We start from the raw sequence: 52368 nt of genomic DNA on the forward strand, positions 1-52368 counted from the left end.
GGCGCGCAGGTCTTCGTCGCGGAAGCACTTGGTGATCTGGTAGTAGCGGTCGAAGTTGGCCACCATCAGCAGCTGCTTGAACAGCTGTGGCGATTGCGGCAGCGCGAAGAATTCGTGCGCGTTCACGCGCGACGGCACCAGGTAGTCGCGCGCGCCTTCCGGGGTGGACTTGGTCAGCACCGGGGTTTCGATATCGATGAAGCCCAGGTCGTCCAGGTACTTGCGCACTTCCATCGAGACCTTGTAGCGCAGGCGCAGGTTGTTCTGCATCTGCGGACGGCGCAGGTCCAGCACGCGGTGGGTCAGGCGGGTGGTTTCGGACAGGTTGTCGTCGTCCAGCTGGAATGGCACCGGCACGGAGGCGTTCAGCACTTCCACCTTGGAGGCCACGACTTCGATCTTGCCCGACTTCAGGTTGTTGTTGACGGTGCCGGCCAGGCGGTCCTTCACGGTGCCGGTGATGCGCAGGCAGTACTCGTTACGCACGGATTCGGCGACGGAGAACACTTCCGCCTGGTCCGGATTGCAGACTACCTGCACCAGGCCTTCGCGGTCGCGCAGGTCGATGAAGATCACGCCGCCGTGGTCGCGACGACGGTGCACCCAGCCGCACAGGCTGACGGTTTGGCCTACGAGGGCTTCGGTAACGAGGCCGCAGTATTCAGTACGCATGGACATATTGATTCTCAGTTTCAGGTTAAGTTTTATTCAGGGACGACAACGCCCATCGAAACGATGTACTTCAGTGCGGCATCGACGCTCATATCGAGTTCGATTACGTCTTTTTTCGGCATCATCAGGAAGAAGCCGGAAGTCGGGTTCGGCGTGGTAGGCACGTAGACGCTGACGTATTCACCGTCCAGGTGCTTCTGCACTTCCGTGGCCGGCGCGCCGGTCAGGAAGGCGATGGTGCGCGAACCCGCATGCGGATACGGCACCAGCACGGCCTTGCGGAACGCGTTGCCGGTATCGGAAAACAGGGTGTCCGATACTTGCTTCACGCTGCCGTACAGGGAGCTGACCACCGGGATGCGGTGCAGCAGCTTTTCCCATTGCTTGACGACGAAGTTGCCGACCAGGTTATTGGTCAGCAGGCCGGTGAGAAACACGATCAGCACGGTCAGGATAGTGCCCAGGCCCGGGATATCGAAACCGATCAGGGTACGCGGCTGCCAGCGCTCCGGCACGATCAGGAGCGACTGGTCCATGGTGCTGATGATGATGTTCAGCACCCAGGCGGTAATCGCCAGGGGCACCAGGATCAGCAAGCCGGTAATGAAGTATTTGCGCATCGTGTTCCTCGATCGGGCCTATCAGCCCTCGCTGCTGCTGGTGCTGGCTGCCGGGGCAGGCGCGGCCGGGGCGGCGGCGGGCGCCTCCGTCTTCGGCGCACTGGCGACGCCGGTCGCCGGGGCGCTGCCGCCACGGAAATCGGTCACATACCAGCCGGTGCCCTTCAGTTGGAAGCCGGCTGCAGTCAGCTGCTTTTTAAAGGTGGACTTGCCGCAGGAAGGGCAATCCGTGAGCTGCGGATCGGAGATCTTTTGCAGCACGTCCTTGGCAAAGCCACATTCCTCGCAGCGGTAAGCGTAGATAGGCATCTAATACTCCGCAAAAAACATCAAAAACCCTGAATTATAAGCCTTTTTTCCGGCGCCAGGCCATCCAGCGCTCCTTGCCCCCGAATACCGGGATGGAGTCCGGGACGGGTTCGTCGTACTCAAGGTCGAAGTAAGCACTCATTAACTGCGTCAGCTGCACCCGCTCGGCGCCGAAGGGCGGGCCCTTGGGCGCGCTGTCGAAGTAGAAATAGCCCAGCAGCAGGCCGCCTTCCGGCAACAGTTCAGCCCAGCGCTGCACCACGCGCGGCCACATCTCGCGCGGCATGGCGCACAGGAAGGCACGCTCATAGATTAGGTCGAGGGGCTGGCTTGGCAAGTAGCTGAAGAAATCGGCTTCGAGGATGTGCCCGCGCCAGCGGCCGGCGGCTTGTTGCGCCGCAACAACGGCGGCGGGGGAGAAGTCGATGGCGGTGGCGTGCCAGCCGGCTTCGCAGAAGGCTTGCAGTTCGTGGGCGCTGCCACAGCCGGGGATCAGGACCGCTAGACCCGGTAGACCTGGGTCTGACCCAAGGGTCAGACCCAGGCTCGCGGCGGCCGCAGGCTTGGGTCCGACCCTTGGGTCGGACCCAGGTTTACCGGGTTGCAGCCAGGCCGAGAGCTGCGCCGGAACCCCACCCCGGTCCCAAGGCGTGAATTCCGCCTCAAAGCGCTGGTCCCAAAACCCCGGCGTGCGCGGATCGCGGTTAGAGAACTCTGGCATAAACCTGGTACGCCACCGCGCCCACCACAAACGCCCCGATGAAGAACGCAAAGAAGGACAGCAAACGATTGGTATGCCGCTGCTCCGCCACCAGGTGCGCCAGCAGCGCCCGGGTTTCCAGGTCGCGCTCGGACGCCACCGTGAGCGCCTGGTGCGCCAGGCGTGGCAGCTGCGGGAAGATATGCGAGTAGCGCGGCGCCTCCGCCTTCAGCCGCTCGACCAGGCCGCGCCAGCCCACCTGCTCCGCCATCCAGCGCTCCAGGTAGGGTTTCGCCGTTTTCCACAGGTCGAGGTCAGGATCGAGCTGGCGTCCCAGGCCCTCGATATTCAGCAACGTCTTCTGCAGCAGCACCAGCTGCGGCTGCACTTCCACATTGAAGCGGCGCGACGTCTGGAACAGGCGCAACAGCACCTGGCCGAACGAAATGTCCTTCAGGGGACGGTCGAAGATCGGCTCGCAGCAGGCGCGCACCGCAGCCTCCAGCTCGTCGACACGGGTTTCTTTCGGCGCCCAGCCCGATTCGATATGCGCCTCCGCCACGCGCTTGTAGTCGCGGCGGAAGAAGGCCAGGAAGTTCTGCGACAGGTAATCCTTGTCGTAATCGTTCAGCGTGCCGACGATGCCGAAGTCCAGCGCGATATAGCGGCCGAAAGTCTCCGGCTCGATCGACACCAGGATATTCCCAGGGTGCATATCGGCGTGGAAGAAGCCATCGCGGAACACCTGGGTGAAGAAGATCTCCACGCCATCGGACGACAGCTTTTTCAGGTCGACGCCAGCCTCGATCAGGCGGTCGATCTGCGACACGGGAATGCCATGCATGCGCTCCATCACGATCACGCCGCTGGAGCAGTAATCCCAGTACATCTCCGGCACCAGCAGCAGGCGCGACTCGGCGAAGTTGCGGCGCAGCTGGCTCGCGTTGGCGGCCTCGCGCATCAGGTCCAGCTCATCGTGCAGGTACTTGTCGAACTCCTGCACCACTTCCTGGATCTTCAGGCGGCGCGCATCCTCCCACAGCTTGTTGATGAAATTGGCCGCGATATGCATCAGCGCCACGTCTTCATCGATCAGCTTTTTCATGCCCGGGCGCAGCACCTTGACCGCCACCTGGGTGCCGTCCTTCAGCGCGGCGAAGTGCACCTGGGCGATGGACGCCGAGGCCACCGGCACCCGCTCAAAGCGCGCGAACAGCTCGTCCGGATGGGCGCCCAGCGACTCTTCGATCATCTTGATCGCCAGGTCGGAATCGAACGGAGGCACGCGGTCCTGCAGCTTGGACAGTTCGGTCACGATGTCGAGCGGGAACAGGTCGCTGCGGGTCGACAGCACCTGGCCGAACTTGACGAAGATCGGGCCCAGCTCCTCCAGCGCGCGGCGCAGGCGCACGGCGCGCGGCGTGGACAGGTCGCGCCAGAAGAAAACGGTGTCGAGGAATTTGCTGATGCGCGGCTTGTCGAAGCCGGAAATGGCGATTTCGTCCAGCCCGTAGCGGACCGAGACGCGGACAATCTTGAACAGCCGGAGGAATTTGCGAATCATTTAGCCAGTTTTTGTTCCAGTTTTTCCAGCCGCTTGCTGGCGCGCTCCACGTCGTCGCGGAAGCGCGTCACATCGGCGGCAAAGCTCTCCGCCGCCAGCGGGCGGATCAGCATCGGGTTCTCGTCGAGGAAGTATTCTGCGACATTCTCGGCCACTTTGCGCTGGCCGTTGCGCGCGCCCTGCACCACCGCTTTCGCGCCCTGCACCAGGCGCACGGCCGCGATCGGGCCGACCAGCTTTTCCAGGTCGTACTCCGCTTCCCAGCGCAGCGACTGCGACAGGCGCGAAATGGCGTTGGCGAATTCGGCGTCGCCCTCGATCTGCACGTACGAGAAGGCGCGCTCGCGGTTCTGCGCGATCAGCGGCAGGTCGCCCAGTTTCAGGCGGATGGTCACCGCCGCCGGCGCCTCGCTGGCAGCTGCTTCCACCATGCCATCGGCCGTCACGCGCAGGCGCAGCACGGCCGGGCTGGCGTCGATCACGGCCACTTTGCCGGCGTGCAGTTTCAGTTCGGTGCGCGCCCACGGCTCCTGCGCCAGCAGGTGGTTGACGGTGGCGGCGGCCGGCATGCTAAGGCCGGGCAGCTTGGGTGGGAATGGGAACATATTCAAGTGGGTCCAAATAAAACAAAACCGCCCCGGCAAGCCAGGGCGGTCTCGATCTTACCAGTTACTGCGCCGTATCACGCCAACTGCTGGATACCCGCCAGCATCCAGCCGGTGTTGCCGTTGACTGGCTTGGACAGGTTCCACACTTCCTGGAAGGCTTCCGGCAGCGCGTCCGGCGCCGGCTTCATGGTGCCCCAGAACTTGACGCTGGCCAGGTATTCCTTGCCATCGTTCTCAATGCCCAGCAGTTCGGCATCGATGGTCACCACATCGGTGTACTCGGCTTGCGGGCCGCGTTCCTGGATCTGCATGCGCAGTTCGGCGAACACTTCCGGCGTGGTAAAGGTACGCAGGTCTTCCACGTCGGCCTTGTCCCAAGCCGCTTGCAGGCGGATGTAGTTCGACTTGGCCGCGCGCAGGAAACCGGCGCTATCGAAGTCCGCTGGCACGCCCCATGGGGTGTGGGCGGCAGCGGCCGGCGCCACCGGCGCTACGGCCGGAGCAGCGGCCGGCTGCACTGGCTGGAAGGCCATCGGCTGCTGCGGCTGCGGGTTGTAGCCCGCGCCCGCGCCGCTGAAGGCGGCAGCCGGCTGCATGGCTGGCTGCGACTTGCGGCGGATCATGGCGATGATGAAGAAGATCACGCCGCCGATCAGGGCGATGGTCAGGATGGTGCCGATTGCCGACGCCAGCGCGCCGCCGATACCCAGGTGCGACAGCAGTGCGCCCAGGCCCAGGCCCAGCAGCGCGCCGCCGAGCAGGCCTTTCCACATGCTAGGCTTTTGCGCCGGTGCGGCCGCCGGGGCGTTCGCGCCCGGACGGTTGGCCGCCGGTGCTGCGGTCGGCGCCGCCGGTGCCGGTGCAGGGGTCGCCTGCTTTGGCATGCTGTTCACATTCTGCGACTGGCGGCCAAACGACTTGCCACCGCCCATCGGGCGGGCCGACAGCTCAGCCATGGTGCTCATAGCAGTCATCACGATGGTCGCGCCGACCAGGAATTTTTTGATGTTCATCGTAGGTTGTCTCACATTTTGATGCCAGTGTGTAAAGCGGCCACACCTGCCGTCAGGTTGTAATACTGCACGCGCTCCAGACCCGCAGCCTGCATCATGGTCTTCAGCGTTTCCTGGTCCGGATGCATGCGGATGGATTCGGCCAGGTAGCGGTAGCTCTCCGAATCGTTGGCCACCTTCTGGCCCATCCACGGCAGCACCGTGAAGGAATAGAAATCATACGGTTTTTGCAATGCCGGAGCCACTTTCGAAAACTCCAGCACCAACAACTTGCCGCCCGGCTTCAGCACACGGCGCATTTCGGACAGTGCCACATCCTTGTGCGTCATATTGCGCAGGCCGAACGCCACGCTCACGCGGTCGAAATAATTGTCCGGGAAGGGCAACTTTTCCGCATCGCAGATCAATGTGGGGGTGACCAGGCCCTTATTCAAGAGGCGATCGCGGCCCACGCGCAGCATTGACTCATTGATATCAGTCAGCCATACCTCGCCCGTCGGCCCGGCCGCCTTGGCGAACGCCTTAGCCAGGTCGCCGGTGCCGCCGGCAATGTCCAGCACCTTCATGCCCGGGCGCACGGCCGCATTGGCGATGGTGAACGCCTTCCAGACGCGGTGCAGGCCGCCAGACAGCAGGTCGTTCATGATGTCGTATTTGGCGGCGACAGAATGGAAGACTTTGGCGACTTCTTTCACCTTGTCGTCTTCGTTGACGGTTTTATAACCGAAATGGGTGGTGTTGGTCATATCGAGGGGTGCCTTGTAATTGCCGCATTATACATTTGTGGGCTCTCGCACAGATTTTGAAGAAGCTTGTCAACCAGAATGGTCAACGGGTCGTTTTATGGCTCAGACGATTTGTCAGTCTTTAGGAGATTTCAGATGGAGCTTCAGCAAAAATTGCCCGCGGACATTATTTTCCCGGATATCGACGAAGCCACCAAGCAGTTCATCGATGCCACCCGCGCCCAATCGCGCGCCCTGGCGTCCGCCGAGCCGCACCCAATGACCTTCAACGTTGAGGCAATCCGCCGCCTGACCCCGGAAGCCCGCGCCGCCTTCCGCTACATCTGGGAACGCGAGCAGCAGCGCTACGAGGAATTCCAGCGCCGCAAGATGATGGTCAACTGAACATCCTTTCCGGGCGGCAACGCGCTGCCCGGTTCTTGATATATCCCAAAACAGGCAAGCGGAGCCGGCATAGGCTGGCTCCATGCCCTGCACGCTTTACCTCGACACTTCCATCCTCTGCGCCCTGGCCGACCCGCCAGCCCGCAGCGCCTACGCACGCACCTGCCAGTCCCTCACCCGCCGCTGGCTGCGCAGCCTGCCACACACGCTGAACCTTTGCACGTCCGAAGTAGCGCTACGCCGCATCCAGTCCGGCCCGCCGCAGCTTGCCTCAGCACGACTCACGATTGCACATCGCTTCCAGATCCTGCCTGCCAAGAAAAAATTTCAGCGGAAGTCGAAACTTTTACTGCTTGGCGGAGGTCTAAATTCCGAAACGAAGAACCTGGGGCAGGAAATCGTCTGCGCAGCAACTTTTGGAATCAAGCTTTTTGCCAGCTGGGACTGGCAAGGAATTGAAGCAATGCGTCTACCCACGCTGCGCATGATGCTGGGAGCTGCCGGCCTGCCCACCCTCGAGTTCATCACGCCACTGCAACTTCTGGAGCTGAACTATGAAACACTATCAACTTCCTGACGACGTTGAGTTCCCAGAGCTCGACGACGCAAGCAAAGCAGAAATAGACGCGGCGTTCGACTGCATCGATAGCATCCCGCCATCTGACCCGGATGACATCCCGATCGTCGAAGGCTTTACGCCCGAGTTTCTGCGCACACTGCCCGCGAAGAACCGCGCCATGTACAAATATGGCTACTTGAAAATGGTGCGAGAGTACGAGGACTTCATGCGCAGTCACCCGGAACTGGACAAGGATTAAGCCTCGGGCGGCGGCGCCATCAGCGGCCGGACCTCGATCGAGCCGTCGAGCGCCGAGGGGCAGCGGGCGGCCCATTTCAGCGCTTCCTCCATCGACTCACAGTCGACCAGGAAGTAGCCGCCCAAAGCCTCCTTGGTCTCGGCAAACGGGCCGTCGGTGAAATGCGTCTGGTTGCGGCGGATGCGGACGGTCCTGGCTGTGCGTACCGGCGCCAGCTCAGCGCCGGACAGCAGCACGCCAGCCTTCAGCATATCCGCCTCCAGCGCGGCATACGCCGCCATCACCCCAGCCAGCTGCTCTGCCGGCATCTCGTCGTAGATCTTCTCTTCCGCGTAGATCAGGATCATGAATTGCACGATATCCTCCTATAAAGTGGTGAGTGCAACTCAACGACGGGCCGGCGCGCGCCGGATCGACAATCAGTGTTTGTGGCCGCAGCCGCCGGCTTTGGCGGGAGCGCCGGGCAGCACGGCGCCCGGTTCGCGGCCGCTGTCGCCACTGAAACCGGCAGCTTCCAGGCGCTTCATGTAGTCGGCCCAGTGATGCTCCCGGCGCGCCCCCAGGTCGTACAGGTAGTCCCAGGTGTAGAGGCCGGAATTGTGGCCGTCGTCGAAGGTCGGCTTGACGGCGTAGTTGCCGACCGGCTCCAGGTTGGTCATGGCGACGTCGCGCTTGCCGACCTGCAGCACTTCCTGCCCCGGGCCGTGGCCTTTTACTTCGGCCGAGGGCGAGTACACGCGCAGCAGCTCGAACGGGAGGTTGAAGCTGGCGCCATCATCGAAGGCGACTTCGAGATAGCGCGATTTGCTGTGGACGGTCAGGCCAGTTGGGTTCTTCATTGCAAATTCTCGATAATCGCTGCGCGCAGGGCCGGCAGCAGCGCCGCGCGGGCGGCGATGGCCGCGGCGTCGTGCTCGCGCTGTTTGGCGCCCCAGGTTGGATTGGGGAAGTGCGCGTCGTCAGTGTAGCGCGGGATCACGTGCCAGTGCACGTGCGGCGTCATGTTGCCGAAGCTGGCCACGTTGACCTTGTGCGGCGCCATGGTGGCGCGCTGCGCCTGCTCGACCGCCCACACGGCTTGCATGACGTGGTCGCGGTCCTGCGGCGACAGGTCGGTCATCTCGCGCACATGGTCGTGCCAGACGACGCGGGTGAAGCCGGGGTAGCCCGGCTCGTCGACCAGGATCACGGCCAGGCGCTCGTCGCGCCAGACCAGCACGTCCGCCGGCGGCGCGGCCAGCAGCTTGCACAAGTCGCAGTTGGCCGTCATACCAGCACCCTTTCAATGCCGCCGTCGTTGGCGCGGGCGACGTAATCGACCAGCCAGTTCTCGCCCAGCTTGTGACGCGCGATCTCGATCACGATGTAGTCGGCGGTGGTGCCCGAATCGTCGTTGTAGCGGCTCAGGCCCTGCATGCAGGACGGGCAGGAAGTCAGGATCTTGACGTCGCCTTGGAAGCCGTCGGCGCGCAGCTTGTCGGCGCCGGCCACCATCTCCTGCTCCTTGCGGAAGCGCACCTGGGTCGAAATGTCCGGACGCGCGGCAGCGAGGGTGCCCGACTCGCCGCAGCAGCGGTCGTTCTTCTCGATCTTCACGTTATCCACGGTGGAGACCAGCGCATTCACCGTCTTCAGCGGGTCCTGCTGCTTCATCGGGGTGTGGCAAGGGTCGTGGTACATGTAGCGGGTACCGGTCACGCCTTCCAGCTTGACGCCCTTCTCCAGCAGGTACTCGTGGATATCCATGATGCGGCAGCCTGGGAAGATCTTCTCGAACTCATAGGTCGCCAGCTGGTCGTAGCAGGTGCCGCACGACACCACCACGGTCTTGATATCCAGGTAGTTCAGCGTGTTCGCCATGCGGTGGAAGAGGACGCGGTTATCCGTCATCATCTTCTCAGCCTTGTCGTAGTCGCCCGAGCCGCGCTGCGGATAGCCGCAGCACAGGTAGCCCGGCGGCAGCACGGTCTGCACGCCCACTTCCCACAGCATGGCCTGCGTGGCCAGGCCGACCTGCGAGAACAGCCGCTCCGAGCCGCAACCCGGGAAGTAGAACACCGCCTCGCTGTTGGCGTTGGTCTTCTTCGGATCGCGGATGATCGGGATCATCTTGTTGTCTTCGATGTCCAGCAGCGCGCGCGCGGTCTTCTTCGGCAGGTTGCCCGGCATCTTCTTGTTGACGAAGTGGATCACCTGCTCGCGCACCGGCGCCTTGCCCACCGACGGCGGCGGCGCCTTGGTCTGCTTGCGCGCCACGGCCTTGAACACTTCGTGGCCCAGGCGCTGCGCCTTGTAGCCCCAGCCGATCATGGTCTGGCGGGTGGCCTGGATGGTGGCCGGGTCGGACGCATTCAAGAAGAACATGGCCGCCCGCTTGCCCGGATTGAACGAGCGCTTGTCCATTTTGCGCAGCAGGTTGCGCATGTTCATCGACACATCGCCGAAGTCGATGTTCACAGGGCACGGCGTGGCGCACTTGTGGCACACGGTGCAATGGTCGCTGACGTCTTCGAACTCTTCCCAATGGCGGATCGAGATGCCGCGGCGGGTCTGCTCTTCGTACAGGAAGGCTTCGATCAGCGCCGACGTCGCCAGGATCTTGTCGCGCGGCGAGTACAGCAGGTTGGCGCGCGGCACGTGGGTCGAGCACACCGGTTTGCATTTGCCGCAGCGCAGGCAGTCCTTCACGCTGTTGGCGATTTCGCCGATATCGCTTTGCTGCATGATCAGCGATTCGTGGCCCATCAGGCCGAACGATGGCGTGTAGGCGTTTTCCAGCGTGGCGTGCATGCCCGGCAGGTTGAGCAGCTTGCCTTTGTTGAAGCGGCCTTCCGGGTCGACGCGTTTCTTGTAATCGCGGAAGCCGCTGATCTCGTCTTCGGTCAGGAACTCCAGTTTGGTGATGCCGATGCCGTGCTCGCCCGAGATCACGCCGTTCAGCGAACGGGCCAGCTTCATGATGCGCGCCACGGCCTTGTGCGCGTCCTGCAGCATCTCGTAGTGGTCCGAGTTGACCGGCAGGTTGGTGTGCACGTTGCCGTCGCCGGCGTGCATGTGCAGCGCCACGAACACGCGGCCATGCAGCACGCGCTTGTGGATAGCCTGCGCCTCGTCCAGGATTTGCTTGTAGGCGCCGCCGTTGAAGATCTGCCGCAGGTGGGCGCGGATCTCCTGCTTCCAGCTGATGCGCACGGTGCGGTCCTGCGCCACGTCGAACAGGGTGGCGTCCGGCTGGCGTTGCAAGCGTTCTTCCAGCGCCGGTGCCAGCGCGTCCAGGCCCAGCGCCAGCAGTTCGCCGCGCACGCCGGCCAGCGGCTGGTCCAGGTTGGCCAGGATGAAGGTCCAGCGCGCGTGCACCTGGTCCACCAGCGCCAGCGCCAGTTGCTGGCGGTCGCCCAGCATTTCGTCGTAGCCGACTTTGTCGTCGGAGGCGTCGTCGCTCTTGCCGATCGGCAGCCGGTCGGCGGCCAGGAACTCGCGCAGTTCCTGCGCCAGCTGCAGCTTGTTCTTGATCGACAGCTCGATGTTGATGCGCTCGATGCCGTCGGTGTACTCGCCCATGCGGTTGAGCGGAATCACCACGTCTTCGTTGATCTTGAAGGCGTTGGTATGCTTCGCGATTGCCGCGGTGCGGGCGCGGTCCAGCCAGAATTTCTTGCGCGCTTCCGGGCTCACCGCCACGAAGCCTTCGCCGACGCGGGTGTTCGCCAGGCGCACCACTTCGGAAGCTGCCAGCGCCACCGCGTCCTCATCATCGCCCACGATGTCGCCGAACAGCGCCATCTTCGGCAGTACCCCGCGCTTGGACTTGGTGGCGTAGCCGACCGCGCGCAGGTAGCGCTCGTCCAGGTGCTCCAGGCCTGCCAGGCGGATGGTCTTGAACTGCTCGCCCTGCGCCGGCAGCCCATCGAGGTAATCCTTGATCTCCACGATGGACGGGATCGCGTCGCGCGCCTGGCCGAAGAACTCCAGGCAGACGGTGCGCGTGTACTTCGGCATCTTGTGCAGGATCCAGCGCGCCGACGTGATCAGGCCGTCGGTGCCCTCTTTCTGCACGCCCGGCAGGCCGGCCAGGAACTTGTCGGTCACGTCCTTGCCCAGGCCTTCCTTACGGAACTTGCGGCCTTCGATCTCCAGGATCTCGGTCTTGAACGGCTGGCCCTTGGCTTCGCCGCGCGCATTCGGGTGCGTCCATTCCAGCTTGAAGCGCGCCAGCGGCGTGTCGTGGATCTTGGACAGGTTGTGGTCCAGGCGCGTAACTTCCAGCCAGTCGCCGTTCGGGTCCACCATGCGCCAGGAGGCCAGGTTATCCAGCGCGGTGCCCCACAGCACGGCCTTCTTGCCGCCTGCATTCATGGCGATGTTGCCGCCGATGCAGGAGGCGTGGGCCGAAGTCGGGTCCACCGCGAACACGAAGCCGGCCTTCTCGGCCGCCTCGCTGACTTTGTTGGTGATGACGCCCGCTTCCGAGTGAATGGTCGCGTATTCGCGGTCCACGCCCGGCAGCACTTTCATTTCGACGGCGCCCAGCTTGAGCAGCTTTTCGGTGTTGATCACGGCCGACAACGGCGTCAGCGGGATCGCGCCGCCGGTGTAGCCGGTGCCGCCGCCGCGCGGGATGATGGTCAGGCCAAGCTCGATGCAGCCTTTCACCAGGCCGGCCATTTCGTCTTCGGTATCGGGGGTCAGCACCACGAACGGGTATTCCACGCGCCAGTCGGTGGCATCGGTCACGTGGGTGATGCGCTTCATGCCGTCGAAGCAGATATTGTGCTTCTCGGTGTACTTGCCCAGCACCTTCTGGGTGCGCTTGCGCAGGTCGTACATCTGGCGGAATTCTTCGCCGAAGTCGGCTACCGCCTTGCTGGCGGCACGCAGCAGCTTTTCCACGTTGCCGCTGCGCTTCTGCGATTCGGCATCGGCGGCATCGACGGTGCTGCGGCGCTTGTCCACTTCGGTCAGGCGGTGGTGCAGCGCGTCGATCAGGGCCTGGCGGCGCTTCGGGTTATCGAGCAGGTCATCCTGCAGGTAGGGGTTGCGGCGCACCACCCAGATATCGCCCAGCACCTCGTACAGCATGCGCGCGGAACGGCCGGTCTGGCGCGAAGCCCTCAGTTCGTCCAATAACTCCCAGGATTCTTCGCCCAGCAGGCGGATCACGATTTCGCGATCGGAGAAGGAGGTGTAGTTATAGGGGATTTCCCGCAAGCGGGTAGGGGCGTGACCATCGGGCGATTCTGCGAGCAATGCCTGGATTTGTGCTGGTGCGTTCATTATGCGTGGACGGGAGGCTGACGCTAGGACAGAACATTCTATCTTATTGCGGCGCACAAGACAGGAACAGCCTTAGAGGGCGACGGGGTTCCGTTAACGTCAATTAGCGGAACATAATTCCGCTACAGAGCAAAATAACCGACGTTCGTTTGCAGGCAAGCGCAGCGCTGAGCCCGAAATTCTGCGACACTGCTGCTATGCGGAATCTTCTGACCCTTCTCCTCCTGGCCGCCAGCAGCGTTGCTGGGGCCGCTCCCGCCGCCCCGGTGTGCGGCCCGACCGACCTGAGCCTCGGCATGCTGTCGAATTTCGCCACCACCGAGCGCTACGCCGAAGCCTGCGGCGTGCCCAAATCCGCCATCGAGCGAGAAATCACCAGCAGCGTCAAACTCTTGCGCGCCTGCCTTGAGGCACGCGGTGTGCCGGCCGCCAAAATCGACCAGAGCCTGCAAAATGGCGCCAAGCTGGCCGACCAGTTCCTGCCGCAGGCGCAGAAGGACCCGGCCTTCTGTCCGCGCGTCAAAGGCGGTTTCGGCAAGGCGGGTTAGCCGCCGAGCACATTGGCGACCGAACGCCAGAAGCCGTCCGGCACGAACAGCAGCAGTGAAGTCATGGTGAGGTAGCGCGCCAGCTTGCCGATCGCCATATACATCACGGACGGCCAGAATGGCAGCTTGAGCCAGCCGCCCAGCGTGCACAGCGGGTCGCCGATGGCCGGCACCCAGGACAGCAGCATGGTTTTGGCGCCATAGTGCGACAGCCAGCCGAACCAGCGGCTGGAACGTTCTTTGGCGAAGGCTTTCTTGGCGTAGTAGCCGATCCAGTAATCGACGATGCCGCCCAGCGTGTTGCCCAGCGTGGCCACCGCGATGGCGGGCCAGAACATGGCGGGGTTGGCTTTGCACACCGCAAACACGGCCGGCTCCGAGCCCATCGGTACCAGCGTGGCTGAGACGAAACTGATGATAAAGACCGAGGTCAGTCCCACTTCGGGCGCCGCAATGACGTCCAAAAGCCAGCGGATAGCGTTTTCAATCATGGCTCAATTATAATCATCCATATTAAGCACACAGCACGTTAGACATCCTGCGACCCCGCATACCCGCGGCGCAGGCGTGCACCCACCTCCGGTTACCCGCCGTTGACAGTCTTTGCACCAAACCTTTTCCTTTGCAAATCATGACTATCGACTACCTGAAGAAAATCCTGACCTCCCGCGTCTATGACGTGGCCCATGAATCCCCGCTGGAACTGGCGCCGATCCTGTCGCAACGTATTGGCAACCAGATTTACTTCAAGCGCGAGGACATGCAGGACGTCTTTAGCTTCAAGGTACGCGGCGCTTACAACAAGATGGCGAATCTGAGCGACGCGCAATTGAAGCGCGGCGTCATTTGCGCCTCCGCCGGCAACCACGCACAGGGCGTCGCCCTGTCGGCCGCCAAGCTTGGCTGCCGCGCCCTGATCGTGATGCCTGCCACCACGCCGCTGCTGAAAGTCGAATCGGTGCGCCGCCGCGGCGGCGCCAGCGTGGAAGTGGTGCTGCACGGCGAGTCCTACACCGATGCCTACAACCACGCCCTGCAACTCGAAAAAGAGCAGAAGCTGACCTTCGTGCACCCGTTCGACGATCCGGAAGTGATCGCCGGCCAGGGCACGATTGCCATGGAAATCCTGCGCCAGCATTCGGGCCCGATCCACGCGATCTTCGTGCCGATCGGCGGCGGCGGGCTGATTGCCGGCGTTGCGGCCTATGTGAAGCAGTTGCGGCCGGATATCAAGGTCATCGGCGTGCAAACCATGGATTCGGACGCCATGGGCCGTTCGCTCAAGGCCGGCGAGCGCGTGACGCTGACCGATGTCGGCCTGTTCGCAGACGGCACCGCCGTGCGCCTCGTTGGCGAGGAAACCTTCCGCCTGGCGCAGCAGTTCGTCGACGAGGTGATCGTGGTCGATACCGATGCGATCTGCGCGGCGATCAAGGACGTGTTCACCGATACCCGTTCGATCCTGGAACCTTCCGGCGCATTGTCGGTGGCGGGCGCCAAGGCCTATGTGGAGCGCGCGGAGATGGGCAAGTATCCGGTGCGCGGCGAAACGCTGGTCACGGTATGCAGCGGCGCCAATATGAACTTCGACCGCCTGCGCTTCGTGGCCGAACGGGCGGAGCTGGGCGAGGCGCGCGAGGCGGTGTTTGCGGTGACCATTCCGGAACAGCGCGGCACATTCAAGCGCTTCTGCAGCCTGGTGGGGGCGCGCAATGTGACGGAGTTCAATTACCGTATCAGCGACAAGGAGGAGGCGCACGTCTTCGTCGGTGTACAGATTGCGGACCGCAGCGAGTCGTCGGCCATTGCGCGGCGCTTTGAGGAGAATGATTTCCGCACGCTGGACCTGACCCATGACGAACTGGCCAAGTCGCACCTGCGCCACCTGGTGGGCGGCAAGAGCGAACTGGCGAAGGATGAATTGCTGTACCGCTTTGAGTTCCCGGAGCGCCCGGGGGCGCTGATGCGCTTCCTCGATTCGATGGAGCCGGAGTGGAATATCTCGCTGTGCCACTATCGCTCGCAAGGGGGCGATGTGGGACGCATCCTGATCGGGCTGCAGGTGCCGCCGCAGGATATGGAGAAGTTTGCGCAGTTCCTGGCGACTTTGGGGTATCGCTATTGGGATGAGTCGCAGAATCCGGTGTACAAACTGTTCTTGTAAACCCGGTAAACCGGGGTCTGACCCAAGGGTCAGACCCCGTCAGATCGACCGCTGTTGGTGTTGGTTATGCGCCCTTGATCTTTTCAGAAGGTCAAAGGCCTTAAGCCCCACCTTCAGGCCGCGAGACCGTTGGGGGTCTGACCCTGTGGGTCAGACCCCGCCTTACCGGGTTTCAGGTAAACTGCCGGAATGAACCTCCCCGAACACTCCCCCCTCGGCAAGACCTCCGCCTACCGCACCGACTACGCCCCTGAGCTGCTGTTCCCCATCCCGCGCCAGGGCAAGCGTGACGAACTAGGCCTGCAAGGCACCCTGCCCTTCTTCGGCGTCGACATCTGGAACGGCTACGAGCTGTCCTGGCTGAACATGCGCGGCAAGCCGCAAGTGGCGGTGGCGCGCTTCAGCATTCCGGCCGACTCGCCCAACTTGATCGAATCGAAATCTTTCAAGCTTTACCTCAATTCCTTCAACCAGACCAAGCTGGCCGGCCCCGACGCCCTGAAAATGCTGCTGCAGCAGGACCTGTCCGCCGCCGCCGGCGCCAACGTGCACGTCACCCTGACCATGCAGGAAGATTTCGGCAAACTGGAAATGGGCGAACTGGAAGGCCAGCTGCTGGACCGCCTGGATATCGAAGTCGATAACTACTCGCCGCAGCCGGAAACCCTGAAGGCCAATTTCGACGAACTGCCGGTGGAGGAGACCCTGGTTTCCCACCTGCTGAAATCGAACTGCCTGGTGACCGGCCAGCCCGACTGGGGCAGCGTGCAGATCAGCTACTACGGCCCGCAGATCGACCAGGAAAGCCTGCTCAAATACCTGATCGGTTTCCGCGAACACAACGAATTCCACGAGCAATGCGTGGAGCGCATCTTTACCGACATCTTGCGCCAGTGCAAGCCGCAGCATTTGACGGTGTACGCCCGCTATACCCGTCGAGGCGGCCTTGATATCAACCCTTGGCGCACCAACTTTAGTAGTGCCCAGCGGCCGTCCAATTTGCGCAACGCCCGCCAGTAAGGGTATTTTCCATGAGGAAACATTCGGTGAATTTCGGGTTACACGGCTGAGAAACAAGCCTATAATGCGCTCGCAACTGCACATAATGTCGCGTCATGAATAACCTGAGCAAAATCCTTTCGCTAGAGAACGTCCAGCTTGACCTGGAAGTCTCCAGTAAAAAGCGCGCGTTCGAGCAAGCCGGCCTGATCTTTGAGAACAATTGCGGCATCGCTCGTTCCACCGTTTCCGACAACCTGTTCGCGCGCGAGCGCCTGGGCTCCACCGGCCTGGGCCACGGCGTGGCGGTGCCGCACGGGCGCATCAAGGGTTCCAAGAGCCTGAAGGCGCCGCTGGCCGCTTTCGTGCGCCTGGCCGAGCCGATTCCTTTCGAGTCGCCGGACGGCAAGCCGGTCAACCTGCTGTTCTTCCTGCTCATTCCTGACCATGTGACGCAGCAGCACCTCGAAATCCTGTCCGAGATCGCGGAAATGTTCTCGGACGACGCCTTCCGCACCGCGCTGACGGAAGACCCGGACCCGAAATCGGTCCACAGCCGCATCGTCAACTGGCAGCCTAGCCTGCAGGCGGCGGGATAAGCCATGCTGCAAACGCCGCTGACGATCCAGAGACTGTACGACGACAACCGCGAAACCTTGCAACTGGGCTGGTTCGCCGGTTTCCCCGGCGGCGAGCGGCTGATCTCCGGCGACGTGGCTTCCGCAGCCGACCAGGTGGGCCACCTGAATACGATCCACCCGGGCCGCATCCAGGTCTTCGGCCACCAGGAAATCAACTACTACCAGCGCCTGAAATCGCTGACGCGCGCCCATGTGATCGGCGAACTGATCGCGGGCGGCCCGCCGGCGCTGATCATCGCGCAGGGCCTGGAGACGCCGCCCGACATCCTGGCGATCTGCGACGAGAAGAATATCCCTCTGTTCTCCACCCCGCTGCCGGCGGCGCAGGTGATCGACTTCCTGCGCGTCTACCTGTCCAAGAAGCTGGCGCAACGCATCATCATGCACGGCGTGTTCATGGACGTGCTGGGCGTGGGCGTGCTGATCACCGGCGACTCCGGCCTCGGCAAATCCGAGCTGGGACTTGAATTGATTTCACGTTCGCACGGCCTGGTGGCCGACGACGCGGTGGAATTCGCGCGCATCGCGCCCAATATGATCGAAGGCCGCTGCCCGCCGCTGCTGCAAAACCTGCTGGAAGTGCGCGGCCTGGGCCTGCTCGACATCAAGGCGATCTTCGGCGAAACCGCCGTGCGCCGCAAAATGCGCCTGAAGCTGATCGTGCACCTGGTGCGCCGCTCGGCGCTGGAAGAAGAAGTGGAGCGCCTGCCGTTCCAGTTCCCGACCGAAGACGTGCTGGGCCTGCCGATCCGCAAAGTCGTGATCCCGGTGGCGGCCGGCCGCAACATCGCGGTGCTGCTGGAAGCCGCGGTACGCAACACCATCCTCCAGCTACGCGGCATCGATACCTTGCAAGAGTTCATGGAGCGCCAGCGCCAGGCCATGAGCGGTGACTAAACCGGCGTGGGGGATTTCTCCCCCACGAATTCCCTGCTGCACCAAGCCATGAGCGATCACTGATGGTATCATCGGCGCCATGCGAATCGTCCTCATCACCGGTATCTCCGGCTCCGGCAAATCCGTAGCACTGAACGTGCTCGAAGACACGGGGCACTATTGCGTCGACAACCTGCCGCCGGAACTGCTGCCCGACCTGGTAGCGAAGCTGGCGGAGGACGGCACGCAGGCGCTGGCCGTGGCGGTCGATGCGCGCAGCGCCTCCAACCTGGCCAGCCTGCCGGGCGAGTTCCGCAAGCTGAAAGAGGATGGGCACGAGGTCAAGATTATCTTCCTCACAGCGAACACCCATTCGCTGGTGGCGCGCTTCTCCGAAACGCGCCGCAGCCACCCGCTGTCGCATGAGCTGGCGCCGGGCCAGAATCCCGCCGCGCGCCGCACGCTGATCGAGTGCATTGCCGAAGAGCGCGAACGCCTGTCGGCCATCCAGCAGCTGGGCCATGTTATCGACACGTCGGAGATGAGCGCCAACAAGCTGCGCGCCTGGATCAAGGACCTGGTGCAAAGCGAAAACGCGCCGCTGACGCTGTTCTTCGAATCGTTCGCCTTCAAGCTGGGCGTGCCGCTCGACGCCGACTTCGTGTTCGACGTGCGCGCCATCCCGAATCCCTACTACGACCTCGCACTGCGCCCGCTGAACGGCCGCGATGCGCCGGTCATCGCCTTCCTCGACGCGCAGGAAAGCGCCGAGGAGATGTTCCAGGACATCAAAGGCTTCGTCGCCAAATGGCTGCCACACTTCAAGAAGGACAACCGCTCCTACCTGACCGTGGCGGTCGGCTGCACCGGCGGCCAGCACCGCTCAGTGTATATGGCCGAACGCCTGGCGCGCCACTTCGCGCCTACGGAGACGGTGGTGCTGCGTCACCGCGAGCAGTCATAAGCTGCGCCAGCTTGTAAGGCCCATACCAGCGCGTGCTGTCGATGACGCCGCCGCGCGACACCACCCACACTTCCGACAGGTCGCAGCGCATAACAGCGCTGCGGAAGGTATTGTCCGGCATGGCCATCGGCTGCACCGCCTGGAACATGCCCTGTTCCGGCGGCAATTGCTCCGCCTGTGCCGCCGCGAACAGCGGCAGCGCCGCCACTGCGCCATACAGCGGCGGCGGGGCGGCGCCCAGCTTCGGCACTTCCACCTGCAGCGGCGCCTTGCCGGGCAGGGCAACCGTTCGGGTCTCGGTGGGCGGCTGGTAGAGCGCCGCGACTTCCGGGCATTGGTTCGCCAGCGCGATGGCGCTATCCAGCGGCAGGCGTGCAGGAGCGGCCGAAGCCAGCAGCGGCAATGCGGCCAGCGCCGCAAGAGTGGTCTTCTTCATGCCCGCAGTGTACTCACTCAAGCCTGAGCTGCCAATAACTGACGTCGATCCAGCGGCCGAATTTGCGGCCGACTTCCTTGAAGGCGCCGACGGGCTGGAAGCCCATCTTTTCATGCAGGCCCACGCTGGCCTCATTCGGCAGCGCCACGCCGCCGATCACGAGATGCACGCCGCTCTGGCGCAGCAGGTTGAACAAATGCTGGTACAGCTTGCGCGCGTAGCCTTTGCCGCGCGCATCGCGGTGCAGGTAGATCGAGCTTTCAACGGAGAAGCGGTAGGCCGAGCGTTCCTTCCATTTGCTGGCATAGGCGTAGCCGAGGATCTTGCCCTCCTCTTCCAGCACCAGCCAGGGCAGCTTGGAGGAGATCACTTTGGTGATACGGTGCGCCATATCGTCGATGCCGACTTCGGCTTCTTCGAAGGTGATGGTGGTGGTGGCGACGTAGTGGTTGTAGATTGCCGCGACGGCGGCGGCATCGGCCGGGTGGGCTGAGCGGATGGTGGCCATGTGCGCTTGGGTAAAGTGGATGACCCAAGCGTTATTGCAAAATGCGGGCCAGCCACCCGGCCGGCCCGTGCACCAAATCAGGACAGCCAGTGCACCACTTCGATCGTGTGCTGGTCCGGATCGGTGATCATTGTTCCAAAATAGCGCTCATTGACGTCGGGCCGCAGGCCTGGCGTGCGCAGCGAGGTAGCGCCCTGCGCCATGGCGTTGGCGTGGAAGGCGTGGGTCGCCAGCTGCGATGGCGCTTTGATGGCGATGTGCCCGCGCTGGCCGATCAGCGGCGCGTCGCCCTGCGCCGGGTAGATGGCGAAGGCCCAGTGGCCGTCGGCGCCGAAAATGGCCTGGCCTTCGTCCTGGTGCTGCACGCTGTAGCCGAGCGGCTCCAGGCAGGCTTTGTAGAACTCCACGGCGCGCGGCAGGTCGCGGGTGGCGATGGATACGTGGTCAATCATGATGCTCTCTCCTTTCAAACGGCAAGCGCTCATGGTAAGCATCGTTGCTGAGACGATTTCCCGAATTCATTCATGGCAACGGGAATTTTTCTCACGTGCTAGCATGGCCTGTTATGAACACGCTACTTTGGATTCTTGCCGCGCTGGCGACGATCACCATCGTGTGGGCGGTTGCCACGCCCTACCGTCCGGCCACGGCGCAGGTTTTCCCCGACCATACGGAAGACTTTTTCCGCGATCCCGCGAACTTTGTCGGCGTCCCCATCGAACGCATCTTCGCCCAGGTCGGCCGTCCGCTCGACTACGATGACTGGGACTGGGGCCGGCTGGTCTACGATTGGCGCACTGCGCGCAGCCGTATCCGCCTGGTGACGCGGGGCGGCTATGCCATCTGCGTCCAGTTCCTCGACCCTGCCGACAAAAGCCGCTTCGGGACGGAGCTGGAGACCGTTTGGGAAAACAAGGAGTCTTTGCCCTAGCCAAGGCGCACGTTTAACCAAAGCGCCCGCTTTTTGATTTATCATCAAGCCATGGTCTCCCTATTGCTCGCAGCAGCGCTGGGCGCTGCACCTCCTGCACTGGATCCGCTCTGGCAATGCACGGCTGCGCATTACCGCGCCTTCGTGTCGCCGTCGGGTGCGCGAGCGCAGTGGCCAACTGTGCCGAAACTGCCGGAGCATTTGCGCGAGACGCGCCATATCACGCTCTCCACGCCTGGCATCGCGCCGGGCGGCCGGGCGCATATGATGTTTGTCGATAGCGCGGCAAAAGTCGTGTACATCGTGCAGACGTCCGGCCCGGCCGACACCGAAGTGGTATTCGGCCCGCTGCCGCCGGTCGAGTGCCCGCCGGCGTGATCCGCAAGCTGCGCACGTTCCTGCCGCTGCTCGGCGGCATCCTCGCGCTCAGCATCGCGGCGGCAATGCTGTCGCGCTGGCTCGACGCACCGTACCGCACTACCCTGCTCGGCATGATGCTGGCGGCTTACGCCTTGCTCCACGTCTGGCGGCTGTTCCAGCCAGACCTGCGCAGCGAGCGCAAAAAGACGAACGACCGCGTTACGCGGACCGGCCAGCTGCTGGTCAACGGACCGGTGGCGGCGCTGTTGGTGGGGCCTGTGCTGGTCATGCAGGCATTCTTCGCCGTTGAACCGCCGCTACCGCAGTTCGCTGCGCTGGGCGCAGGCTTTGTGCTGGCCTGGTGCTGGTGGTCGCTGGCGGTCCATCGCTGGCGCATCTGGGCGAGGGCTAAGGGCATGTCGGCGGCAGAGGTGCAGCGCTATGGCGAGGCGGCGCGGCTATTGTGGCCGCGCGGGCATTTTTTTGAACGTACTGAATGGGAGAGATGGACTATGCAAACGAGTCCGATGAAGGCTTTTGGCATCGCGACATTGGCGGCACTGGCCTGGTTCACAGGCGTGGTGCTACTGCTGGGCGGCGCCGAGCCTTCACCGGCTGCACATATTGCGGTCGTGGCGCTGCCCTTTATCCTGTGCGGCGCTTTGCAGTACCTGCTTAGCCGCACGGCGCAGCTGACGCGCTTGCGGCGCGGGATCCAGGTGATCGTGGCGGCCTTGCTTGCGCCGACCATCGCCACTTCGGTCCTCTGGTTTGTCATGGTCTTTGTTTTCGGACGCGCAGAGTAACGCCGTGCCGACCATCCTTTCGCATCCTGCCGTGCCGCTGGCGCTTGGCCTGGCGCTTGGCCGGGGGCGGATCTCGCGCAGGCTGCTGGCCGTCGGCATGCTGGCATCCATCGTGCCCGACCTTGACGTTGTCGCTTTCCGGCTTGGCATCGATTATGCGCACCAGTTCGGCCATCGCGGCGCGTCGCATTCGTTGGCGTTTGCCCTGGCGCTGGGCGCCCTGGCTGCGCTGGCCGCGCCGTGGCTGCGGGCGAAGCGCTGGGTCGCCATGGCTTTCGTGGCACTGGCCTGCGTATCGCATCCGCTGCTGGACATGCTGACCACCGGAGGACTGGGCGCGGCGCTGTGGTGGCCGCTCAGCGAGCAAAGGCTTTTCTTCCCGCTGCAGGTGATCCGGGTTTCACCGCTGACGCTGGAGACCTTCTTCGGGCCGCGCGGCCTGGTGGTGCTCCGCTCCGAGCTGCTGTGGGTCTGGCTGCCCTGCCTTGCGACGATGCTGGCCGCCTATGCACTGCGGACACGCCCACCGGCTTTCCACGCCACTCCGCACGGCGTCTTCCAGCCCATCGACAAGGCGCGCGAGGCGACCATTTACGGCGCCACGTTTGTGCTGCTTGTGGCCTGGCATATCGCCGGCGACGGCCGGCTGCTTGGCTCGATAGGAGTGATCGCGGTGATGGGCATGGTGCGCTACTTCCAGCTGCGCCGCAGCGGCCCGGACGGCGCGCCTATCGTGGCGCTGCACGCCGGCGCACTGCTGTTCGCCAATCCAGGCTTCAGGAAATCCGTGGAGCGCATCCCGCTGGCCGCGATCGAGCAAGTGAAAATCTACGGGCCGCACGGCAACCGCTACTACCGCTTCCTGCTGGCGCAGCGCGAGGCGCTGACACTGGCCTTGCTGCAGCATCGCGCTGCGGAGGATGCGGTGGCGAACTTCCTCCAGCAGGCCTTGCCGGGCAAGGTCGTCATTGCGCCGGCGCCCGCCACGTTCTTCGAGCAGGTGCGCGGGGACGCTTAGAGCGTCAGCTTGGTCTCGAACTTGGAGCAGTTCATGGCGAACAGGCTCTTCACGTTGACGACGTTGTGGTGCGAGGTGAATTCACGCCGGGTGAAGTTGCTGTACTCCTCCATCGATTCCACCGTGACGATCAGGTGGAAGTCGAATTCGCCCGCCACTTCGTAGCAGGACATCACTTCCGGCTGCAGCCGCATGCGCTGTTCGAACTGCTTGAGGATATCGGTATTCTGCTTTTCCAGTTCGATCGAGACGAACACCGTCAGCGGGCGTCCTGCCAGCACGCGGTCCACCAGCGCCACGGCCTTCACCAGCACGCCATCGGCGCGCAGCTTCTCGATGCGGCGCTGGCAGGTGGCGACGGAAGAATGCACGCGCTCCGCGATTTCGCGCAGGGGCGTGCTGGCATCGTCTTGCAGGATATTGAGGATGCCGCGGTCGATCCGGTCCAGCTCCCTCATGCCAGGTGGCGCAGCGGGTGCGCCCAGGCCGGCCAGCAAGGCTCGAAGAAGCGCGCCACCATCTCCGGCGTGACCTCGGCCAGCGTGGCGGGATTCCAGCGCGGCTGGTTGTCCTTGTCGATCACCAGCGCGCGCACGCCTTCGAAGATCTCGCCATGCTCGAAGTTGCGGCGCACCAGGTTGCGCTCCATGCGCAGGCAGTCGGCCACGTTCAGCGCGGCGCCGCGCCTGAGCAGCTCGTGCGTCACGCACATCATCAGCGGCGAGCGCAGCTCCATGGCTTTCAGCGACTTCTGCGCAAACGGGCTGCTGTCGCCGCGCAGCGATTCCATGATGGCGGGCACGCTGCCGGCGGCGAAATGGCGATCGATCAGGGCGCGCTGCTTTTCCAGTTCGCTGTCGCCGGCAAAGGCATTGTGCGGGCCGGCGAACACCGCGATCGCATCGCGCAGCGATGTGCCGGGCGTGGACTCGACCAGAGCGGTCAGCGCGGCCAGTTCCGTCTCCGGCACGAAGTAGTCGGCCAGGTCGAGGTAGAGCGCGTCGGCGGCGCCCACGGTCAGGCCGGTCAGGCCCAGCCACATGCCCAGCTGGCCCGGCGCATGCGACAGGAAATGGCTGCCGCCCACGTCCGGGAACAGGCCGATATTCACTTCCGGCATGGCCATCTTGGTACGGCCGGTGACAATGCGCACGCCACAGTCCGGGCCGCCCTGGGCAATGCCCATGCCGCCGCCCATCACCACGCCATCCATCAGCGCCACATAAGACTTGGGGTAGAAATGGATCAAATGGTTCAGCGCATATTCTTCGGTGAAGAAGTCTTCCAGCAGCGCGCTGCCGCCTTGCGGATTGGCACGGCCCACGTCGTGGAAGAAGCGGATGTCGCCGCCGGCGCACAGCGCGCGTTCGCTGCTGCTGCGCACCACCACGGCCGCCACGGCGGGATCGTCGCGCCAGGCCAGCAGGGCCTGCGTCATCGCGCGCACCATGTCGAGGGACAGCGAGTTGAGGGCTTTGGGTCGGTCCAGCGTGATGAAGCCGGTGCCGTTCGTGATCTGGGTGTGGACGTATTCGCTCATGCAAATATTTTAACGCACGACGGGCGCAAAAAAGGGCGCCAATTGCGCCCTTTGGTGTGCTTACACGGCCAGTCCTTTACATGGCGGTGGGTGGTGCTTCGTACGTGTCCGGGAAGTGCTTAATGGCCGCATGGTTATGGTTCTGCACACGGTCTTTGTACTTCATGACCTGGCGATCCAGTTTATCGATCAGGGTGTCGATGGCGGCGTAGAGGTCTTGCGACAGGCTTTCGACGTATACAGTTTTGCCAGACATGCGCAGGTTGATTTCCGCTTTCTGGCGTTTCTCTTTCTCGGTGAGGTTATCTACAGTCAGGATGACAGCAATATCGATTACTTGATCGAAATGGCGCTTGACTCGTTCCAGCTTGTTCTGCACGTATTCGCGGATGGCTGGGGTCACTTCGACATGATGTCCACTGATGGTGAGATTCATACACACTCCTAAAGATGATGTCGCTCTCGAGTTCGTGCACGCCATGGCGCACAGAGGAACCCATGCACTACAAAGATTTGCGGAGGCTTACCGGAGGGATTTTCAACGCTTCTCGATATTTGGCAACAGTCCGTCGCGCAATCACCATGCCTTGTTCTCCCAGCATGTCCGCAATCTTACTGTCGGATAAAGGATTTTTAGGGTCTTCTGCTCCTGTCAATTGCACAATCAGCGCCCGTATCGCAGTCGAGGAAGCCTCACCCCCGGCTTCGGTCGCGACGTGGCTGCCAAAGAAATATTTCAACTCAAACATGCCATGCGGGGTGAGCATATATTTTTGAGTTGTAACACGGGAAATAGTGCTCTCGTGTAGTCCCAGTGTATCAGCTATTTCACGCAACACAAGGGGGCGCATCGCCACCGCGCCGTGGCTGAAAAAATTCTTTTGTCGTTCTACTATCGCTTCCGCCACGCGCAGGATGGTGTCGAAGCGCTGGCGCATATTTTTGATCAGCCACTTGGCTTCCTGCAGCTGGCCGTTCATCTGCGATTCGCTCTTGCCCTGCTTGAGCAGGTTGGCGTACAGCGCGTTCACGCGCAGGCGCGGCACCACGTCGTTGTTCAGGGATACCACCCAGCCGCCGCGGCCCTTCTTCACGATCACGTCCGGCACCACATAGTCCGATTCGCCGCAGTCGAACTCGGCGCCCGGGTGCGGGTTGCACTGGCGGATCACGGCCTGCGCCTCGCGCAAGTCTTCATCGTCGCAGTCGAGCGCTTTCTTCAGCTTGGTGAACTCGCGCTGCGCGAACCAGGCCAGGTGCTTTTCGACAATGGTCAGGGCCATGCGGCGCGTCACCAGCGGCACGCCGGGCATGCGCTTGATTTGCAGCGCCAGGCACTCGGACGCATTGCGCGCGCCCACGCCGGGCGGGTCGAAGCTTTGCAGCAGCACCAGGGTGCAGCGCAGGTCGTCCAGTTCGATTTCCAGCTCGGGCGGCAGGCGCTCGAGGATTTCTTCCAGCGGCTCTTCCAGGTAGCCGTTTTCGTCCAGCGCGTCGATCACCATCTCCATCAGGGCGCGGTCGCGCGGCTCCTGCACGGTGACGCGCATCTGTTCCAGCAGGTGTTCGCGCAGGGTGCAGCCGGAAGCTTCCAGCTGCGGGCGGCTGTCTTCGTCGTCGGCCGACTTGCTGCCGGCGCTGGCGCTCCAGTCGGTGTCGTCGCTGCCGTTGCCGATGCTGTCGCCGTCGCCGGCTTCGTATGCATCGCCTTCGGCGGCGGCGGCGGGGCCATCCGCGCCATCCGGGGCCGGGGCCTCCGGCGTGGCCACGGCATCGTTGCCGGCGCCCTGGCTGATGGCGCCATCGGCCAGCAGGCGCACCGAGTGGTCGAGCGGATCGTCCAGGCGCTCCAGCATCGGGTTGTCGCTGAGCAGCTGCTCCAGTTCCTGGTGCAGCTCCAGCGTCGATAGCTGCAACAGGCGGATCGACTGCTGCAGCTGCGGCGTCAGCGCCAGGTGTTGCGAGGTTCGCAGTTGCAGTGTCTGTTTCATGGCCTTCGCTTACATGCGGAAGTGTTCGCCGAGGTAGACCCGGCGCACGGATTCGTTGGCGATGATATCGTCCGGTCGGCCCGAGGCCAGCACGGCGCCCTGGTTAATGATGTAGGCGCGGTCGCAAATACCAAGGGTCTCACGCACATTATGGTCGGTGATCAGGACACCGATATTGCGCTCCTTCAGGAAACGTACGATACGTTGGATTTCGATCACGGCGATCGGGTCGACGCCGGCAAACGGTTCGTCCAGCAGCACGAAGCGCGGGTTGGTGGCCAGGGCACGCGCGATCTCCACCCGGCGCCGCTCGCCGCCCGAGAGCGACAGGGCCTGGTTTTCGCGCAGCTTTTCAATCTGCAAGTCAGCCAGCAGGGCTTCCAGGCGCTGGTCGATGTCGGCCTTGCTCAATGGCTTGCCGTCGACCTGCTGGATTTCCAGCACGGCGCGGATGTTCTCCTCCACCGTCAGCTTGCGGAACACCGATGCTTCCTGCGGCAGGTAGGAAATGCCCAGGGTGGCGCGCTTGTGGATCGGCAGGCTGGAAACGTCGGTGCCGCCAATGTCGATGGTGCCGGCGTCGGACGCCACCAGGCCCACGATCATATAGAAGGAGGTGGTCTTGCCGGCACCGTTCGGGCCCAGCAGGCCGACCACTTCGCCGCAATCGACTTGCAGCGACACGTCGTGCACCACCTGGCGCTTGCCGTAGGATTTCTGGAGGCCGCGCACGACCAGCGTGCTGGCGCAGGTATTCGCTTCCATGCTTATTTTTTCTCTTGCGTTGCAGGCGGGGTTGCCGGAGGTTCGGTGCGCGAAGGCTGGATCACCATGGTGCCGCGGCCGCCGCCCGGCTTGCTTTCGCCGGTGGCGCTGTTGCGCACGCTGAAGAACTCCTTGCGGCTGTCGTAGGAGATGAATTCGCCCTGCACTTCGTCGTTCTGCTTGCCGCCTTCAATGCGGCGGATCGAGGCCTTGCTGAACATCTTCACCATCTCGGCCTGCTCGTCGTACTCGATGCGTTCAGCATCGCCTTCCACCCACAGGTCGCCGGCGCCGTCGCGCTTCTGGCGGAAAGTGGCTTTCTTGCCTTCGCCGAACAGGGTGACGTGCTTGTAGCCTTCCGGCGTCTGCTTGACGAAGGCGCGCTGCGCCGTCATCGCCAGCGTGCCGCGCGTCAGCGTCACGCCCCCGGACAGGATGGTGACCTGCTTGACGTCGTCGATATCGAGCGCGCCATAGCTGATGTTCATCGGTTTGTAGGAGTCGGCCTTTTCCGCCAACGCCGGGGCCGCGAGCCCCAGCAGCAGGGCTGCCGACAACAGTAATCGTTTCATAGTCTTTCCTTGTTTATTGTGCCCGCGGCGGCAGCACCAGCGTGCCGTTGCCTTCCAGGTGTATCTGGCGCGTCGCATTGTTGGCGCGCATGCTGTTCGCGGTGGCGACCGAGTCGCCCAGTTTCATTTTCACCGGCCGGTCGGTTTCCATGCGGTCTTCGTCCGGGAAGATCACCAGCTTCTCCGTGGCCAGGTGCAGCGACTGCGCCTGCGGCGAGGCCGCGCGGTCGATGCTGACCTTGCCGTTCAGGGTGATACGGCTGTTGGCCTCGTCCACCCGCGCCGTATTCGCCAGCATGTCCAGCGGCGGCGTCTCACCCGACAGGCTGCGCACGCGCGGCTTGTCGATCTCCGACGAATCGTCGATCGGGCGGTGGGTCAGCTTGTCGCCGGCGATGATGTAGCTCGGCTTGCCCTCCTTCGACATGCGCACGAAGGAGAAGTTCTCGATGATGTAATCCGGCTCATTCAGGCGCATATCGGCCTGCATGTCCTCGTCCGCGCGGTTCATCAGCTCCAGCAGGTAGAAGCTGCCAAGCGCCGCCACCAGCACCAGGATCATGCCGATGGAAAGGCGGAAGCGGTGGGCGATCCTCTGGTTACGCATGCTCCGCCCCGATCAAGCCAGGAACTGCGCCATCACGCGCTCGTAATTGCCGGTGGCGCGCAGCACGAATTCGCACGCCTCGCGCACGGCGCCGCGGCCGCCGGCCGCTTCGGTGATGTAATGGGCGCGCGCATGCACTTCCGGGCGGCCGTTCGGCACGCTCACGGCAAAGCCGGCGCGGCTCAAGATCGGCAGGTCGACCACGTCGTCGCCGATGAAGGCGACCTGCTCTTCGGTGATGCCGATCTGCTCCAGCATCGCCTTGAACGGGGTCAGCTTGTCGTGCCCGCCCTGGTGCACGTATTCGATGCCAAGGTCCTTGGCGCGCGCCAGCACGATCGGCGTGCGCCGCGCGGAAATGATGGCGGTCTTGATGCCCGCTTCCTGCAGCAGCTTGATGCCCAGGCCGTCGTGCACATTGAAGGTCTTGACCTGCTCGCCTTCGGCGCCGTAGGTCAGGCTGCCGTCGGTCAGCACGCCGTCCACGTCGAAGATGAACAGGCGCACCTTGGCGGCGCGGGCGACGAGTTCTTCGTGTGACAGGGCCATCAGATCACCTTGGCGCGCGTCAGGTCGTGGATATGCAGGGCGCCCACCAGCACGCCGGCATCGTCCACCACCAGCATCTGGTTGATGCGGAATTCTTCCATCACCGCCACCGCGTCCACCGCCAGCCGGTCGGGGCCGATGGTGCGCGGGTTCAGGTGCATCACGTCCTTGATGACCACCTTGGTGAAGTCCTGCACTTTCTCGATCATGCGGCGCAGGTCGCCGTCGGTGAAGACGCCGACCGGCTTGTGGTCGGCATCGACGATGGCGGTCATGCCCATGCCCTTCTGCGTGATTTCCAGCAGCGCGTCCGGCAGGCGGGTCTCCAGGCCCACGGCCGGAACCGCGGCGTCCTTGCGCATGATGTCGCGCACATGGGTCAGCAGGCGGCGGCCCAGGGCGCCGCCCGGGTGCGAACGGGCGAAATCTTCTTCCTTGAAGCCGCGCAGCTCCAGCAGCGCGACGGCAATGGCGTCGCCCAGCGCCAGCGTGACGGTGGTGGAGGCCGTCGGCGCCAGGTTCATCGGGCAGGCTTCCTTGGCCACCGAGACGTCCAGGTGCACGTCGGCGATCTTGGCCAGGCTCGATTGCGGCTTGCCGGTCATGGCGATCACGTGGCCGCCCATGCGCTTGACCACCGGCAGGATGGCCATCAGCTCGGACGCTTCGCCGGAATAGGAAATGGCGATCACTACGTCTTCCGGGGTCACCATGCCCAGGTCGCCGTGCGCCGCTTCGGCCGGGTGCACGAACAGGGCCGGGGTGCCGGTCGAGGCCAGGGTGGCGGCGATTTTCTTGCCGATATGGCCAGACTTGCCAATGCCGGAGACCACCACCCGCCCTTTGCATTGCAGCAACAGGGACACGGCTTGCCCTACGGTTTCGTCCGTTGCCAGGCGCGCATGCAGGGCGGCCAGGGCATCGGTTTCGATCTGCAGGGCTTCGCGCGCCAGTTCCAGGGCACGCGTTGCGGTCTTGGCATCAAAAGATTTCAGCATTGTTTTTTCATGGGTTACACTCATGCCCGAAGTATAGCCGAATTAGATAAGCAAAAAACTTGCCAGACATAACAAACAACGGATGTTCTCCCCCCTCGAGCTGACACTTCTCCTCCTTGGCAGCGCCGTCCTCGGCGTGGTCGCCTTCCGTATGATGCACCTGCCGCCGATGCTGGGTTACCTGGCCGTCGGCATCCTGCTCGGCCCCCATGCCATGGGCCTGGCCGAGCAAAGCCATGCCACCGAACTGCTGGGCGAATTCGGCGTGGTGTTCCTGATGTTCTCGATCGGGCTCGAGTTTTCCCTGCCCAAGCTGATGGCCATGCGCTCGATCGTGTTCGGCCTGGGCATGGCGCAGGTGGTGCTGACCATTGCCGCCACCATGCTGTTCGGCTGGCTGATCCACTTCGTGCTGCCACCCTCGGTGCAGCTGGGCTGGCAGGCCTCGTTCGCGCTGGGCGGCGCGCTGGCCATGTCGTCCACCGCCATCGTGGTGAAAATGCTCACGGAACGGCTGGAGCTGGAAAGCGACCACGGGCGCAAGATCATCGGCATCCTGCTGTTCCAGGACTTGGCGGTGGTGCCGCTGCTGATCCTGATCCCGGCGCTGGCGCAGAACCCGGCCGACCTGCCGCGCACGCTGGGGCTGGCCAGCCTGAAGGCGGCCGTGGTGCTGCTGCTGCTGCTGGTGGTCGGCCAGAAGGTGATGCGCAAATGGTTCACCATCGTGGTCATGCGCCGCTCGCAGGAGCTGTTCATGCTCAACCTGCTGCTGGTGACCCTGGGCGCGGCCTGGATCACCGAGCGGGCCGGCCTGTCCCTGGCGCTGGGCGCCTTCGTGGCGGGGATGCTGATTTCCGAGACCGAGTACAAGCACCAGGTGGAGGAGGACATCAAGCCGTTCCGCGACGTGCTGCTGGGCCTGTTCTTCATCACCGTCGGCATGCTGCTCAATGTGCGCATCGTGTTCGAGAACTGGTGGCTGGTCCTGGTGCTGCTGGCCGGCCCGGTGCTGCTCAAATTCGCCCTTATCGCCGGTCTGGCGCGCCTGTTCGGCTCCTCCACGTCGACCGCCATGCGCACCGGCCTGGCGCTGGCGCAGGCCGGCGAATTCGGCTTCGTGCTGCTGAATGTGGTGGGCGGCATGAAGCTGGTCGACCCGTTCGTGGTGCAGCTGGTGCTGGCGTCGATGGTGCTGTCGATGCTGGTGGCGCCGTTCCTGATCGCCCAGTCGGACCGCATCGTGATGAAGTTCTCCGCCAACGAGTGGATGATGCAGTCGCTGAACCTGACCAATATCGCGGCGCGCACGATGGCGTCGCAAAAGCACGTGATCGTGGCGGGCTTCGGCCGCTCCGGCCAGTCGCTGGCGACCTTGCTGAGCGAAGAAAAAATTCCCTACCATGCGCTGGACCTGGACCCGATCCGGGTACAGGAGGCGCAGGCAGCAGGCGCCAACGTATCCTACGGCGATGCCGCGCGCCGCGAGTCGCTGGTGGCGGCGGGCATCAAGCGCGCGTCGGCGGTAGTGATTACCTATGCCTCCACGCCGTCGGCGCTGAAGGTGCTGCACCTGGTGCATGAACTGGCGCCGGAGCTGCCGGTGATCGTGCGCTCCCACGACGACACCGACCTGGACCGGCTGAAGGAAGCCGGCGCAGCGGAGGTGGTGCCGGAGCTGATGGAAGGTTCGCTGATGCTGGCCTCCCATGCGCTGGTGATGCTGGGCGTGCCCTTGCGGCGCGTGGTGCACCGCGTGCAGAGGGCCCGGGAAGCGCGCTACGCCTCCCTGCGCGGCTATTTCCACGGCGCCAGCGATTCGGGCGAGGAGTCGGAGATGGTGCGCCTGCATTCGGTGTCGCTGGGAGAGCAGGCCTCCTGCATCGGCAAATGCGTGCGCGACCTGGGGCTGGACGAGACGGGAGCCGAAATTTCAGCGATCCGCCGCGGCAAGGTAAGGCTCGAAGCCGCACCGGGGATGACGCTGGAGGCAGGCGATGTCGTGGTACTGCGCGGCACCGCTGAAGAAGTAGCGCGCGCCGAGAACGATCTGCTGGCTTAAAAAAAATGGGGACGTACCCCATTTAATTGGCAACTTTCTCAAAGAGAAAGTTGCCGATTAAATGGGGTACGTCCCCATTTTTTAAGCAGCGTAGCGGACCACGCGGTTGCGGCCGCCCTCTTTCGCCTGGTACAAGGCTTCGTCGGCCTGCTCGATCAGCTGCGCCGCCTGGACCTCCGGCTTGCCGCCGTCCGGCACCTGCGACAGGCTCGATACGCCCACCGAAGCGGTAATCGATACCTTCACCCCATGCGACAGCTCGATCATGCTGGCCGCAATCCCGGCCCGGATCCGCTCCGCCACGTAAGCCGCGCTCTCCAGGTCCGCATCGATCAGCAGTACCACGAACTCCTCGCCGCCAAAGCGCGCCAGCGCATCGGACAGGCGCAGCTCGGCCTTGATGCGCGCCGCTACTTCGCGCAGCACCTCGTCGCCACCGCCGTGGCCCACGGTATCGTTGACGCGCTTGAAGTGGTCGATATCGATATACATGAACGACACCGGATACGACTGCCGGCGTGCGCGTGAAATCTCTTCCAGCAAGCGCCGGTCCACATAGCGCCGGTTGAAGACGCCGGTCAGCGCATCGGTCAGGCCCATGTACTTCAGCATCTCGTTGGAGATCACGTTCTCCAGGCAGATGGCGATGATGGACGCCATGTGCTCGACGAAATCCGTGCCCAGGCTGGGCGAAAAACGGGTCGGGTCGGCGCTGCCCAGGTTCAGCGAACCGATCACGCGCTTGTTGCGCAGCAGCGGCACCACGCCCACGCTTTGCAGGCGCGCCGCCGGTTGCGGGAACTGGCGCGCATGTTTCAGCGCGTCGAACATGCCCAGCTGGGGCTTGGGCTGCTGGCCCGGCTGCAGCTCGAATCCCAGCCCTTCCACGTCCGGCACAAACACCAGGTCGGGGAAGTCGTTGAAGTCCACACCCAGCTTTTCCATCACCGTGCGGATATCGTCATCCACATCGACCAGGGTCAGGGTCACCGCATCGAGGTCGGAAATCACCGGCAGGGTGCGGAAGATAGTGCCGATCAGTTCAGGGAAGCTGGAGGCGCCGACGATTTCCAGGTCAAACGCCTGGTGGCGCATCATGATCGAGTGATTGCGCTCGGCTTGCTCGATCAGGTAGGCGAGGCGGGCGCGCAGGGCCTGGTTTTCGGCCAGCAGGTCCGCCTGGGTGGGCTGTTTGCCCGTGATTTTCTGCGTGATCTCCATCGCCCGCCACAAATTCACTACTAAAACGACAGTGTAACCTCGATTTGGTCGCCAACCCTTAGTTTTATACCATCACCTGTTGTTACAACGGCATTCATACCGAAACAGATGCCGCCATCGACTTCCGGCTTGGCGCGGTAGCTTTGCAGGATGTCCAGCGGGTCGGGGCCGAATTCGCCGGTGGCCTGGTCGACCGACGGCATGGGGCAGCGCGCGCACGGCTTGCAGGGGTTCAGCACCGCCTCGCCGATGCGCAGCTCTTCCGCGTAATCTTCCTCGAAGGCTTCCAGGTCGCCAATCACCAGGTTGGGGCGGAAGCGGTTCATCGGCAGCGGGGCGCGGCCCTGCGCGGCCAGCTTTTCGTTCAAGTCCTGCAGCGAACCGGTGCCGGTGACCAGGATCGGGTAGCCGTCCGAGAACAGGGTTGGGTGCTGTTCGCCGTCGGTCCACTTGCCGCTGGTCAGGCGCTTGGCATTGGCGTGGAAGCGCACCAGGCGGCATTCCAGGCCGAGGAACTTACTGAACCAGGTGGCGGTGGTTTCATCGCAGTCATAGGCCAGCACCGTGTCTTCCCAGACCTGGACTTGCAAGCTGGGAGCCCCCTCCGGATCGGGCAGGCCAAGCGGGATGTCAAGCTGCAGCATGCCGGGCGCGCGCAGCTCCAATGTGTCGCGCTTGAGGCGCGGCACGATCAGCGCCATGCGCGGGTGCTCGCGCTGGGTCAGGGCGACGCCGTTGACGTCCACCAGCATCCACTCGCGGTCGTAGATTTGTTCGGTCATCAAACCGGCGCGCGTCAGCGTCGCTTCCTGCAGCGACAAGCCGGCGCAGGATTTGATGGGGTAGATGGTGAGTTCGGAGATGAAGGGCATAGTGCCCCCCAGTATGGCAGAAAACCGGAAAACCAGAAATCCAGGGTCTGGTCCTGGGGCCGGACCCTGGTTTCCCGTTTGACCTTAAGCCGCCTCCGCCTTCGGCTTCTTCGGCAGCTTGCTGCGTGCCGACGGCTTGTGCGTGCCCGGCTTCTTGGCGCGCTTTGGCGCCTGCGTTTCGACCACAGCGGCTTCGGCGCTGACAGCCGCTTCCGCCGCCGCAGCCAGCACGGCTTCCGCCTGCTGCACCGCCTCCGCCGCATCGGCAGCCGCCTGTGCTACCTTGCTGCTGCGCGAACCGGCCTTCTTGGCCGCCGGCTTCTTGGCAGCGGCGCGCGTGCGCTTGGCCGGCGCTTCGGCTGGCGCCTCCAGCGGCGCCTCCACCACCGGCGCGGCTTCCTCCACTACCGCCACGGCAGCGACTTCCGCATCGGCAGGCACTTCAACGGCGACGGCTTCGGCTGCCTCGGCAGCGTCGGACGCCACAGGCGCCGACTCACCACGCCGGCCACGGCCGCCACGGTTGCCGCGGCTGCGGCGGCCATCGCGTCCTTCACGGGCTTCGCGCGCTTCGCGGCCTTCGCGTTCAGCCGGCGCAGCTTCCTCCGCCTGCACCGCTTCCACAGCCTCGGGGCCCTCGCCTTCCACGGCGGCTGCCGCCGCTGCTGCATCCTGTTCAACCACCGGCAGCACGACCGGCTGGCTGCTGCGGTACACATACGCGCCCGACTTTTCATCGCGGCCAAATTCCAGCAGGCCGCGCGCCTTCATTTCCTCCAGCAGGTTGCCGAAGGTACGGAAACCGTAGTACGACTCGCTGAAGTCCGGCTTGCGGCGCTTGATCGCTTCCTTCAGCACCGAAGCCCAGATCTTGCCCTCGCCACGCTCCGCGGCCAGCGCGTCGAACGTGGTGTAAGCGATATCGATGCACTGGTTGCGGCGCTTGTCCATCTCTTCGCGGCGGCGCTTCTCCTCTTCCGGCGAACGCTTCGGCTGCTGCTCGCGCGCGTCGCGGCTGGCCTGGCGCTGGCGGCGCGATTCGCGCACCAGGTCGTCGTAGAAAATGAATTCATCGCAGTTGGCCACCAGCAGGTCGGAAGTAGAATCCTTCACGCCCACGCCGATCACGCGCTTGGCGTTCTCGCGCAGCTTGGATACCAGCGGCGAAAAATCGGAATCGCCGGAGATGATGACGAAGGTGTTGACGTGCGACTTGGTGTAGCACAGGTCCAGTGCGTCCACCACCATGCGGATGTCGGCCGAGTTCTTGCCCGACAGGCGCACGTGCGGGATTTCGATCAGCTCGAAATTGGCCTCATGCATCGGCGCTTTAAAGCCCTTGTAGCGGTCCCAGTCGCAATATGCCTTCTTCACCACGATGCTGCCCTTCAGCAGCAGGCGCTCCAGCACTGGTTTGATATCGAACTTCTCGTAGTTGGCGTCGCGGACGCCCAGTGCGACGTTTTCAAAGTCGCAGAACAGGGCCATGCTGGCGTTTTCGTTAGGTGAAGCCATAATTTTTATAAGGATGGGAAGCTGGGCACAATCCGACGATTATACTATTTCGCCAACACATAACCGAGGAGACACCAATGAAGCACCTGCTGATCGCCGCCGCCACCGCCCTGATGATGCACAGCGCCGTGGCCGCCGACCCGGACACCGAGTTCCGCCAGCAGGTAAACGCCTTCGTCGACCAATGGCACGACGACGCCTCGCACACCCGTCCCGACTACTGGGACAAGTTCACCCCCAACGCCGTTTTCATCGGCACCGACAAGAGCGAAGTCTGGAGCTACACGGAATTCAAGGCCTGGGCCAAGCGGTTCTGGGACCGCAAGAAAGCCTGGAGTTTCACGGCGCAAAAGCGCAACGTCTACTTCTCGCCCGATAAGAAGTACGTCTGGTTCGACGAACAGCTGAACACCCAGATGGGCACCTGCCAGGCCAGCGGGGTGCTGGTCAACACCGGCAAAGGTTTCAAGATCGAGCACTACCAGCTGTCGCTGGCGGTGCCCAATCCGCTCATGGACAGCTTCACCAAAGCCATCAAGGAGCATGAGGCAACTGCCAAGCCCTGAGGGCTGGCAGCCCGGCTATCAAGCCTGCTTGCGGCGGCGCGCCACCAGCGCGCCGGCCAGCCCCAGTCCCAGCAGGGCGAGCGAGCCAGGTTCAGGCACCGCTGCGGCAGGTCCGCGTTCCTCAGTGAAGGTGAAGTCGTCGATACCGATCAGGCCCGTCTGCAGGATTTCAAAGCGCGTCATGCCGGCGCCGGAAATGCTCAGGGTCTGGGCAACCAGTCCGGTGAAGGAGGCCGACGCGACCAGGTTGTTCAGCGCATCGAAGCCACGCAGCGTGACCGTGTCGCTATCGCCGCCCTGGTCGCCGGCAAAGACGGAAATGAAGTTGACGCTGCTAACCGGGCCGAGGAAGTAGCCGGTAATGTCGCCACCAAAGGAATCCGCATTGATCGCCGCGTTAGGCGCGCTCTGCGGCAAGTCGCCCGAGCCGCCATTGGAAATGTGCAGGTTTTGGTTGAAACGGACGCCCAGCGCATCAAAGGTGCCGATAGTCGCAGTGGAGCCGAAGGCCTGGCTATCGAAGTTGATGACACCGGCATTAGCTTGGCCGGCAAGGCCAAGGGCTGCAAAAGCAGCGGCGAGCAAAGCGTGCTTCATAAAGTCTCCTTAGGACAATCCCCGTTATTAGGTACGCAATAACTAGCAATATGCATGCCACTTACTAAGTTCTTGATTTGCCGAGGATCGCCTTCAGGACTGTAAGTATTTCCGACAAATTTTCGCTATCGCCTCAGGTGCGCGGACCGCAGGCTCAATCGAGCTGCCAATGTCGTAACGCTCGTTCGCCTCAAAGGTGCATGAGAGCAGGTCCGAGCACATGTAGTCCAGGGTCGAGTCTGCGGCAAAGAACTTGGTTTGCGAGAACAGCACATTGTTGCTGCCACCTGCCCAGCTCAGGCTTAATTCTCGACAGTTGAGTCCTCCGGATGGGGCGGATCCCAGAAGTCAAAAAGCCGCGACGTGCGCGGCTTTTTCGGTGATGCAGGCTTTGCTGGCCGATCGCGACCGCATGCCCTGAACTGCAAATGGCTGGTCAGGCTTTGCGGCGGCGTGCAAAGCCCAGCGCCAGCAGGCCCATGCCCAGCAGCGGCAGGCTGGCCGGCAGCGGTACCGCTGCTGTGCTTTCGTAGGAAGCCTTGAACCACAGGTCGCGGTTCGCCATCGGAATCCATTGCGAGTTGGTCCACGCGCCAGTGTTGTTGCCATTGTTGATGTAGACGAAGTTGCCGCTGTCCAGCACCGACGCATAGGTGGAGGGCATCTTGGCGCTGGACGCGACACCGTCGAACAGGCCGGAGGCGCTCAGGAAGGCCACATACGACTTGCCGTCTTTCAGGTTGACGCCACCGGTGTTGAAGGCAAACTCTTTCGAAGCGCCTGGGCCGGAGCCGGTGAAGGATTGGGCAGCACTGGTGAACAGGGCCGGGCCTTGGGCGCGGTCGCCGCTCCACTCATACAGGTAAGCCTTGAAATGCACCGGGCCGGGCACCTCGCCAGTCAGGAACATGGAGAAGGAGTTCAGCGTCTGCTTGCCGGCCAGCGAGAAGGTCTGGCCATAGGTTGCCGTATTCGGTTCGCCGAAGAAGCCCACCGTGCCGACGTAGGACGTGGTGGTATCGATCAGGCCAGCATGCGCGCTCGCGGCCAGGCTGAACAGGGCGGCGGCGGCCAACTTCTTGAATTGCATAGTATCTCCGGAAACGTAAATTTCCTGTAGGTAGCAAATACCATGCCAATCTGATAAGTTACTGATTTTATTAACATGCGCATCCTGAAAAGTTTGCAAATGTAAAGTTTGCCGACAGCCCAGGAAAAGAAAATGCCCGGCAGCCTTCCGGCAGCCGGGCATCTGCGTCGCGTCCGGGTCAGACGTTGAACAGGAAGTTCAGCACGTCGCCATCCTTGACCACGTATTCCTTGCCCTCGGCGCGCATCTTGCCCGCTTCCTTGGCGCCGGTCTCGCCCTTGTAGGCGATGTAGTCGTCGAAGGAGATGGTCTGGGCGCGGATGAAGCCGCGTTCGAAGTCGGTGTGGATCACACCTGCCGCCTGCGGTGCGGTGTCGCCGATGTGGATGGTCCAGGCGCGCACTTCCTTCACGCCGGCGGTGAAGTAGGTTTGCAGGCCCAGCAGCTTGAAGCCGGCGCGGATCAGGCGGTCCAGGCCTGGCTCTTCCATGCCCATGTCCGCCAGGAAGGCCGCCTTGTCGGCGTCGTCCAGCTCCGCGATTTCCGATTCGATGGCGGCGCAGATGGCCACGATCGGCGCGTTCTGCGCTTCGGCGTACTTGGTCAGCTGGTCCAGCAGCGGGTTGTTGGTGAAGCCACTGTCGGATACGTTGGCCACGTACATGGCTGGCTTGGCGGTGATCAGGCACAGCGGCTTGATCAGGGCCATGTCTTCGGCACCCAGGCCCATGGCGCGCACGGGCTTGGCTTCGTTCAGGTGCGGCACCAGGGTTTCCAGCAGGGCCACCAGCTTGGCGGAATCCTTGTCGCCGGAGCGGGCTTTCTTCTGCTCGCGGGCGATGGTTTTTTCCACGGTCGACAGGTCGGCCAGCGCCAGCTCGGTCTGGATCACTTCGATGTCGTCCAGCGGCGAGACGCGGCCGGCCACGTGCACCACGTTTTCGTCTTCGAAGCAGCGCACCACGTTGACGATGGCGTCGGTTTCGCGGATGTGCGACAGGAACTGGTTGCCCAGGCCTTCGCCCTTGGAGGCACCCGCCACCAGGCCGGCGATGTCGACGAATTCCACGATGGCCGGGACGATACGCTCCGGCTTGACGATTTCGGACAGCTGCTTCAGGCGCGGATCAGGCACTTCCACCACACCCACGTTTGGCTCGATGGTGCAGAACGGGTAGTTCTCGGCGGCGATGCCAGCCTTGGTCAGTGCATTGAAGAGGGTGGACTTGCCGACGTTAGGCAGGCCGACGATGCCGCATTTCAGACTCATGGAAAACCTTTAAATGATATTGTTCTGCTACGGCATTTGCCGCAAATAGACCGAGATTGTACCCCAGAACATGTCCAGAACCGCCCATTTCACCCTGCTGGCCCGCTACAACGAATGGATGAACAACAAGCTGTACGCGGCAGCGGCGGCGCTGCCGCCCGCTGAACTGGCGGCGCCGCGCGGCGCCTTCTTCGGCTCCCTGCAGGCGACGCTGAACCATATCGCCGTGGGCGACACCATCTGGCTGAAACGCATTGCCGCCCACCCGCAGTTCGCCGCCGTGCTGGCGCCGCTGGCCGCGCTGCCCGTGCCGGCCGCGCTCGACCAGCCCTTGTGCGATTCGTTTGCAGCCCTGCGCGCGCACCGGGCCTGGCTCGACCAGTTGCTGCTGCAGTGGGTCGACAGCCTGGCCGAGGCCGACCTGGACGCGGTCATCAGCTATCGCCGCCTGAACGGCGAAGCCAACCACCGCCAGCTTGGCCTGCTATTGCTGCACGTGTTCAACCACCAGACCCACCATCGGGGCCAGGCCACCACCCTGCTGTCGCAGGCCGGGGTCGATGTCGGGGCGACCGACTTGCTGCTGCTGGTGCCCGACGCCGAAGTTTGAACGGCATCAATTCCTGATACCCCTGAGGACGCTTGACGATACAAGTATCGGCGATGCTTGTGCTATTGTGGCGGACCGCAAATAATGCTTTTAAAACAATATGGGGAGCATCATGGATTTGCTATGGTTTATCGCACTGTGCGTGATCGCGCGCTGGGCCTGGACGGCGCGCAGCGACGCGCGGCGCGCCAACGAACGCACGCGCGAGCTGCACAGCGAACTGGTCGCGCTGCGCGAAGAGTTCCGCAACCTGTCGCCCGCTGCCGGGACGCCACCACCGGCCCGCGCCAGCGAGGCGCAATCGGCCGGCGACGCGCAACTGGCCGCCGCAGCGGCGACGCCGCCCGACGCGCCACTACCCGACGCGCCGCTTCCCGAAGCGCCCGAGCCGGTCCGCGCCGCCGAGCGTGAACCGCTGATCGCCCGCACCGCCTCCCCAGCGCCGGCAGCGTCCGCGCCTGCGATCAGCGCTGCGACGCCCGAGCCGGCGCCGGCCGCGCCGGAAGAAACAGAAGCGCTCACGCAACCGGCCGCCATGGAGGAAACGCCGCCGGGCGCCAGCGCGACGCCGCGCGCCCCGGACTGGCCGCACGAAGCCGCCGCCGCAGCGCCCACGCCAGCCGCGCCGCGCGCGCAACCGCAGCTGCCACCGCGCGAACCACCGGCCTGGTTCACCGCCGCCCGCAACTGGCTGTTTGAAGGCAACCTGGTGGCCAAGATCGGCCTGCTGATCCTGTTCATCGGCGTCAGCTTCCTGCTCAAGTACGCCGCCGCCCGCGTCACCGTTCCAATCGAACTGCGCCTGGCCGGCATCGTGCTGGCCGACCTTGGCGCGCTGGCCTGGGCCTGGCGCATCCGCAACAGCAACCGTGGCGTCAGCCTGCCGCTGCAGGGCACCTGCATGGCCGTGCTGATGCTGGTGGTGTTCGGCGCTTTCCGCATGTACCAGCTGATCCCGAGCGGCATGGCGTTCGGCCTGCTGTTCCTGCTGACCATCGGCACCTGCCTGCTGGCCGTGCTGCAGAACGCCCAGTGGCTGGCCATCTTCGGCATCACCGGCGGCTTTGCCGCGCCGATCCTGACCTCCACCGGCCAGGGCAGCCATATCGCCCTGTTCAGCTACTACGCCCTGCTCAATGCCGGCATCCTGGCCATTGCGCTGAAGCGCTCGTGGCGCGCGCTCAACCTGCTCGGCTTCGCCTTCACCTTCACCATCGGCACGGCCTGGGGCGTGCTGCGCTACGAACCGCAAGACTACCTGTCGGCGCAAGCCTTCCTCGTCCTGTTCTTCCTGTACTACGTGGGCATCGCCATCGCCTACGCGCGCCAGGAAGCGCCCAAGCTGAAAAGCTATGTCGACGGCACCCTGGTGTTCGGTACCCCGATGCTGGCCGCCAGCCTGCAGTTCGGGCTGGTGAAAGGCTTCGAGTTCGGCATGGCCTACTCCGCCCTCGTGCTCGGCCTGTTCTACGGCGTGCTGGCCACCGTGCTGGCGCGCCGCCGCGCCAGCTATGCCATGCTGGTGGAAGTGTTTACCGCACTGGCCGTGGTGTTCGGCACCATTGCCATCCCGATGGCGCTGGACGGCCGCTGGACTTCCGCCGCCTGGGCGCTGGAAGGCGCCGGCATCGTCTGGATCGGGCTGCGCCAGCGCCAGCCGCTGGCCTGGGCCTTCGGCCTGCTGGTGCAGCTGGGCGCCTGGCTCAGCTTCATCGGCTCCATGTTCGGCCTGTCCGAGCAGGCCGCGCTCGACTCCAACCTGTGGCTCGGCTTCCTGCTGCTGGCCGTCAGCGCCTGCCTGATGGCAATGCGCTTCCGCAGCCATGCCGGCGAAGAAGGCTTGCGCCGCCTGCACCTGCTGGGCGCCCTGTTCCTGGCCGGCGCCGCCATCTGGCTGATGGGCGGCGCATGGACTGAAATCGTGCTGCGCACCAGCGGCAGCCTGCAGGCCAACCTGCTGGCCGCCAGCGCGCTCGGCGTGGCGCTCGTCATGGCCCTGATCGCGCGCCGCCTGGACTGGCCGATGGCGCGCGGCCTGGCCCTGGCCGCGCAACTGCTGGCAGGGCTGGTGCTGGCGCTGCTGCTGGCCCTGAACTGGAACGTGGCGCCGGTCTCGCCCGACCTGTTCGCCACACCATTCCTGGGCAGCGTGATGCTGCTGGCGGGCGCCATGTTCAGCGCCTGGGCCCTGCAGCGCCACGGCAGCCAGGCCCCTGCCATGCTGCCGCACGCCGTGCTGGGTTATGCCGGCATGTGGTGGCTGCTGGTGGTCGCCCCCACCCTGGCAAACTGGCTGCTGGCGCACTACGAGATCGCCACCGCCGGCGACTTCAACCGATTCAGCCCGCTGCGCGCCAGCGCCTACGCCCTGCTGGTAGCCGCCACCACGCCGCTGTTCATGCACCTGTCGCGGCGCCTGGCCTGGCCCGCGCTGCGCGCCGCCGCACTGCCGGCCTGGCTGCTGTTCGGCCTGGCCACGCTCGGCATGCTGGGCGCCCTGTACGCCGAAGCCCGCATGCCGGCTGGCGAGCACTGGGTCGCGTTCGGCGCGCTGTGGCTGGTGTCCGAATGGCTGATGCGCAGCATGGCGCTGCGCGAACCGGTACTGGTACTGCTGCACACCGTGCGCAGCACCGGGCCGTGGCTGATGATCTGGCCGGTCGGCGCCTGGTGGATCGCGCGCGCACTGGAAGGCAGCGGCGCCGATCCGGCCTGGGCCAACTTCCTGCCGGCCTGGCTGATGATGGGCGGCCTGGCGTGGGTCATGCGCCGCGTGCGCGCCAACGGCTGGCCGGTGGCCCCGGTCGCCGGCTGGTACCGCGACATCCTGCTGCCGCTGGGCTGCGCCTGGTCGCTGCTGCTGGTGGCCGTATGGAACCTGTCGCAGGACGGTGCCATGGCGCCGCTGCCCTACGTGCCGCTGGCCAACCCGCTCGACCTGACCAGCATCTTCGCCCTGCTGCTGTGCGTGGCCGGCTACCGCATGCGCCAGGACAAGCTGGCGCCTTACCGCCAGCAGCTGCTGGGCATCGGCGCGCTGGCCGCCTACGCCTGGTTCAACCTGGCCCTGCTGCGCACCGTCTCGCACTACCTCGACGTGCCCTACCACTTCGACGCCATGTTCGCCTCGCAGTTCGTGCAGGCCATGCTGTCGCTGGTGTGGAGCGTGACCGCCCTGCTGCTGATGCGCTACGCCGCGCGCAAGGCCGAACGCAAGCTGTGGATCGCCGGCGCCGTGCTGCTGGGCGTGGTGGTGGCCAAGCTGTTCCTGGTCGACCTGTCGAACGTGGGCGGCGTGGAACGCATCGTCTCCTTCCTCGGCGTGGGCGCGCTGATGGTCGGCATCGGCTACCTGGCCCCGTACCCCACCGCGCGCGACAGCGCCAGCCGCCAGGAGGCCGCATGAACGCCCTGCTTTTCGCCGCCGCGCTGGCTGGCGCCGCGCCAAGCGACACGCCGCACGATTACTCGCACGTCTTGCCGCTGACAGTCAGCGGCAAAGCCAGCGTGCTGCAGCTGCAGTTGCCGCGCGGCGCCTACCTCAATGCGCGCTCGCCGGCGCTGCACGATATCCGCGTATTCGACGCCAACGGCGTGCCGCAGCCGTTCGCGCTGCGCCAGCCCGAAAGCACCGCCAGCACCGCCCACCGCGCCCTGCCGCTACGGGTATTCCCACTGATGGCGGAGCGCGCCGACGCCCCACTGGCGGGACTGGAAGTCAGCACCGCTACCGACGGCCGTGTGCTTTCGGTGCGCCTGCCAGCCGCGCAAGGCGCAGCCAGCGACCGCGGCCAGCAACGGCTGGCCGCACTGGTACTGGACTTGCGCCAGGAAGGCGTGGCCGAAGCGCCACAGGTGGACGCCCTGCATTTCACCCTGCCCGCAGGGCGCAGCAGTTACAGCGGCCAGGTCCTGCTGGAAGCCAGCGACGACTTGAAACACTGGGAGACCGTGGCTGTTGCGGAGCTGAGCTGGCTCTCCAACGCCAGCGAAGAAACGCTGGCAAACGACAAGCTGGAGTTCGCCGCGCGCGCCATGCGCTACGCGCGCCTGAGCTGGCGCAACGGCGAACCGTTGCAGTTCGCCGCCATCAGCGCCCAAGCGCCGGTACGCGCGCTGGCGCCGGCGCCGACCGAAACGCTGCTGCTGCCGGCCCAGGCCGGACGCGACGCACGCGACCTGCAATACCTCAAGCCGGCCGGCGTTCCGGCCGCCCGCGCCGGGCTGCAGATCGACAGCGGCAATGCCGTGCTGCCGGCCACCCTGGGCAGCTACCGCGAGCAACGCCGCAGCGGCCAGTACCGCTTCGAGCCAGCCGTCAGCACCACCTTCTTCCGCCTGGAGCAGAACGGCAAGCCGCGCGTCTCGGGCGACATCGCCGTGCCGGACTGGCTGGGCGAGCGCCTGGTGCTGCGCTTCCAGCAGCCGCCCGCGATCCAGCCCGCGCTGCGCATCAGCTGGCAGCCCGCCACGCTGGTGTTTGTGGCAGGTGGCACGCCACCTTACACGCTGGCCGTCGGGCGCGACAAGGCGCTCCCTGCCGCACGCGCCATCAGCGAAGTGGCGCCAGGATTTACGCCGGCCGAGCTGCGCGAAGTGGAACGCGCGGTGGCCGGTGCACCGCGCGCCCAGGTCGAAGCGCTGGCAGCAGCCGCCAAACAGGCGAGCGCCGACAGCAGCGCCGCGCAATCGCGCCTGCTGTTGCTATGGGGCGTGCTGCTGCTCGGTGTGGCAGCGGTAGCGGGGATGGTGTGGCGCCTGCTGCGGCAGGCGCCCGGCACTTAAGGCGTGTGCAGTTCCATCGTCGCCTTGGTGAAGTCGCCGGCGACGGCGGTCGGGATGATGCGCAGGGACTTCTCGATCGCCTCGTCGATCAGCAGCTGCTCCTCGCGGCGCGGACGGTGCAGCACGAAGTCGGCCACCGGCTGGTTCAGGTTCAGGGTGCGCGGGTGGCCGATGCCGATGCGCAGGCGCCAGTAGTCCTGCGTGCCGAGGGCGGAGCTGATGTCCTTCAAGCCGTTATGGCCGCCGGAGGAGCCGCCCTTTTTCAGCTTGGCCGCACCGGGCGGCAGGTCCAGTTCATCGTGCACCACCAGGATTTCATCCGGGTTGATCTTGTAGAAGCGCGCAATCGCACCGACCGACTGGCCGGAACGGTTCATATACGTTTGCGGCTCGAGTAGCCAGAGCTGGTTGCCGCCGATGATGGTCTTCGCCACCATGGCATTGAAACCCGACTCGCGCTGCAGGCGCGCGTTCGGCAGCGAGTTCGCGAGGTTATCCACCAGCCAGAAGCCGGCGTTGTGGCGGGTTTGTTCGTAGTCGGGGCCGGGGTTGCCGAGGCCGACGATCAGGCGGATGGGCATGGTCTTGCGGTTGCGAGTGCAAAACCGCAGATTATACCCTCGCCCTCACATCAGCCCGCGGGCCAGCAAAGCAATCTCGCCGATCAGGATGGCCGCCATCATGCCGAATCCCCAACGGCTGATGCGGTCGACATGATTGCGCAAGGCATCGATCTGCGCCTGCAGCGACGCGATCGCCTTCACGATCTCATCGCGCGTGTACAACTGCATTTCGAGGCGCAGTTTCGCAAAGCCATCGTCAACATATTGGCGCATGCGGGCGAACTGGGTGGTGGTTGAGTCGCGCTATGCGGCAGCCTCCATCACTGTGCAGACCACCATTGTTTGCCATTCCCACCCGAAGCCCCTTGAGCACGCGCACAACAAACTGCGGAACTGAATAGCCAGCGCGCTGTCAGCGCAAGTGCGGCGGCAACCCGTCTTGCGCCGCCAGCAGCCGGGCATGCGCCGCCATGTCCACCGGCCGGTACTTGACCACCGTGCCGGCCGGATGGGCGCCCAGGTAGTTGTCGCCTTTCCAGTTACGCGCAGGACGCACCGGGCGCGGCACGAAACCACCGCCGCAATTCGGGCAGGTATTGGCCAGCAGGCCGACGCAATCGGCGCAGAAAGTACATTCGTAGGTGCAGATGCGCGCCTCGAGCGACGCCGGCGGCAAGTCTTTGTTGCAATTTTCACAGCTTGGACGCAGTTCCAGCATGGTATTTCCCCAGTTTTGCAAAAAATTTAATGCTATCCGAATATTTTTCTTGACGTAGGCTTTCACATGTAAGATATTTATTACACGTGTCTTCAACTTAAATCAGAAAGGACGTAGCATGAAATACCTCGCCACCCTGCTGCTTGCAGCCAGCTTCACCGCCCCAGCCCTCGCCAGCGACGGCGCCCTGACGGACAAAGAGCGCATCGACCAGCTCATCCAGCAGAACAAAGCCCTGCTGGCGCAGAACGCGCAGTTGCTGGAACAGTGCGAACGGCCCAAGACCAAAGAAGAAGCCTTCGCCCAATGCATGCAGGCGGCGCGCGGCGACAAGGGCGCGATGGCGACGGAATCGGTCGGCGCCAGCTGCCGCCAGCTGCTCAAGTGAGCCTGATGCAAAACCTGCTGCCCGTGCTGGAAGCACTTGCCAACCCGCACCGCCTGCGCATCATCGCCGCGCTGAAAGTGGACGGCCGCAACTACGTCAGCCAGTTGGCGCGCGACGTCGGCATCAGCCGTCCCCTGCTGCACCTGCACCTTGCCAAGCTGGAGGCAGCTGGTCTTGTGACCAGCCAGCACGAACTCTCCAGCGACGGCAAGGCGCTCAACTACTTCGAAGTGGCGGACTTCCGCCTGCAACTCGACCCGGCGGCGATTGTAGAGGCCGCCCAACACATCAAACTGGAAAAGGAATAAACGTATGTCCGAGCACATCTACCTGCTGACCCTGGGCCTGCCGCTGGCCACATTGCTGGTCATCTTCGGCATGAAGTACTGGTCCAACGCCCACAAGGCCCGCGCCGAAGCCGCCAGCGCCGAAGCCTACCGCGAACTGGCCAGCAAGTCCGCCGCCGCCCTCGCCGACAACGCCGCTGCCATGGCCGCCATGCAAGCCACGCTGGCCGACATGAAAGGCCGCCTGGCCTCGGTGGAAACCATGCTGAAAGAGGTGGGCTGATGATGGCGCACCTGTGGCAACGCGACGCCCGGCACGAAGATGTCCGCCGCATCAACATCTACCTGCTGCGCCTGCTTTATAGCCTGATGTTCTTCGTCCTCGGCCACAGCACGTGGAACGAGATCCTGACCCACCAAGGCCCGTGGGCGCCGGATGAAGCCGTGGCATGGACGGTGTGGACCGCCTTCGCCACGCTGGCCGGGCTCGGCATCCTGCGCCCGGTGAAGATGCTGCCGATCCTGCTGCTGGAAGTGTTCTACAAAGTCCTGTGGCTGGCGATCGTCGCCTACCCGCTGTGGAGCAACGGCACCCTGGCCGGCTCGCCGGCCGAAGGCACCACTTACGCCTTCCTCTGGGTCGTGCTCGCGATCGTGGCCGTACCGTGGGGCCACATCGCCAAAGCCTACTTCACCTGGCCGAAGAAGGCGCAGCCAGCCTGAGGCGCTCACAATTCGGGGTCACAATTCGGGGTCAAGTCTGACATTCGGACAGCTAGCGCTATCCTTTGATCTTTCTCAATACGCGAAAAGAGGTGGTTTTGCGTATTGAGGAATATCAAAGAACTGGTCTGGGTGTCCGATTGTCAGACCTGACCCCGAATTTGGGCGAAAAAAAACCCGCATAGTGCGGGTTTTTTTTGCTGTTAAAACAGATTACTCTGCTTTAGCTTCGGCGGAAACAGCACCAGCTGGCACGGAGGCGGTAGCGATGGTGGCGTCGGCGCCGTGGGTGACCAGGGTCACGCCTTTTGGCAGCTTCAGTTCGGAAGCGTGCACGGATTGGCCTACGTCCATCTTGGACAGGTCAACTACGATGAACTCTGGCAGGTCAGCTGGCAGGCAGGAGATTTCGATCTCGTTGGCTACGTGGCTGATGGTGGCGGAGTGCAGCTTCACAGCTGGGGACACTTCGGCGTTTTCGAAGTGCAGGGCAACTTTCACGTGCAGTGGCTTGTTGGCGTCAACGCGCTGGAAGTCAGCGTGCAGGACCAGTTGCTTGAATGCGTGCATCTGGAAATCGCGCAGCAGCACTTTTTCCACTTTGCCGTCAACTTCCATGTCCAGGATGGACGAGTGGAAAGCTTCTTTTTTCAGCGCGTGGAACAGTGCGTTGTGGTCCAGGGCGATGGTCACTGGGGCTTCGGTGCCACCGTAGATGATGCCAGGGGTCTGGCCGGAATTACGCAGGCGGCGGCTCGCACCCGTACCTTGCAGATCACGTTTGAATGCTACTACTTTCATGGAATACTCCAAAAAATAAAACAAGGCGTACTGCCTTGTCGTTAAAAAGAAGCGCCCCGCGACCAGGGCGCTTCAGCGAAACGGCCGCCGCTTGCGCTGCGGCCGCAAATTCTTTAGTCGACGAACAGGGAAATGACCGAGTCGCCTTTGATGATGCGCTTGAAGGTCTCTGCCAGCAGCGGGGCGCAGGTGACCTGGCGGATCTTGCCGCATGCCTTGCCTGCTTCGGACAGCGGGATGGTGTCGGTCACCACCAGCTCGTCCAGCGAGGAGCCGGAGATGCGTTCGATGGCCGGACCGGACAGCACCGGGTGCGTGCAGTAAGCGATCACTTTCTTGGCGCCGCGCTCTTTCAGCACTTCGGCGGCTTTCACCAGGGTGCCTGCGGTGTCGACCATGTCGTCCATGATCACGCAGTTGCGGCCTTCCACTTCACCGATGATGTTCATCACTTCGGAGACGTTGGCTTTTGGACGGCGCTTGTCGATAATGGCCAGGTCGCAGCCGAGGCGCTTGGCCAGCGCGCGGGCACGCACCACGCCGCCGACGTCGGGCGACACCACCAGCAGGTCTTCTTCGGCCTTCTTCTGCAGGTCGCCCAGCAGCACTGGCGATGCGTAGATATTGTCGACAGGGATATCGAAGAAACCCTGGATCTGGTCTGCGTGCAGATCCATGATGATCACGCGGTCAACGCCGGCTTCTTCCAGCATGTTGGCGACGACTTTTGCCGAAATGGCCACACGCGCGGAGCGCGGGCGGCGGTCCTGGCGGGCATAGCCAAAGTAAGGAATTGCAGCGGTGATACGGCCAGCGGACGCACGTTTCAGGGCATCGACCATCAGGATCAGTTCCATCAGGTTGTCATTGGTCGGTGCGCAGGTCGATTGCAGCACGAAGACGTCTTTACCGCGGACGTTTTCGTTGATTTCGACCATTACTTCGCCGTCGGAGAACTTCGATACGACAGCTTTGCCGAGTGGGATGCCGAGATTTTTTGCGACCCCTTCTGCCAAGGCAGGATTAGCGTTGCCGGTAAAAACCATCAGGTTTTCGTAAGCCATTGGGAGTCCCGAGAGGTAGTGTTGAAATTCGATGGGCACTCCCGCGTGGCAGGAGCTTTGTTTTCACCCCTGGCTGGAGACTGATGCCTCGACAGAACCAGGGAAAAACGGTGGCAGGGGAACAAGGATTCGAACCTTGGTATGCCGGAATCAAAATCCGGTGCCTTAACCAGCTTGGCGATTCCCCTACTCTTAACTGACTGTCTTTCGTCAGTAGGCCGACATTATAAAGCCTATTTCACGAAAAACCAAATCTTTTTTCGCTTCACAACTTTGCGATGATTGGATGCTGTTTCAGTGCCTTCGCTTTCCATCCGATCCAGGCGGCTGGCACTTTCGCAAGCACCGCATCGGCCTGTTCTTCGCTATGGAGGGCGACGAACACACAAGCTCCGGAGCCAGTCATCCTGGCATCACCGTAAGCGCCCAGCCATTCTACCGCTTCTGCTACTTGCGGGAACAACCGGCACGCCACTTGTTGCAAATCGTTCTTTCCAAACTGCCGCAGATCATTTCGATTTGCGTGGTAGCTGGAAAAGTCCGACATATTAACGGGCGGCGTATCCCTTGTCAAATGCTCTGAGGTAAAAATTTGAGCCGTCGGGCATTGCACGCCGGGCTCGATCACCACATACCAGCAGTCGGGGGCGTCGACCGGCTGCAGGTCTTCGCCCACGCCTTCGGCAAAGCCGGTTTCGCCGAAGATGAAGAACGGCACGTCGGCGCCCAGCGGCAGGGCCATGGCCATCAACTCCTGCTGGTCGAGGCCGGCCTGCCACAGCTTGTTCAGGGCCATGAAGGTGGTGGCGGCGTCGGAGGAGCCGCCACCCAGGCCGCCGCCCATGGGCAGGATCTTGTCGACCGTGATGTTGACGCCGGGCGGCAACGCGCCACGGCGGCGCGCGACTTCCGCTTGCAGCAGGCGCGCGGCGCGCATCACCAGGTCCTGCTCCACCGGCACGCCGGGGATGTCGTTGGTGCGGTGCAGTTCGTGGTCGTCGCGCAGGGTGAAGTGCAGCGTGTCGCTGCGGTCGATGATCTGGAACACCGATTGCAGCAGGTGGTAGCCGTCGGCGCGGCGGCCATTGACGTGCAGGAACAGGTTCAGTTTGGCCGGGGCCGGGCAGTTCAACAGGCTTTTCATTCGTACTCTACGTGTTCGACGAAGACGCGCAGCGCCATCTCCTGGATGTCGCCGCTGCCGGGATGTTCGGCATCGAAGCGCTGCGGGCGCGGCACCGCTGCGCCCTCTTGCCAGCCGGTGTAGCGCAGGCGCCAGCCTTCGCGCGTGGTCACTTCGCTATTGGCGGGGCTGGCCGTCCAGGGCTTGCCCTGGGCGTCGATGGCATGGCCTTGCAGCCAGCTGCGCATGCCGGACACCGGCAGGGTCCAGCCCAGGACGCGCGCGCTCAGGGCGTCGATGCTGGGCGCGCTGACGGGCGGCTTGTTGCCCCCTTCGCGCAGCGTGGCGCCGTGCGGCGTGACTTCGATGGTGGCGACGGTGTTGCCGAACTGGGTGGCCAGCGCCACGTCGGTGCGCTGCGCGTCCTGCTTCCAGGTGAAGTTGACGGTCACCGATTCCTGCTTGCCGTCCTTGAGGTAGCGCGCGTTCAGGCGGCCGGTCAGGGACAGTGCAGCGGCATAGGGGGCGACGGCGGCAGTCGAGGGCGGTGTGGCAGGGGCGGTGGCGCAGCCGCACAGGATGGCGGCCGCGCCGGCGATGGCGGCAAGGGTTTTGAAGCTCATTAAATGCCTGCGTTGAGGCGCGCCAGCGTGCTGCGCAGCGCGTCGTTTTTCGGATCCTTGGCGCGCGCTTCGCGCCACAGCTTGGTGGCGCCGGCTTTATCGCCCTGCATCCACAGCACTTCGCCCAGGTGCACGGCAATCTCGGCGTCGCTGCGCAGCGCGTAGGCCTGGCGCAGGGATTGCTCTGCTTCCTTCAGCTTGCCCATGCGGTACAGGACCCAGCCCATGCTGTCCATGATGTAGGGGTCGCCGGGCGCCATCTTGAGCGCTTTGTCGATCAGCTCATAGGCTTCGGCCAGGCGGATGTTGCGGTCGGCCAGCGAGTAGCCCAGCGCGTTGTAGGCGTGGTGGTTGTCGGGCACCGATTCCATGACTTTGCGCAGCGCCGTTTCCATGGCCTCCACCTTGCCCAGCTTTTCCGCCGCCAGGGCGTAGTCGTACATCAGGTCGGGGCTGTTGGGGAAGCGCAGCACGCCGTCTTCCAGGGTCTTGAAGGCTTCGACGGCGCGGCCGGCGTCGCGCAGCAGCTGGCCTTCGGTCTGCAGGATCTGCACTTGTTCGGCCACGTCGGCCGCCGTGATTTCCTTGAGCTGGGCGCGGGCGCCCTCGACGTCGCCTTTGCGCGCGGTGATGTGGGCGCGTTTCAGGCGCGCCGACAGCATGGCGCGCGGGTCGTCCGCTTCGATCTTTTCCAGCCAGCCCAGGGCGCCATCGAGGTCGCCGCGCTCTTCGGCGATCTGGGCCAGCAGCATCAGGGCTTTGTTCGGGTCGCGCTCGGGATCGGGCTGGCGTTCCAGCACGGCGATGTAGCGCTTGAAGTAGTCTTCCGCCGACTTGGTGTCCTGCCCCTGCAGCGCCATGATGCCGAGCGCGTACAGCGTGGCGGGATTGTCCGGCTGGTCTTTCAGCAGCAGCTGGAACTGCGCGCGCGCCTGGTCGTACTGTTTTTGTTCCACCAGCAGGCGGGCGTAGGCGGAGCGCACTTCGCGCGCGCCGGGATTGGCTTGCAGGAAGCCGGCGAACAGCTGCTGCGCGCTATCCAGGTCCTGCAGCATCTGGCCCAGGGTCAGGGTGGCCAGTTCGGAATCGGGCTTGATCTCGACGGCTTTCCGGGCCTCGGCGCGGGCGCGCTCGGCGTTGCCGGCGGCGTGCGCGCCTTGCGCCAGCACCAGGTGCGCTTCCTGCGTTTGCAGGTAGGGCTGCAGCACGCGGTCCATCAGCGCGAAGGCGGCGGCCTTGTCCTTGGCGCGCAGCAGGAACTGCTGCATCTGGAACATCAGCAGGGGGCGGCCGGTCGGCGGTGCGGCTTTCAGGCGCTGTGCGAACAGTTGTTCCGCTTCGCCCAGGTCGTCGCCCAGCACGGCGAAACCGAGGAAGTACTGCGCCGCTTCGTCCGATTCGGGCGCCAGCTCGCGCCACAGGCGGATCGCCGACAGCGCTTCATTGCCCTGCTTGGCCGACAGGGCCATTTCCGACGCGCGCCGCGCCAGGCGCGGGTCGCGCGTCTGC

Annotated in this window: 61 protein-coding genes and 1 tRNA gene (1 of these 62 only partly in view); 22 read left to right on the plus strand and 40 right to left on the minus strand. The window is 63.9% G+C overall.

Annotation, left to right across the window (positions count from 1 at the left end; genetic code table 11):
• From ACE3TQ_RS06245 to ubiE, 8 genes are all read right to left on the minus strand, one after another.
• Positions 1 to 678 (minus strand): amino acid--tRNA ligase-related protein (locus ACE3TQ_RS06245; RefSeq protein WP_374581116.1); only part of this gene is annotated, 678 nt, incomplete at its 3' end.
• Positions 679 to 704: 26 nt separating this feature from the next.
• Positions 705 to 1292 (minus strand): DUF502 domain-containing protein, encoded by a 588-nt coding sequence (locus ACE3TQ_RS06250; RefSeq protein ID WP_374581117.1) that lies wholly within the window; start codon positions 1290 to 1292, stop codon positions 705 to 707.
• 21 nt (positions 1293 to 1313) lie between these two features.
• Positions 1314 to 1601: an FmdB family zinc ribbon protein gene (locus tag ACE3TQ_RS06255; protein ID WP_374581118.1), complete on the minus strand. Its 288-nt coding sequence runs from the start codon at positions 1599 to 1601 to the stop codon at positions 1314 to 1316.
• Positions 1602 to 1635: 34 nt separating this feature from the next.
• Positions 1636 to 2322, minus strand: a complete 687-nt coding sequence (locus ACE3TQ_RS06260; protein ID WP_374581119.1) for a methyltransferase — start codon at positions 2320 to 2322, stop codon at positions 1636 to 1638.
• Positions 2306 to 3865, minus strand: a complete 1560-nt coding sequence (gene ubiB, locus ACE3TQ_RS06265) for a ubiquinone biosynthesis regulatory protein kinase UbiB (RefSeq protein ID WP_374581120.1) — start codon at positions 3863 to 3865, stop codon at positions 2306 to 2308. Before ubiB ends, ACE3TQ_RS06260 begins: the two co-directional genes overlap by 17 nt.
• Positions 3862 to 4470 carry an SCP2 domain-containing protein gene (locus tag ACE3TQ_RS06270; RefSeq protein ID WP_374581121.1) on the minus strand — a complete coding sequence of 203 codons (609 nt, stop codon included), beginning with the start codon at positions 4468 to 4470 and terminating at the stop codon, positions 3862 to 3864. Before ACE3TQ_RS06270 ends, ubiB begins: the two co-directional genes overlap by 4 nt.
• A 77-nt stretch (positions 4471 to 4547) precedes the next feature.
• Entirely contained in the window at positions 4548 to 5486 is a 939-nt protein-coding gene (locus tag ACE3TQ_RS06275; RefSeq protein WP_374581123.1) for a Tim44 domain-containing protein, read from the minus strand.
• 11 nt (positions 5487 to 5497) lie between these two features.
• Positions 5498 to 6232, minus strand: a complete 735-nt coding sequence (ubiE, locus tag ACE3TQ_RS06280; RefSeq protein ID WP_374581125.1) for a bifunctional demethylmenaquinone methyltransferase/2-methoxy-6-polyprenyl-1,4-benzoquinol methylase UbiE — start codon at positions 6230 to 6232, stop codon at positions 5498 to 5500.
• Positions 6233 to 6367: 135 nt separating this feature from the next.
• On the opposite strand from ubiE, the gene ACE3TQ_RS06285 reads away from it, so the two are divergent.
• The 3 genes from ACE3TQ_RS06285 (at position 6368) to ACE3TQ_RS06295 (ending at position 7434) form a co-directional block, all read left to right on the plus strand.
• Positions 6368 to 6616 carry a hypothetical protein gene (locus tag ACE3TQ_RS06285; protein ID WP_161025753.1) on the plus strand — a complete coding sequence of 83 codons (249 nt, stop codon included), beginning with the start codon at positions 6368 to 6370 and terminating at the stop codon, positions 6614 to 6616.
• 82 nt (positions 6617 to 6698) lie between these two features.
• Positions 6699 to 7193 (plus strand): hypothetical protein, encoded by a 495-nt coding sequence (locus ACE3TQ_RS06290; protein WP_374581126.1) that lies wholly within the window; start codon positions 6699 to 6701, stop codon positions 7191 to 7193.
• Positions 7171 to 7434: a hypothetical protein gene (locus ACE3TQ_RS06295; protein ID WP_374581127.1), complete on the plus strand. Its 264-nt coding sequence runs from the start codon at positions 7171 to 7173 to the stop codon at positions 7432 to 7434. The genes ACE3TQ_RS06290 and ACE3TQ_RS06295 overlap by 23 nt, the downstream gene beginning before the upstream one ends.
• Here ACE3TQ_RS06295 and ACE3TQ_RS06300 read toward each other — a convergent pair.
• The 4 genes from ACE3TQ_RS06300 to ACE3TQ_RS06315 all read right to left on the minus strand — a co-directional run bounded on the left by ACE3TQ_RS06300 (position 7431) and on the right by ACE3TQ_RS06315 (position 12708).
• A complete protein-coding gene (locus tag ACE3TQ_RS06300; RefSeq protein ID WP_374581129.1) occupies positions 7431 to 7781 on the minus strand; it encodes a YciI family protein in 351 nt (116 codons plus the stop codon). The genes ACE3TQ_RS06295 and ACE3TQ_RS06300 overlap by 4 nt on opposite strands.
• 72 nt (positions 7782 to 7853) lie before the next feature.
• Complete coding sequence (locus tag ACE3TQ_RS06305) at positions 7854 to 8273, minus strand: gamma-butyrobetaine hydroxylase-like domain-containing protein (RefSeq protein ID WP_374581131.1); 420 nt, start codon at positions 8271 to 8273, stop codon at positions 7854 to 7856.
• Positions 8270 to 8704: an HIT family protein gene (locus ACE3TQ_RS06310; protein WP_374581132.1), complete on the minus strand. Its 435-nt coding sequence runs from the start codon at positions 8702 to 8704 to the stop codon at positions 8270 to 8272. Before ACE3TQ_RS06310 ends, ACE3TQ_RS06305 begins: the two co-directional genes overlap by 4 nt.
• Positions 8701 to 12708 (minus strand): DUF3683 domain-containing protein, encoded by a 4008-nt coding sequence (locus tag ACE3TQ_RS06315; protein ID WP_374581133.1) that lies wholly within the window; start codon positions 12706 to 12708, stop codon positions 8701 to 8703. The genes ACE3TQ_RS06310 and ACE3TQ_RS06315 overlap by 4 nt, the downstream gene beginning before the upstream one ends.
• A gap of 197 nt (positions 12709 to 12905) precedes the next feature.
• Here ACE3TQ_RS06315 and ACE3TQ_RS06320 point away from each other — a divergent pair, with 197 nt between their 5' ends.
• Positions 12906 to 13256 (plus strand): hypothetical protein, encoded by a 351-nt coding sequence (locus tag ACE3TQ_RS06320; protein WP_374581134.1) that lies wholly within the window; start codon positions 12906 to 12908, stop codon positions 13254 to 13256.
• Here ACE3TQ_RS06320 and ACE3TQ_RS06325 read toward each other — a convergent pair.
• On the minus strand, positions 13253 to 13747 hold the full coding sequence (locus ACE3TQ_RS06325) for a YqaA family protein (RefSeq protein ID WP_374581136.1): 495 nt from the start codon (positions 13745 to 13747) through the stop codon (positions 13253 to 13255). The genes ACE3TQ_RS06320 and ACE3TQ_RS06325 overlap by 4 nt on opposite strands.
• Before the next feature lie 140 nt (positions 13748 to 13887).
• On the opposite strand from ACE3TQ_RS06325, the gene ilvA reads away from it, so the two are divergent.
• From ilvA to rapZ, 5 genes are all read left to right on the plus strand, one after another.
• Entirely contained in the window at positions 13888 to 15420 is a 1533-nt protein-coding gene (gene ilvA / locus ACE3TQ_RS06330) for a threonine ammonia-lyase, biosynthetic (protein WP_374581138.1), read from the plus strand.
• 189 nt (positions 15421 to 15609) lie between these two features.
• Complete coding sequence (gene queF, locus ACE3TQ_RS06335; protein WP_374581140.1) at positions 15610 to 16440, plus strand: NADPH-dependent 7-cyano-7-deazaguanine reductase QueF; 831 nt, start codon at positions 15610 to 15612, stop codon at positions 16438 to 16440.
• 95 nt (positions 16441 to 16535) lie between these two features.
• Positions 16536 to 17018: a PTS sugar transporter subunit IIA gene (locus ACE3TQ_RS06340; protein ID WP_161025762.1), complete on the plus strand. Its 483-nt coding sequence runs from the start codon at positions 16536 to 16538 to the stop codon at positions 17016 to 17018.
• A 3-nt stretch (positions 17019 to 17021) separates the two neighbouring features.
• Positions 17022 to 17957, plus strand: coding sequence for an HPr(Ser) kinase/phosphatase (hprK, locus tag ACE3TQ_RS06345; RefSeq protein ID WP_028101576.1), 936 nt, complete (start codon positions 17022 to 17024; stop codon positions 17955 to 17957).
• A gap of 79 nt (positions 17958 to 18036) precedes the next feature.
• Positions 18037 to 18900: an RNase adapter RapZ gene (gene rapZ, locus ACE3TQ_RS06350; protein WP_374581141.1), complete on the plus strand. Its 864-nt coding sequence runs from the start codon at positions 18037 to 18039 to the stop codon at positions 18898 to 18900.
• Here rapZ and ACE3TQ_RS06355 read toward each other — a convergent pair.
• The 3 genes from ACE3TQ_RS06355 to ACE3TQ_RS06365 all read right to left on the minus strand — a co-directional run bounded on the left by ACE3TQ_RS06355 (position 18860) and on the right by ACE3TQ_RS06365 (position 20296).
• On the minus strand, positions 18860 to 19336 hold the full coding sequence (locus ACE3TQ_RS06355; RefSeq protein ID WP_374581142.1) for a hypothetical protein: 477 nt from the start codon (positions 19334 to 19336) through the stop codon (positions 18860 to 18862). The two genes, rapZ and ACE3TQ_RS06355, sit on opposite strands and share 41 nt — an antisense overlap.
• Positions 19337 to 19349: 13 nt before the next feature.
• Positions 19350 to 19844 carry an arsinothricin resistance N-acetyltransferase ArsN1 family B gene (locus ACE3TQ_RS06360; protein ID WP_374581145.1) on the minus strand — a complete coding sequence of 165 codons (495 nt, stop codon included), beginning with the start codon at positions 19842 to 19844 and terminating at the stop codon, positions 19350 to 19352.
• A 77-nt stretch (positions 19845 to 19921) separates the two neighbouring features.
• Positions 19922 to 20296: a VOC family protein gene (locus ACE3TQ_RS06365; RefSeq protein ID WP_374581146.1), complete on the minus strand. Its 375-nt coding sequence runs from the start codon at positions 20294 to 20296 to the stop codon at positions 19922 to 19924.
• Positions 20297 to 20409: 113 nt separating this feature from the next.
• Here ACE3TQ_RS06365 and ACE3TQ_RS06370 point away from each other — a divergent pair, with 113 nt between their 5' ends.
• From ACE3TQ_RS06370 to ACE3TQ_RS06385, 4 genes are read left to right on the plus strand one after another with little or no spacing between them, the layout of a single operon-like run.
• Complete coding sequence (locus ACE3TQ_RS06370) at positions 20410 to 20775, plus strand: hypothetical protein (protein ID WP_374581148.1); 366 nt, start codon at positions 20410 to 20412, stop codon at positions 20773 to 20775.
• Between the two features lie 51 nt (positions 20776 to 20826).
• Complete coding sequence (locus tag ACE3TQ_RS06375) at positions 20827 to 21153, plus strand: hypothetical protein (protein ID WP_374581149.1); 327 nt, start codon at positions 20827 to 20829, stop codon at positions 21151 to 21153.
• Positions 21150 to 21941 carry a hypothetical protein gene (locus ACE3TQ_RS06380; protein WP_374581150.1) on the plus strand — a complete coding sequence of 264 codons (792 nt, stop codon included), beginning with the start codon at positions 21150 to 21152 and terminating at the stop codon, positions 21939 to 21941. Before ACE3TQ_RS06375 ends, ACE3TQ_RS06380 begins: the two co-directional genes overlap by 4 nt.
• A 4-nt stretch (positions 21942 to 21945) precedes the next feature.
• A complete protein-coding gene (locus tag ACE3TQ_RS06385; protein ID WP_374581151.1) occupies positions 21946 to 22959 on the plus strand; it encodes a metal-dependent hydrolase in 1014 nt (337 codons plus the stop codon).
• Here the strand turns inward: ACE3TQ_RS06385 and ACE3TQ_RS06390 are convergent.
• From ACE3TQ_RS06390 to ACE3TQ_RS06430, 9 genes are all read right to left on the minus strand, one after another.
• Entirely contained in the window at positions 22956 to 23417 is a 462-nt protein-coding gene (locus ACE3TQ_RS06390) for an Lrp/AsnC family transcriptional regulator (RefSeq protein WP_374581152.1), read from the minus strand. The two genes, ACE3TQ_RS06385 and ACE3TQ_RS06390, sit on opposite strands and share 4 nt — an antisense overlap.
• A complete protein-coding gene (locus ACE3TQ_RS06395; protein ID WP_374581153.1) occupies positions 23414 to 24499 on the minus strand; it encodes an enoyl-CoA hydratase/isomerase family protein in 1086 nt (361 codons plus the stop codon). The genes ACE3TQ_RS06390 and ACE3TQ_RS06395 overlap by 4 nt, the downstream gene beginning before the upstream one ends.
• A 76-nt stretch (positions 24500 to 24575) precedes the next feature.
• Positions 24576 to 24935, minus strand: a complete 360-nt coding sequence (gene hpf, locus ACE3TQ_RS06400) for a ribosome hibernation-promoting factor, HPF/YfiA family (protein ID WP_130315877.1) — start codon at positions 24933 to 24935, stop codon at positions 24576 to 24578.
• Between the two features lie 67 nt (positions 24936 to 25002).
• Entirely contained in the window at positions 25003 to 26490 is a 1488-nt protein-coding gene (locus tag ACE3TQ_RS06405; protein ID WP_374581154.1) for an RNA polymerase factor sigma-54, read from the minus strand.
• Positions 26491 to 26499: 9 nt separating this feature from the next.
• Positions 26500 to 27255 (minus strand): LPS export ABC transporter ATP-binding protein, encoded by a 756-nt coding sequence (gene lptB / locus ACE3TQ_RS06410; RefSeq protein WP_374581155.1) that lies wholly within the window; start codon positions 27253 to 27255, stop codon positions 26500 to 26502.
• Between the two features lie 2 nt (positions 27256 to 27257).
• Positions 27258 to 27827: a lipopolysaccharide transport periplasmic protein LptA gene (lptA, locus tag ACE3TQ_RS06415; protein WP_374581156.1), complete on the minus strand. Its 570-nt coding sequence runs from the start codon at positions 27825 to 27827 to the stop codon at positions 27258 to 27260.
• A 13-nt stretch (positions 27828 to 27840) separates the two neighbouring features.
• On the minus strand, positions 27841 to 28434 hold the full coding sequence (gene lptC / locus ACE3TQ_RS06420) for an LPS export ABC transporter periplasmic protein LptC (RefSeq protein ID WP_374581157.1): 594 nt from the start codon (positions 28432 to 28434) through the stop codon (positions 27841 to 27843).
• Between the two features lie 12 nt (positions 28435 to 28446).
• Entirely contained in the window at positions 28447 to 28983 is a 537-nt protein-coding gene (locus ACE3TQ_RS06425) for a KdsC family phosphatase (RefSeq protein ID WP_374581159.1), read from the minus strand.
• Positions 28983 to 30005 carry an SIS domain-containing protein gene (locus ACE3TQ_RS06430; protein WP_374581161.1) on the minus strand — a complete coding sequence of 341 codons (1023 nt, stop codon included), beginning with the start codon at positions 30003 to 30005 and terminating at the stop codon, positions 28983 to 28985. Before ACE3TQ_RS06430 ends, ACE3TQ_RS06425 begins: the two co-directional genes overlap by 1 nt.
• Positions 30006 to 30063: 58 nt before the next feature.
• On the opposite strand from ACE3TQ_RS06430, the gene ACE3TQ_RS06435 reads away from it, so the two are divergent.
• A complete protein-coding gene (locus ACE3TQ_RS06435; RefSeq protein WP_374581163.1) occupies positions 30064 to 32043 on the plus strand; it encodes a cation:proton antiporter in 1980 nt (659 codons plus the stop codon).
• Between the two features lie 81 nt (positions 32044 to 32124).
• Here the strand turns inward: ACE3TQ_RS06435 and ACE3TQ_RS06440 are convergent, their stop codons facing one another.
• From ACE3TQ_RS06440 to ACE3TQ_RS06450, 3 genes are all read right to left on the minus strand, one after another.
• On the minus strand, positions 32125 to 33258 hold the full coding sequence (locus ACE3TQ_RS06440; RefSeq protein WP_374581269.1) for a DUF484 family protein: 1134 nt from the start codon (positions 33256 to 33258) through the stop codon (positions 32125 to 32127).
• Between the two features lie 26 nt (positions 33259 to 33284).
• On the minus strand, positions 33285 to 34136 hold the full coding sequence (locus ACE3TQ_RS06445; RefSeq protein ID WP_374581165.1) for an MOSC domain-containing protein: 852 nt from the start codon (positions 34134 to 34136) through the stop codon (positions 33285 to 33287).
• A gap of 84 nt (positions 34137 to 34220) precedes the next feature.
• A complete protein-coding gene (locus ACE3TQ_RS06450) occupies positions 34221 to 35651 on the minus strand; it encodes an NYN domain-containing protein (RefSeq protein ID WP_374581167.1) in 1431 nt (476 codons plus the stop codon).
• A 77-nt stretch (positions 35652 to 35728) separates the two neighbouring features.
• Here ACE3TQ_RS06450 and ACE3TQ_RS06455 point away from each other — a divergent pair, with 77 nt between their 5' ends.
• Positions 35729 to 36217 carry a nuclear transport factor 2 family protein gene (locus tag ACE3TQ_RS06455; protein ID WP_374581168.1) on the plus strand — a complete coding sequence of 163 codons (489 nt, stop codon included), beginning with the start codon at positions 35729 to 35731 and terminating at the stop codon, positions 36215 to 36217.
• 18 nt (positions 36218 to 36235) lie between these two features.
• On the opposite strand, the gene ACE3TQ_RS06460 is transcribed toward ACE3TQ_RS06455, so the two are convergent.
• The 3 genes from ACE3TQ_RS06460 to ychF form a co-directional block, all read right to left on the minus strand.
• Complete coding sequence (locus tag ACE3TQ_RS06460; protein WP_374581169.1) at positions 36236 to 36814, minus strand: PEP-CTERM sorting domain-containing protein; 579 nt, start codon at positions 36812 to 36814, stop codon at positions 36236 to 36238.
• Positions 36815 to 37250: 436 nt separating this feature from the next.
• Entirely contained in the window at positions 37251 to 37904 is a 654-nt protein-coding gene (locus ACE3TQ_RS06465; protein WP_374581170.1) for a VPLPA-CTERM sorting domain-containing protein, read from the minus strand.
• Between the two features lie 178 nt (positions 37905 to 38082).
• Entirely contained in the window at positions 38083 to 39174 is a 1092-nt protein-coding gene (ychF, locus tag ACE3TQ_RS06470; protein WP_374581171.1) for a redox-regulated ATPase YchF, read from the minus strand.
• 70 nt (positions 39175 to 39244) lie between these two features.
• Here ychF and ACE3TQ_RS06475 point away from each other — a divergent pair, with 70 nt between their 5' ends.
• The 3 genes from ACE3TQ_RS06475 (at position 39245) to ACE3TQ_RS06485 (ending at position 44569) form a co-directional block, all read left to right on the plus strand.
• Positions 39245 to 39784, plus strand: a complete 540-nt coding sequence (locus ACE3TQ_RS06475; protein WP_374581172.1) for a DinB family protein — start codon at positions 39245 to 39247, stop codon at positions 39782 to 39784.
• 112 nt (positions 39785 to 39896) lie between these two features.
• A complete protein-coding gene (locus tag ACE3TQ_RS06480; RefSeq protein ID WP_374581173.1) occupies positions 39897 to 43190 on the plus strand; it encodes a DUF2339 domain-containing protein in 3294 nt (1097 codons plus the stop codon).
• Positions 43187 to 44569: a DUF3999 family protein gene (locus ACE3TQ_RS06485; RefSeq protein ID WP_374581174.1), complete on the plus strand. Its 1383-nt coding sequence runs from the start codon at positions 43187 to 43189 to the stop codon at positions 44567 to 44569. The genes ACE3TQ_RS06480 and ACE3TQ_RS06485 overlap by 4 nt, the downstream gene beginning before the upstream one ends.
• On the opposite strand, the gene pth is transcribed toward ACE3TQ_RS06485, so the two are convergent.
• The 3 genes from pth to ACE3TQ_RS06500 form a co-directional block, all read right to left on the minus strand.
• Positions 44566 to 45150, minus strand: coding sequence for an aminoacyl-tRNA hydrolase (gene pth, locus ACE3TQ_RS06490; RefSeq protein ID WP_374581175.1), 585 nt, complete (start codon positions 45148 to 45150; stop codon positions 44566 to 44568). The genes ACE3TQ_RS06485 and pth overlap by 4 nt on opposite strands.
• 45 nt (positions 45151 to 45195) lie before the next feature.
• On the minus strand, positions 45196 to 45405 hold the full coding sequence (locus ACE3TQ_RS06495; RefSeq protein ID WP_374581176.1) for a hypothetical protein: 210 nt from the start codon (positions 45403 to 45405) through the stop codon (positions 45196 to 45198).
• Between the two features lie 139 nt (positions 45406 to 45544).
• Positions 45545 to 45850 (minus strand): DUF1272 domain-containing protein, encoded by a 306-nt coding sequence (locus ACE3TQ_RS06500; RefSeq protein ID WP_374581178.1) that lies wholly within the window; start codon positions 45848 to 45850, stop codon positions 45545 to 45547.
• A gap of 118 nt (positions 45851 to 45968) precedes the next feature.
• Between ACE3TQ_RS06500 and ACE3TQ_RS06505 the strand changes: the two genes are divergently transcribed.
• From ACE3TQ_RS06505 to ACE3TQ_RS06520, 4 genes are read left to right on the plus strand one after another with little or no spacing between them, the layout of a single operon-like run.
• Positions 45969 to 46238 carry a hypothetical protein gene (locus ACE3TQ_RS06505; protein WP_374581179.1) on the plus strand — a complete coding sequence of 90 codons (270 nt, stop codon included), beginning with the start codon at positions 45969 to 45971 and terminating at the stop codon, positions 46236 to 46238.
• A 5-nt stretch (positions 46239 to 46243) separates the two neighbouring features.
• The gene (locus ACE3TQ_RS06510; RefSeq protein WP_374581180.1) at positions 46244 to 46546 is read left to right on the plus strand and encodes an ArsR/SmtB family transcription factor; all 303 of its coding nucleotides are present in this window, start codon (positions 46244 to 46246) and stop codon (positions 46544 to 46546) included.
• 4 nt (positions 46547 to 46550) lie between these two features.
• Positions 46551 to 46808, plus strand: a complete 258-nt coding sequence (locus ACE3TQ_RS06515) for a hypothetical protein (RefSeq protein ID WP_374581181.1) — start codon at positions 46551 to 46553, stop codon at positions 46806 to 46808.
• Positions 46808 to 47248 carry a hypothetical protein gene (locus tag ACE3TQ_RS06520; RefSeq protein ID WP_374581182.1) on the plus strand — a complete coding sequence of 147 codons (441 nt, stop codon included), beginning with the start codon at positions 46808 to 46810 and terminating at the stop codon, positions 47246 to 47248. Before ACE3TQ_RS06515 ends, ACE3TQ_RS06520 begins: the two co-directional genes overlap by 1 nt.
• A 213-nt stretch (positions 47249 to 47461) precedes the next feature.
• Here the strand turns inward: ACE3TQ_RS06520 and ACE3TQ_RS06525 are convergent, their stop codons facing one another.
• From ACE3TQ_RS06525 to ACE3TQ_RS06550, 6 genes are all read right to left on the minus strand, one after another.
• Positions 47462 to 48049 carry a 50S ribosomal protein L25/general stress protein Ctc gene (locus tag ACE3TQ_RS06525; RefSeq protein ID WP_374581183.1) on the minus strand — a complete coding sequence of 196 codons (588 nt, stop codon included), beginning with the start codon at positions 48047 to 48049 and terminating at the stop codon, positions 47462 to 47464.
• Between the two features lie 113 nt (positions 48050 to 48162).
• Complete coding sequence (locus ACE3TQ_RS06530) at positions 48163 to 49113, minus strand: ribose-phosphate pyrophosphokinase (protein WP_374581184.1); 951 nt, start codon at positions 49111 to 49113, stop codon at positions 48163 to 48165.
• Between the two features lie 111 nt (positions 49114 to 49224).
• A tRNA-Gln gene (locus ACE3TQ_RS06535) sits at positions 49225 to 49301 on the minus strand.
• Between the two features lie 77 nt (positions 49302 to 49378).
• Positions 49379 to 50257: a 4-(cytidine 5'-diphospho)-2-C-methyl-D-erythritol kinase gene (gene ispE / locus ACE3TQ_RS06540; protein WP_374581185.1), complete on the minus strand. Its 879-nt coding sequence runs from the start codon at positions 50255 to 50257 to the stop codon at positions 49379 to 49381.
• A complete protein-coding gene (locus ACE3TQ_RS06545; protein ID WP_374581186.1) occupies positions 50254 to 50859 on the minus strand; it encodes an outer membrane lipoprotein LolB in 606 nt (201 codons plus the stop codon). The genes ispE and ACE3TQ_RS06545 overlap by 4 nt, the downstream gene beginning before the upstream one ends.
• On the minus strand, positions 50859 to 52368 hold the 3' portion of the coding sequence (locus ACE3TQ_RS06550) for a tetratricopeptide repeat protein (protein ID WP_374581187.1). Its footprint extends 269 nt past the window's final position; 1510 of the gene's 1779 nt are visible here — the last part of the coding sequence; its start codon lies beyond the right edge, outside the window; its stop codon occupies positions 50859 to 50861. Before ACE3TQ_RS06550 ends, ACE3TQ_RS06545 begins: the two co-directional genes overlap by 1 nt.

Origin of the sequence: Pseudoduganella sp. (genome assembly GCF_041914865.1) — a bacterium.
GTDB lineage: Bacteria > Pseudomonadota > Gammaproteobacteria > Burkholderiales > Burkholderiaceae_D > Rugamonas.

Excerpts from the sequence above, each read along its gene's own strand:
- ACE3TQ_RS06495 (WP_374581176.1), bottom strand. The coding sequence starts at position 45,405 with ATGCGCCAATATGTTGACGATGGCTTTGCGAAACTGCGCCTCGAAATG.
- ubiB (WP_374581120.1), bottom strand. The coding sequence starts at position 3,865 with ATGATTCGCAAATTCCTCCGGCTGTTCAAGATTGTCCGCGTCTCGGTC.
- ACE3TQ_RS06435 (WP_374581163.1), top strand. The coding sequence starts at position 30,064 with ATGTTCTCCCCCCTCGAGCTGACACTTCTCCTCCTTGGCAGCGCCGTC.
- ilvA (WP_374581138.1), top strand. The coding sequence starts at position 13,888 with ATGACTATCGACTACCTGAAGAAAATCCTGACCTCCCGCGTCTATGAC.
- lptA (WP_374581156.1), bottom strand. The coding sequence starts at position 27,827 with ATGAAACGATTACTGTTGTCGGCAGCCCTGCTGCTGGGGCTCGCGGCC.
- ACE3TQ_RS06370 (WP_374581148.1), top strand. The coding sequence starts at position 20,410 with ATGAACACGCTACTTTGGATTCTTGCCGCGCTGGCGACGATCACCATC.
- ACE3TQ_RS06320 (WP_374581134.1), top strand. The coding sequence starts at position 12,906 with ATGCGGAATCTTCTGACCCTTCTCCTCCTGGCCGCCAGCAGCGTTGCT.
- ACE3TQ_RS06395 (WP_374581153.1), bottom strand. The coding sequence starts at position 24,499 with ATGAGCGAATACGTCCACACCCAGATCACGAACGGCACCGGCTTCATC.
- ACE3TQ_RS06355 (WP_374581142.1), bottom strand. The coding sequence starts at position 19,336 with ATGAAGAAGACCACTCTTGCGGCGCTGGCCGCATTGCCGCTGCTGGCT.
- ACE3TQ_RS06510 (WP_374581180.1), top strand. The coding sequence starts at position 46,244 with ATGCAAAACCTGCTGCCCGTGCTGGAAGCACTTGCCAACCCGCACCGC.
- ACE3TQ_RS06450 (WP_374581167.1), bottom strand. The coding sequence starts at position 35,651 with ATGGCTTCACCTAACGAAAACGCCAGCATGGCCCTGTTCTGCGACTTT.
- ACE3TQ_RS06405 (WP_374581154.1), bottom strand. The coding sequence starts at position 26,490 with ATGAAACAGACACTGCAACTGCGAACCTCGCAACACCTGGCGCTGACG.
- ACE3TQ_RS06250 (WP_374581117.1), bottom strand. The coding sequence starts at position 1,292 with ATGCGCAAATACTTCATTACCGGCTTGCTGATCCTGGTGCCCCTGGCG.
- ACE3TQ_RS06545 (WP_374581186.1), bottom strand. The coding sequence starts at position 50,859 with ATGAGCTTCAAAACCCTTGCCGCCATCGCCGGCGCGGCCGCCATCCTG.
- ACE3TQ_RS06260 (WP_374581119.1), bottom strand. The coding sequence starts at position 2,322 with ATGCCAGAGTTCTCTAACCGCGATCCGCGCACGCCGGGGTTTTGGGAC.
- ACE3TQ_RS06375 (WP_374581149.1), top strand. The coding sequence starts at position 20,827 with ATGGTCTCCCTATTGCTCGCAGCAGCGCTGGGCGCTGCACCTCCTGCA.
- ACE3TQ_RS06325 (WP_374581136.1), bottom strand. The coding sequence starts at position 13,747 with ATGATTGAAAACGCTATCCGCTGGCTTTTGGACGTCATTGCGGCGCCC.
- ACE3TQ_RS06455 (WP_374581168.1), top strand. The coding sequence starts at position 35,729 with ATGAAGCACCTGCTGATCGCCGCCGCCACCGCCCTGATGATGCACAGC.
- ACE3TQ_RS06305 (WP_374581131.1), bottom strand. The coding sequence starts at position 8,273 with ATGAAGAACCCAACTGGCCTGACCGTCCACAGCAAATCGCGCTATCTC.
- ACE3TQ_RS06365 (WP_374581146.1), bottom strand. The coding sequence starts at position 20,296 with ATGATTGACCACGTATCCATCGCCACCCGCGACCTGCCGCGCGCCGTG.
- ychF (WP_374581171.1), bottom strand. The coding sequence starts at position 39,174 with ATGAGTCTGAAATGCGGCATCGTCGGCCTGCCTAACGTCGGCAAGTCC.
- ACE3TQ_RS06285 (WP_161025753.1), top strand. The coding sequence starts at position 6,368 with ATGGAGCTTCAGCAAAAATTGCCCGCGGACATTATTTTCCCGGATATC.
- ACE3TQ_RS06465 (WP_374581170.1), bottom strand. The coding sequence starts at position 37,904 with ATGCAATTCAAGAAGTTGGCCGCCGCCGCCCTGTTCAGCCTGGCCGCG.
- ubiE (WP_374581125.1), bottom strand. The coding sequence starts at position 6,232 with ATGACCAACACCACCCATTTCGGTTATAAAACCGTCAACGAAGACGAC.
- ACE3TQ_RS06485 (WP_374581174.1), top strand. The coding sequence starts at position 43,187 with ATGAACGCCCTGCTTTTCGCCGCCGCGCTGGCTGGCGCCGCGCCAAGC.
- ACE3TQ_RS06425 (WP_374581159.1), bottom strand. The coding sequence starts at position 28,983 with ATGGCCCTGTCACACGAAGAACTCGTCGCCCGCGCCGCCAAGGTGCGC.
- ACE3TQ_RS06300 (WP_374581129.1), bottom strand. The coding sequence starts at position 7,781 with ATGATCCTGATCTACGCGGAAGAGAAGATCTACGACGAGATGCCGGCA.
- ACE3TQ_RS06290 (WP_374581126.1), top strand. The coding sequence starts at position 6,699 with ATGCCCTGCACGCTTTACCTCGACACTTCCATCCTCTGCGCCCTGGCC.
- ACE3TQ_RS06275 (WP_374581123.1), bottom strand. The coding sequence starts at position 5,486 with ATGAACATCAAAAAATTCCTGGTCGGCGCGACCATCGTGATGACTGCT.
- ACE3TQ_RS06460 (WP_374581169.1), bottom strand. The coding sequence starts at position 36,814 with ATGAAGCACGCTTTGCTCGCCGCTGCTTTTGCAGCCCTTGGCCTTGCC.
- ACE3TQ_RS06430 (WP_374581161.1), bottom strand. The coding sequence starts at position 30,005 with ATGAGTGTAACCCATGAAAAAACAATGCTGAAATCTTTTGATGCCAAG.
- ACE3TQ_RS06360 (WP_374581145.1), bottom strand. The coding sequence starts at position 19,844 with ATGGCCACCATCCGCTCAGCCCACCCGGCCGATGCCGCCGCCGTCGCG.
- pth (WP_374581175.1), bottom strand. The coding sequence starts at position 45,150 with ATGCCCATCCGCCTGATCGTCGGCCTCGGCAACCCCGGCCCCGACTAC.
- ACE3TQ_RS06295 (WP_374581127.1), top strand. The coding sequence starts at position 7,171 with ATGAAACACTATCAACTTCCTGACGACGTTGAGTTCCCAGAGCTCGAC.
- lptB (WP_374581155.1), bottom strand. The coding sequence starts at position 27,255 with ATGGAAGCGAATACCTGCGCCAGCACGCTGGTCGTGCGCGGCCTCCAG.
- rapZ (WP_374581141.1), top strand. The coding sequence starts at position 18,037 with ATGCGAATCGTCCTCATCACCGGTATCTCCGGCTCCGGCAAATCCGTA.
- hpf (WP_130315877.1), bottom strand. The coding sequence starts at position 24,935 with ATGAATCTCACCATCAGTGGACATCATGTCGAAGTGACCCCAGCCATC.
- ACE3TQ_RS06445 (WP_374581165.1), bottom strand. The coding sequence starts at position 34,136 with ATGCCCTTCATCTCCGAACTCACCATCTACCCCATCAAATCCTGCGCC.
- queF (WP_374581140.1), top strand. The coding sequence starts at position 15,610 with ATGAACCTCCCCGAACACTCCCCCCTCGGCAAGACCTCCGCCTACCGC.
- ACE3TQ_RS06475 (WP_374581172.1), top strand. The coding sequence starts at position 39,245 with ATGTCCAGAACCGCCCATTTCACCCTGCTGGCCCGCTACAACGAATGG.
- ACE3TQ_RS06340 (WP_161025762.1), top strand. The coding sequence starts at position 16,536 with ATGAATAACCTGAGCAAAATCCTTTCGCTAGAGAACGTCCAGCTTGAC.
- ACE3TQ_RS06525 (WP_374581183.1), bottom strand. The coding sequence starts at position 48,049 with ATGAAAGTAGTAGCATTCAAACGTGATCTGCAAGGTACGGGTGCGAGC.
- ACE3TQ_RS06315 (WP_374581133.1), bottom strand. The coding sequence starts at position 12,708 with ATGAACGCACCAGCACAAATCCAGGCATTGCTCGCAGAATCGCCCGAT.
- ispE (WP_374581185.1), bottom strand. The coding sequence starts at position 50,257 with ATGAAAAGCCTGTTGAACTGCCCGGCCCCGGCCAAACTGAACCTGTTC.
- ACE3TQ_RS06480 (WP_374581173.1), top strand. The coding sequence starts at position 39,897 with ATGGATTTGCTATGGTTTATCGCACTGTGCGTGATCGCGCGCTGGGCC.
- ACE3TQ_RS06255 (WP_374581118.1), bottom strand. The coding sequence starts at position 1,601 with ATGCCTATCTACGCTTACCGCTGCGAGGAATGTGGCTTTGCCAAGGAC.
- lptC (WP_374581157.1), bottom strand. The coding sequence starts at position 28,434 with ATGCGTAACCAGAGGATCGCCCACCGCTTCCGCCTTTCCATCGGCATG.
- hprK (WP_028101576.1), top strand. The coding sequence starts at position 17,022 with ATGCTGCAAACGCCGCTGACGATCCAGAGACTGTACGACGACAACCGC.
- ACE3TQ_RS06505 (WP_374581179.1), top strand. The coding sequence starts at position 45,969 with ATGAAATACCTCGCCACCCTGCTGCTTGCAGCCAGCTTCACCGCCCCA.
- ACE3TQ_RS06520 (WP_374581182.1), top strand. The coding sequence starts at position 46,808 with ATGATGGCGCACCTGTGGCAACGCGACGCCCGGCACGAAGATGTCCGC.
- ACE3TQ_RS06515 (WP_374581181.1), top strand. The coding sequence starts at position 46,551 with ATGTCCGAGCACATCTACCTGCTGACCCTGGGCCTGCCGCTGGCCACA.
- ACE3TQ_RS06270 (WP_374581121.1), bottom strand. The coding sequence starts at position 4,470 with ATGTTCCCATTCCCACCCAAGCTGCCCGGCCTTAGCATGCCGGCCGCC.
- ACE3TQ_RS06530 (WP_374581184.1), bottom strand. The coding sequence starts at position 49,113 with ATGGCTTACGAAAACCTGATGGTTTTTACCGGCAACGCTAATCCTGCC.
- ACE3TQ_RS06500 (WP_374581178.1), bottom strand. The coding sequence starts at position 45,850 with ATGCTGGAACTGCGTCCAAGCTGTGAAAATTGCAACAAAGACTTGCCG.
- ACE3TQ_RS06390 (WP_374581152.1), bottom strand. The coding sequence starts at position 23,417 with ATGAGGGAGCTGGACCGGATCGACCGCGGCATCCTCAATATCCTGCAA.
- ACE3TQ_RS06310 (WP_374581132.1), bottom strand. The coding sequence starts at position 8,704 with ATGACGGCCAACTGCGACTTGTGCAAGCTGCTGGCCGCGCCGCCGGCG.